At 62.9% G+C, this 57671-nt stretch carries 51 protein-coding genes and 1 pseudogene (2 of these 52 cut by a window edge); 14 read left to right on the forward strand and 38 right to left on the reverse strand.

Annotated elements, in window-relative coordinates:
- From K9U15_RS06850 to nrfD (K9U15_RS06865), 4 genes are all read right to left on the reverse strand, one after another.
- On the reverse strand, window positions 1-1268 hold the 5' portion of the coding sequence (locus K9U15_RS06850; protein ID WP_301155801.1) for a molybdopterin-dependent oxidoreductase. It extends 1237 nt beyond the left edge of the window; only the first 1268 of its 2505 coding nucleotides appear in the window; the start codon lies at window positions 1266-1268; its stop codon lies beyond the left edge, outside the window.
- A 384-nt stretch (window positions 1269-1652) separates the two neighbouring features.
- Window positions 1653-2051, reverse strand: a complete 399-nt coding sequence (locus K9U15_RS06855) for a GntR family transcriptional regulator (protein WP_087191269.1) — start codon at window positions 2049-2051, stop codon at window positions 1653-1655.
- Window positions 2052-2304: 253 nt separating this feature from the next.
- Window positions 2305-3306 (reverse strand): slipin family protein, encoded by a 1002-nt coding sequence (locus tag K9U15_RS06860; RefSeq protein ID WP_301155802.1) that lies wholly within the window; start codon window positions 3304-3306, stop codon window positions 2305-2307.
- Window positions 3307-3317: 11 nt separating this feature from the next.
- A complete protein-coding gene (gene nrfD / locus K9U15_RS06865; RefSeq protein WP_123674686.1) occupies window positions 3318-4256 on the reverse strand; it encodes an NrfD/PsrC family molybdoenzyme membrane anchor subunit in 939 nt (312 codons plus the stop codon).
- 594 nt (window positions 4257-4850) lie between these two features.
- On the opposite strand from nrfD (K9U15_RS06865), the gene K9U15_RS06870 reads away from it, so the two are divergent.
- From K9U15_RS06870 to K9U15_RS06895, 6 genes are all read left to right on the forward strand, one after another.
- On the forward strand, window positions 4851-5648 hold the full coding sequence (locus tag K9U15_RS06870) for a glucose 1-dehydrogenase (RefSeq protein ID WP_301155803.1): 798 nt from the start codon (window positions 4851-4853) through the stop codon (window positions 5646-5648).
- On the forward strand, window positions 5648-6325 hold the full coding sequence (locus K9U15_RS06875; protein WP_123674688.1) for a YitT family protein: 678 nt from the start codon (window positions 5648-5650) through the stop codon (window positions 6323-6325). Before K9U15_RS06870 ends, K9U15_RS06875 begins: the two co-directional genes overlap by 1 nt.
- Window positions 6326-6352: 27 nt before the next feature.
- Entirely contained in the window at window positions 6353-7555 is a 1203-nt protein-coding gene (locus K9U15_RS06880; protein WP_301155804.1) for a lactonase family protein, read from the forward strand.
- 688 nt (window positions 7556-8243) lie between these two features.
- On the forward strand, window positions 8244-9851 hold the full coding sequence (locus K9U15_RS06885) for a DEAD/DEAH box helicase (protein ID WP_301155805.1): 1608 nt from the start codon (window positions 8244-8246) through the stop codon (window positions 9849-9851).
- A gap of 202 nt (window positions 9852-10053) precedes the next feature.
- A complete protein-coding gene (locus tag K9U15_RS06890) occupies window positions 10054-10422 on the forward strand; it encodes a helix-turn-helix transcriptional regulator (RefSeq protein WP_301155806.1) in 369 nt (122 codons plus the stop codon).
- A gap of 5 nt (window positions 10423-10427) precedes the next feature.
- A complete protein-coding gene (locus tag K9U15_RS06895) occupies window positions 10428-11699 on the forward strand; it encodes a type II toxin-antitoxin system HipA family toxin (protein WP_301155807.1) in 1272 nt (423 codons plus the stop codon).
- A gap of 72 nt (window positions 11700-11771) precedes the next feature.
- On the opposite strand, the gene K9U15_RS06900 is transcribed toward K9U15_RS06895, so the two are convergent.
- The 10 genes from K9U15_RS06900 to K9U15_RS06945 all read right to left on the reverse strand — a co-directional run bounded on the left by K9U15_RS06900 (window position 11772) and on the right by K9U15_RS06945 (window position 23636).
- Complete coding sequence (locus tag K9U15_RS06900) at window positions 11772-12695, reverse strand: slipin family protein (RefSeq protein WP_087191242.1); 924 nt, start codon at window positions 12693-12695, stop codon at window positions 11772-11774.
- A gap of 25 nt (window positions 12696-12720) precedes the next feature.
- Window positions 12721-13149: a GntR family transcriptional regulator gene (locus K9U15_RS06905; protein WP_087191241.1), complete on the reverse strand. Its 429-nt coding sequence runs from the start codon at window positions 13147-13149 to the stop codon at window positions 12721-12723.
- 158 nt (window positions 13150-13307) lie between these two features.
- The gene (locus K9U15_RS06910) at window positions 13308-13934 is read right to left on the reverse strand and encodes a molecular chaperone (protein ID WP_301155808.1); all 627 of its coding nucleotides are present in this window, start codon (window positions 13932-13934) and stop codon (window positions 13308-13310) included.
- 57 nt (window positions 13935-13991) lie between these two features.
- Window positions 13992-14969 (reverse strand): NrfD/PsrC family molybdoenzyme membrane anchor subunit, encoded by a 978-nt coding sequence (gene nrfD, locus K9U15_RS06915; RefSeq protein WP_123673914.1) that lies wholly within the window; start codon window positions 14967-14969, stop codon window positions 13992-13994.
- A 75-nt stretch (window positions 14970-15044) separates the two neighbouring features.
- Window positions 15045-15569: a 4Fe-4S dicluster domain-containing protein gene (locus K9U15_RS06920; protein ID WP_301155809.1), complete on the reverse strand. Its 525-nt coding sequence runs from the start codon at window positions 15567-15569 to the stop codon at window positions 15045-15047.
- The gene (locus K9U15_RS06925; protein WP_278806074.1) at window positions 15569-17971 is read right to left on the reverse strand and encodes a molybdopterin-dependent oxidoreductase; all 2403 of its coding nucleotides are present in this window, start codon (window positions 17969-17971) and stop codon (window positions 15569-15571) included. Before K9U15_RS06925 ends, K9U15_RS06920 begins: the two co-directional genes overlap by 1 nt.
- 736 nt (window positions 17972-18707) lie before the next feature.
- Complete coding sequence (locus K9U15_RS06930; protein ID WP_301155810.1) at window positions 18708-19967, reverse strand: helix-turn-helix domain-containing protein; 1260 nt, start codon at window positions 19965-19967, stop codon at window positions 18708-18710.
- Window positions 19968-20126: 159 nt separating this feature from the next.
- Window positions 20127-21779, reverse strand: a complete 1653-nt coding sequence (locus K9U15_RS06935) for an AarF/UbiB family protein (RefSeq protein WP_087191288.1) — start codon at window positions 21777-21779, stop codon at window positions 20127-20129.
- Between the two features lie 43 nt (window positions 21780-21822).
- Window positions 21823-22263: a phasin family protein gene (locus tag K9U15_RS06940; protein WP_096227885.1), complete on the reverse strand. Its 441-nt coding sequence runs from the start codon at window positions 22261-22263 to the stop codon at window positions 21823-21825.
- 305 nt (window positions 22264-22568) lie between these two features.
- On the reverse strand, window positions 22569-23636 hold the full coding sequence (locus K9U15_RS06945; RefSeq protein WP_227115617.1) for a DMT family transporter: 1068 nt from the start codon (window positions 23634-23636) through the stop codon (window positions 22569-22571).
- Window positions 23637-23838: 202 nt separating this feature from the next.
- Between K9U15_RS06945 and K9U15_RS06950 the strand changes: the two genes are divergently transcribed.
- Both K9U15_RS06950 and K9U15_RS06955 read left to right on the forward strand, forming a co-directional pair.
- Complete coding sequence (locus K9U15_RS06950) at window positions 23839-24741, forward strand: LysR family transcriptional regulator (RefSeq protein ID WP_096227884.1); 903 nt, start codon at window positions 23839-23841, stop codon at window positions 24739-24741.
- 118 nt (window positions 24742-24859) lie between these two features.
- The gene (locus K9U15_RS06955) at window positions 24860-25093 is read left to right on the forward strand and encodes a helix-turn-helix domain-containing protein (protein ID WP_096227883.1); all 234 of its coding nucleotides are present in this window, start codon (window positions 24860-24862) and stop codon (window positions 25091-25093) included.
- Window positions 25094-25818: 725 nt separating this feature from the next.
- On the opposite strand, the gene K9U15_RS06960 is transcribed toward K9U15_RS06955, so the two are convergent.
- From K9U15_RS06960 to loaP, 10 genes are all read right to left on the reverse strand, one after another.
- Complete coding sequence (locus K9U15_RS06960) at window positions 25819-26862, reverse strand: N-acetylneuraminate synthase family protein (RefSeq protein ID WP_096227882.1); 1044 nt, start codon at window positions 26860-26862, stop codon at window positions 25819-25821.
- A 29-nt stretch (window positions 26863-26891) separates the two neighbouring features.
- Window positions 26892-28523 carry a cytidyltransferase gene (locus K9U15_RS06965; protein ID WP_367316877.1) on the reverse strand — a complete coding sequence of 544 codons (1632 nt, stop codon included), beginning with the start codon at window positions 28521-28523 and terminating at the stop codon, window positions 26892-26894.
- Window positions 28524-30284 (reverse strand): hypothetical protein, encoded by a 1761-nt coding sequence (locus tag K9U15_RS06970; RefSeq protein ID WP_123649842.1) that lies wholly within the window; start codon window positions 30282-30284, stop codon window positions 28524-28526.
- Window positions 30285-30305: 21 nt separating this feature from the next.
- The gene (locus K9U15_RS06975; RefSeq protein ID WP_096227880.1) at window positions 30306-31709 is read right to left on the reverse strand and encodes a lipopolysaccharide biosynthesis protein; all 1404 of its coding nucleotides are present in this window, start codon (window positions 31707-31709) and stop codon (window positions 30306-30308) included.
- Entirely contained in the window at window positions 31706-33043 is a 1338-nt protein-coding gene (locus K9U15_RS06980; RefSeq protein WP_123649841.1) for a hypothetical protein, read from the reverse strand. The genes K9U15_RS06975 and K9U15_RS06980 overlap by 4 nt, the downstream gene beginning before the upstream one ends.
- 1 nt (window position 33044) lies before the next feature.
- Window positions 33045-34187 (reverse strand): hypothetical protein, encoded by a 1143-nt coding sequence (locus K9U15_RS06985; protein WP_123649840.1) that lies wholly within the window; start codon window positions 34185-34187, stop codon window positions 33045-33047.
- A gap of 8 nt (window positions 34188-34195) precedes the next feature.
- Window positions 34196-35077: a glycosyltransferase gene (locus K9U15_RS06990; protein ID WP_096227877.1), complete on the reverse strand. Its 882-nt coding sequence runs from the start codon at window positions 35075-35077 to the stop codon at window positions 34196-34198.
- On the reverse strand, window positions 35074-35706 hold the full coding sequence (locus K9U15_RS06995) for a sugar transferase (RefSeq protein WP_123673908.1): 633 nt from the start codon (window positions 35704-35706) through the stop codon (window positions 35074-35076). Before K9U15_RS06995 ends, K9U15_RS06990 begins: the two co-directional genes overlap by 4 nt.
- Complete coding sequence (locus tag K9U15_RS07000) at window positions 35699-36478, reverse strand: sugar transferase (protein ID WP_301155830.1); 780 nt, start codon at window positions 36476-36478, stop codon at window positions 35699-35701. Before K9U15_RS07000 ends, K9U15_RS06995 begins: the two co-directional genes overlap by 8 nt.
- A 79-nt stretch (window positions 36479-36557) precedes the next feature.
- Entirely contained in the window at window positions 36558-37082 is a 525-nt protein-coding gene (loaP, locus tag K9U15_RS07005) for an antiterminator LoaP (RefSeq protein ID WP_123673906.1), read from the reverse strand.
- A 776-nt stretch (window positions 37083-37858) separates the two neighbouring features.
- Here loaP and K9U15_RS07010 point away from each other — a divergent pair.
- From K9U15_RS07010 to K9U15_RS07035, 6 genes are all read left to right on the forward strand, one after another.
- A complete protein-coding gene (locus K9U15_RS07010; protein ID WP_123673904.1) occupies window positions 37859-38419 on the forward strand; it encodes a hypothetical protein in 561 nt (186 codons plus the stop codon).
- A gap of 160 nt (window positions 38420-38579) precedes the next feature.
- Complete coding sequence (locus tag K9U15_RS07015) at window positions 38580-39422, forward strand: class B sortase (RefSeq protein ID WP_227115055.1); 843 nt, start codon at window positions 38580-38582, stop codon at window positions 39420-39422.
- Window positions 39403-40608, forward strand: a complete 1206-nt coding sequence (locus tag K9U15_RS07020; protein ID WP_096227873.1) for an LCP family protein — start codon at window positions 39403-39405, stop codon at window positions 40606-40608. The genes K9U15_RS07015 and K9U15_RS07020 overlap by 20 nt, the downstream gene beginning before the upstream one ends.
- Window positions 40609-40656: 48 nt before the next feature.
- Window positions 40657-41319, forward strand: coding sequence for a YveK family protein (locus tag K9U15_RS07025; RefSeq protein WP_041239312.1), 663 nt, complete (start codon window positions 40657-40659; stop codon window positions 41317-41319).
- A 1-nt stretch (window position 41320) separates the two neighbouring features.
- Window positions 41321-42253: a CpsD/CapB family tyrosine-protein kinase gene (locus tag K9U15_RS07030; RefSeq protein WP_301155812.1), complete on the forward strand. Its 933-nt coding sequence runs from the start codon at window positions 41321-41323 to the stop codon at window positions 42251-42253.
- Between the two features lie 30 nt (window positions 42254-42283).
- Window positions 42284-42916 carry a CpsB/CapC family capsule biosynthesis tyrosine phosphatase gene (locus tag K9U15_RS07035; RefSeq protein ID WP_096227870.1) on the forward strand — a complete coding sequence of 211 codons (633 nt, stop codon included), beginning with the start codon at window positions 42284-42286 and terminating at the stop codon, window positions 42914-42916.
- Window positions 42917-43121: 205 nt separating this feature from the next.
- Here K9U15_RS07035 and efp read toward each other — a convergent pair whose 3' ends face one another.
- The 14 genes and pseudogenes from efp to K9U15_RS07105 form a co-directional block, all read right to left on the reverse strand.
- On the reverse strand, window positions 43122-43682 hold the full coding sequence (gene efp, locus K9U15_RS07040) for an elongation factor P (protein ID WP_087191212.1): 561 nt from the start codon (window positions 43680-43682) through the stop codon (window positions 43122-43124).
- 79 nt (window positions 43683-43761) lie between these two features.
- A complete protein-coding gene (locus tag K9U15_RS07045; RefSeq protein WP_172623307.1) occupies window positions 43762-44961 on the reverse strand; it encodes a Xaa-Pro peptidase family protein in 1200 nt (399 codons plus the stop codon).
- A 222-nt stretch (window positions 44962-45183) separates the two neighbouring features.
- Window positions 45184-45600, reverse strand: a pseudogene (aroQ, locus tag K9U15_RS07050) (type II 3-dehydroquinate dehydratase); the annotation flags it as partial.
- On the reverse strand, window positions 45597-46715 hold the full coding sequence (aroB, locus tag K9U15_RS07055; protein WP_301155813.1) for a 3-dehydroquinate synthase: 1119 nt from the start codon (window positions 46713-46715) through the stop codon (window positions 45597-45599). The gene aroB and the pseudogene aroQ, both read right to left, overlap by 4 nt.
- The gene (locus tag K9U15_RS07060) at window positions 46700-47278 is read right to left on the reverse strand and encodes a shikimate kinase (RefSeq protein WP_154270057.1); all 579 of its coding nucleotides are present in this window, start codon (window positions 47276-47278) and stop codon (window positions 46700-46702) included. The genes aroB and K9U15_RS07060 overlap by 16 nt, the downstream gene beginning before the upstream one ends.
- 5 nt (window positions 47279-47283) lie before the next feature.
- A complete protein-coding gene (gene aroC / locus K9U15_RS07065; protein ID WP_087191210.1) occupies window positions 47284-48456 on the reverse strand; it encodes a chorismate synthase in 1173 nt (390 codons plus the stop codon).
- A 262-nt stretch (window positions 48457-48718) separates the two neighbouring features.
- Window positions 48719-49666 carry a shikimate dehydrogenase gene (locus K9U15_RS07070; protein WP_096227868.1) on the reverse strand — a complete coding sequence of 316 codons (948 nt, stop codon included), beginning with the start codon at window positions 49664-49666 and terminating at the stop codon, window positions 48719-48721.
- Window positions 49663-50478, reverse strand: a complete 816-nt coding sequence (locus K9U15_RS07075) for a YqeG family HAD IIIA-type phosphatase (RefSeq protein WP_301155814.1) — start codon at window positions 50476-50478, stop codon at window positions 49663-49665. The genes K9U15_RS07070 and K9U15_RS07075 overlap by 4 nt, the downstream gene beginning before the upstream one ends.
- A gap of 49 nt (window positions 50479-50527) precedes the next feature.
- Window positions 50528-51679, reverse strand: a complete 1152-nt coding sequence (gene mltG / locus K9U15_RS07080; protein ID WP_096227867.1) for an endolytic transglycosylase MltG — start codon at window positions 51677-51679, stop codon at window positions 50528-50530.
- Between the two features lie 26 nt (window positions 51680-51705).
- Window positions 51706-52116: a Holliday junction resolvase RuvX gene (gene ruvX / locus K9U15_RS07085; RefSeq protein WP_087189870.1), complete on the reverse strand. Its 411-nt coding sequence runs from the start codon at window positions 52114-52116 to the stop codon at window positions 51706-51708.
- A gap of 104 nt (window positions 52117-52220) precedes the next feature.
- The gene (alaS, locus tag K9U15_RS07090; RefSeq protein ID WP_096227866.1) at window positions 52221-54869 is read right to left on the reverse strand and encodes an alanine--tRNA ligase; all 2649 of its coding nucleotides are present in this window, start codon (window positions 54867-54869) and stop codon (window positions 52221-52223) included.
- 127 nt (window positions 54870-54996) lie between these two features.
- The gene (locus tag K9U15_RS07095; protein ID WP_194073887.1) at window positions 54997-56292 is read right to left on the reverse strand and encodes an AI-2E family transporter; all 1296 of its coding nucleotides are present in this window, start codon (window positions 56290-56292) and stop codon (window positions 54997-54999) included.
- 15 nt (window positions 56293-56307) lie between these two features.
- A complete protein-coding gene (locus K9U15_RS07100) occupies window positions 56308-57072 on the reverse strand; it encodes a DUF948 domain-containing protein (protein ID WP_227115058.1) in 765 nt (254 codons plus the stop codon).
- Window positions 57073-57181: 109 nt separating this feature from the next.
- Window positions 57182-57671, reverse strand: partial view of a replication-associated recombination protein A gene (locus tag K9U15_RS07105; protein ID WP_096228652.1) — the end only. Its footprint extends 860 nt past the window's final position; 490 of the gene's 1350 nt are visible here — the last part of the coding sequence; its start codon lies off the right edge, out of view — the gene reads right to left on this strand; the stop codon is at window positions 57182-57184.

Consider the following 57671-nt stretch of genomic DNA (forward strand, 5'->3'; position numbering starts at 1 on the left):
GTCTCGGGGTCGACCTCGCAGATCTTCGTCGCCTCTTCCGGAGCGAACGGCGCCACGCGCTCGACCAGCATATCAAACGCAGTCTTGCATGCGATGCCGTTTACCTCGAACGCGCCGGACATGAGCGGATTGGCGCACTCGTACAGGGAGACCGGACCGTTCGCATTGGCATCCCACACCTGACAGGGATCCTCGTTGTCTTCCAAGAGCCCGGCACAGGGTTCGCGACACGTCACCGGATCCGACTGCCACGACCCGCCGCGGGCGCTCTCGTCGTTAGAAGCAGGACGCGGGGCGCCGGTGATATCGCTTTCCCGTAGATACCGGCCGTTGTCCTGACGGATGAGAACAGGGGCAACGGTGTTCTTAAGCAGGAAGCCCGAGTCGTGCAGACCCTCCTCGATGATAACTTGCACGAGCGACATCATGAGAGCCGGATCGGTTCCAGGGCGCGGACGAACCCACATATCGGCCTTAGACGCGATGAACGTGTAGTTCGGATCGACAACAACCAGCTTCGTCCCCTTCTGCTTGCCGGTGAGCAGGTTCGTCACGCGATTGGGGAACGTAACGCCCGTGTTCAATCCCCAGATGACGTTCGCAACCGTCGCCGTGGCCGTAGGAGGCATGCCTTGGGGTACGTGGTACATGTAGTCGCCCCACACCTTCTGATGCCCGAACGCCACCGCATCATCGGGCGTCGGAATAATAGTCGTCCACTCCATGACGTTGAACAGGCGGGTGAGCAGGTTCCCGTTCTGCGTTCCATGGAGAAGGCCTTGCCCACCCTGGCCGGCGAGCACGCCTGCAACACTGTGCGGGCCGTACTCGGCCATAGTCTTCTTGATCTGGCCGGCTATCTGGGAGATCGCCTCTTCCCAGGTGATACGCTCCCACTGCCCACCGCCACGGGGAGTTCCCTCAACGCGGCGCATCGGATAGCGGAGCCGATGCTCGCCGTAGGTTCGCTGGATCCACGTACGACCCTTCGCACAGGGGCGCTCGGCCCAGGGGTTCTTGGCCCACGTCCGCTGCTCTACCGCGTAGCCGTCACGGACAACAACCTCGCCGATGCACTGATGGCACGATGAGTACATGCAACCGGTATGGGCGAGCTTCTCCCCCTCTTCGCCCGTCGGTGCGCCCTCGGCCGCAAGTGCAGCGAGCGGCACGGTTCCCGTAACCGCTGTTGTGCCTGCCGCCACGGCAGTTGTCTTCAGAAAGGTTCTGCGCGTGAGCCCGACATGCGGGTCGTTCGTTCCCGACATCTCTCCTCCTCCAAAGATCTTGTCAGGATATCCCCGAAAACGGTTCGTGAAACCGCGCGGCACTCCGGCCCCTTAAAACCCAAATCCTACAGGATATCCCCCGATACGTACCTGATAAGAATTGGCCAAATCCTTTATTGTCACATTATCACAATGTCTTGCGACATTCAATAGAATAGACTATGCTAGATCGTAGATAGAATGGGCGCTGGCGACGTGCCAGCCTTCTCGCAGAAGCGCATTGCATGGACTTTTCGCTCTGCGAATAACGCATTTGCGATTGGCGCCAAGCTAATAATTTGGGGGCTTTTCCCGATCGGGAACGGTCAAGGGTTTTCGCGCTATTGCCACCGATCGGTAACGACACGTCGGGCGGGCGGGCGCCTAGTGCGCGAGTTTCTTGTTTGCCAGTCGGGCGGCCACCATGGCGATGATGTCGTCGTCGGCGAGGCCGGCGTTGGCACAGGCACGGATCATGTCGTCCACCAGCAGCTCCACCGGGCTGTTCGCAGCCAGGTCGGCACCCACGGAATGGCGCTCGGCCACGAATGTTCCCCTGCCCTTGCGGGTGGAGATGTAGCCCTCGCGCTCGAGGTCCATGTAGGCGCGGTTCACCGTGTTGTAGCTGATGTCCAGGTCCACGGCCAGCGCGCGCACCGTGGGCAGGCGGTCGCCCGGAACGTAGGCGCCCGAGCCTATGAGATAGGCGATGCGGTTCTTCACCTGTATCCATACGGGCAGGCCACTGCTGTAATCTATTTCGAACGACTCAAGCGGGCTCATGGGGCTTTCTCTCACGGTGTCGGTTAGCTTTCATCATAACAGAACCACGTTGCCGCAGGTTGCAGGCCTTGCAACGTTCGCGCAATCCCCGCAACGGGAGTGCCGCGGGCGAACGATCCGACGAGAGACGCCCCTCGGGCAAACGGTTCGCCCCCCATGCCGACCACCGCTTTTCCCCGAACCAGTGCCTCTTCGAGCCCTCCGTTCCGCACCGGGACGGGACGGCTTTCGGTTGCCTCCCCGATAGCCGGGCTCATTGCCGGCCGCCCCTCACCGCGTCCGACGGCGCCCTGCCGAGCCCGTCGGCGCCGGCCTTATCCGCGGCGTCGGCGAAGCCGTCCGAGAACGAGCTCGGCACCGTGACCACGGCGCTCTTCGACTTCTTCACGGTGTCGTACTGCATGAGCATCGTGCGCAGCTTCAGGGCCGCATCGGGATCGCCGTAGATGCGCGCGGCCTCGGTCAGCATCTCGGCCAGGTCGCTCTCCACGCTGGCCACGGACATGCGCGCGTTCTTCTCGCGGTCGGCCTGGGCCTCCAGGCTCATGGCCTCCTGCAGCTCGTCGGGGATCACGATGTCGCGCACCTTCACCGAGATGATGTCGACGCCCCAGTTGGCCGCCTCCTTCTCAATGTCCTCCTTTATCTCGATATCCAGCTGGTCGCGGCGCAGCGCCACCTCGGCCACGGTCGAACGGCCCACAGCCTCGCGCATGGCCGTCTGGGCGAGAAACGACACGGCGGCGTAGTAGTCCTCCACTTCGGTGCACGCCTTCTCGGCATCCCACACCACCCAGAACAGCACCGCGTCCACCGTCACCGGCACGAGGTCGGCCGTGAGCGTCTTCTCGGCGTAGAACGGCGTGGCGATGGTGCGCTGGTCCACGCGGATGGTGCCGTGCTCGATGAGGGGAATGGTGAAGTACAGGCCCGGCCCCACGACGCGTGCCAGCTTGCCGAAGCGCAGCACCACCACCTTCTCCCAGGAGAGCGCAATGTGCGTGGAGGACAGCACGAGCAACGCCGTGAGCAGCGCAGCGACGATGGCAGCGAGGCCGATGCCGCCGGTCGCGACGAGGGCGACGCCCAGCACGACAGCGCCCGTCATCACGAACACGGCGATACTGAAGATGACCGCGCCGTTGCGCGATGACTTGCGCGGCACGTACGAGGTGGCGGCCCTGATCTCGGCCTCCTTGTCGGTGAGCTCGTAGGGGGCGTCCCGCATGGTGCGGTCGGCTTTGCTTCGTCTCATGGCTTTGCCTCTCATCCTATCGTCAAACCGAACAGCAGGCCGGGCAGCTGCGTCGCATCGTAGGCCCCGGCGCCCACGAGGCAGAACCTAAGCGCGAACCCACCCGCCAGAAGCGCCGCCGCGATCCACAGAAGCTGCGTGCGGCTGTTGCCGTGCGTGAGGCAGCGCTCGAGCGCGAACGGAGCCGCCAGGCCGCACAGGACCGCACCGCCCCAGAACGCCCAGCGCAGATCGCCCGCGACGAGCGCCTGCGCCGCGAGCGCCGTGCCCTCTCCTGCAAACGCCCAGGCTAGATAGCCAGCCATCACCAGGGCCTCCAGCACCAGCAGTACTCCGTCGACGAGCGCCAGGCGAGCGAGCGGGCGCGTGATGGGCCGACGCGTCTCGACGAACGCGGCGCCCAGGAAGGCGCAGGCGATGCCGCACGACAGCGAGGACAGCGAGAACAGCATCGGCAGAAGCGGCGTCTGCCAGAACAGCACCGACGCCAACCCTTGCAGCAGCACGCCCGTGTACGCCACGGCCACGAGCCCCGCCGCCACGCCGGCCACGGCCGCTCCCCACACAACAGCGGGCCGGACGCGCACCCCGTCCAGCAGCTCAACCAGCGAGAACACGCCGGCGCAGGCAAGCGCGAGAACCAGCGCGTAGGCGCCCACGGCGATGGCCGACGGCTCCGGGGACGTGAGCAGGTTCAGCAGGCGCTCCGGGCGGCCGAGATCCGCGAGCAGGCAGAGCATGCCCGCCGCCAGGGCCACGAAGCACACGGGCCAGCCGCGTGCGAAGAACTCGTCGGGCAACGCGAGCGCCCGCTCGACGCGCGCAGCCCGGGCGGGAGGGAACGCGAACCGACGCCGCACGTTGGCGCATTCGAGCGCACCCAGCACGACGAGCGCCCCCGCCCCGGCTCCGCCGAGGAACAGATAACCTGTCGTGAGCAGGTTGAACATACGGATCTCGACCCCCTGTGCAGCCTGCAGGCGCGGCAGGCCGGCCCCTCAGACCGCCGGTCGCCCTCCGCCGCGGATGCGCCCTTGCGACGAGCACGCCGACTGCCGCGAATGGCGCTCGCATCACGCCCGACAGCATCTTATTTGTCGCAATGTAACAAATCATAGGTATTATAGCACCATCGTAACGGAACGGCGACCCCGCGCCCGTATCCCGTCAATCACCCAGAAGCGCCGCCGACCATCGCCGGGCAGCCCCGCCGCTGCCATAGCCTCGGTTCTCGTCCACACTCTTGATCAGGCGAAACGTATCATTTCCCCTGTTCAAGAATCTGCGATCATGTGGACGAGAATCGAGGCTATGGCCAAAAAGCGCCTCCCTACCCGACAAGCGCGCCCAGCAGCGCAGAGGCGGCACGGCAGAAGGAGACGTCACCCCGTCGCCCACCCGCCGCACTCGGCCGGTTTCCCTCGGCCGGTGCCGGGCGCGTGGCAATGCCGTGACAAGAGCGCCACGCTCCCCCTCTGCAAGGCAAGCGCGGCGCCGAACACCTCCATACTTCTGCGAATCGGCCCCTTCAAAGGAGGTACACCATGTATCCCGACCTCAACGGCAAGACCGCCGTAGTCACCGGCGCATCCGTCGGCCTCGGCCACGGCATCGCGCGGCGATTCTTGCAGGAGGGCATGAGCGTCGTCGTCAACTTCCACAGCGACAAGCACCGCGGCGAGGCCCAGAAACTCGCCGACGAGTTCAACGCATCGGGCGAAACCGCGCGCGTCGTGCTCGTGCAGGCGGACATCTCGCAGGAGGACGGTGCGCTCAAGCTCCGCGAAGCCGCACTCGAGCACTTCGACGGCATCGACGTATGGGTGAACAACGCCGGCATCGAGTCGCGCCACCCCACCCACGAGCTGCCCCTCGACGTGTGGGAGAAGACGCTCGCCGTCAACCTGACCGGCGTGTTCCTGGGCTCGAAGGCGGCGCTCGAGCACTTCGTCGAGCAGGACCGGAAAGGCTGCATCATCAACCTGTCATCTGTCCACGAGCGCATTCCCTGGCCCACGTTCGCGCACTACGCGGCCAGCAAGGGCGGCGTGAAGCTGTTCAGCGAGACCATCGCGCTCGAGTACGCGCACCTCGGAATCCGCGTGAACTGCATCGCGCCGGGCGCCATCGAGACGCCCATCAACGCCGAGAAGTTCGAAGACCCCGAGGCACGCGCCCAGACGGAGCGCATGATCCCGATGCACCGCATCGGCACGGTGGAGCAGGTGGCCGCCGCCGCAGCCTGGCTCGCATCGGACGAGTCGAGCTACGTCACCGGCACGAGCCTGTTCGTGGACGGCGGCATGGCGCTGTACCCGTCGTTCGAGCGGGGCGACGGCTGATGACACGGTGGATGGACCTGCGCCACACGTACAACCTGAAGGGCAAGCTGCTGTTCTCGTGCATCGGCGTGGTATGCATCGCGCTGGGCACCACCGTGTGCCGCGTGGGCAACGTGGGCGTGGATCCGTTCACGGCCATGAACCTGGGGCTGAGCGCGCTCGTCGGCATGGACTTCGGCACGTTCCAGCTGCTGGTGAACCTCGTGATACTCGTGGCGGTGTTCGCGCTCGACAAGTGGCAGATAGGCTTGGGCACCATCATCAACATGGTGTTCGTGGGGTATTTGATCGAGCTCTTCACCTGGCTGTACGGCCTGCTGCCGTGGCAGCCGTCGGGCCTCGCGAGCGCGGGCGCGCACCTGGTGATCGGAACGCTGCTGTTCACGCTGGGCGTGTCGCTCTACCTGAAGACCCGCATGGGCGTGGCACCCATCGACGCCGTGGCGCCCGTGATCGTGGCGCGCACGCGGTTCTCCTACACGCCCGTGCGCATGGCCCAGGACATCCTCGTAACCGTGGTGGCCCTCTTCGCCGGCGGGCCCATCGGGGTGTTCACCGTAGTGGCCGCCTTCATGACCGGGCCCCTGATCACGGCATGGAACCGGGTGGCCACGCTTCGGCTCTACCGGCGCTTCCACGTGCTGAACCGGGAAGAGCTGGCGCAGGAGCGCGGTTAGCGGCACCGCATGAAAGGAGTCTGCGCCATGGAGCGAGCGAGGGCGAAGCGGCGCCTGTTCGTGGGAACCTACACCGAGGGCACCGCGAGCGAGGGCATCTACGTGCTGGCATTCGACGAGGACGGGCGCCGCCTGCACATCGTGAACGCCGGAACGCATGCACCGAACCCCTCGTACCTCGTGCGCGCGCAGCCGACCGGCGAGCAGGCGGGCGCGGAGGCCGGCGCGCAGACGAAGCTCGGCGGAAGCGAGACAAGCACCCTGTACGCAGCCCACGAGCTGGCCGACCGCAGCTGCCTGGCCGCCTACGAGGCAGCCGAGGATGGGACGCTCTGCTGCCGGGGCACGTGCTCGTCGTCCGCGGACGCAGGGACCTGCTTCGCCGCCGTGCATCCCGGCGGGCGCTGCCTCTACGGCGCGAACTACGCAAGCGGCTCGGTGAGGCTGTGCCTGCTCGACGCCAACGGAAACCCCTGCGGCGGCCTGCCGTCGGTGCGTCATGCGGGAAGCGGACCGAATCGCGCGCGGCAGAGCTCGCCGCACGTGCACTCGGCATGCTTCGTGCCCGGCACGAACCTGCTGGCAGTGGTTGACCTGGGGATCGACACCGTGGCGCTCTACCGGGCCGAGGCCACCGGAACGCTCGAGACCCCGCCAGTGGAAACCGTGCGCGTGCCGCCCGGCTCGGGCCCGCGCATGCTGGCGTTCCATCCCCACCTGCCCCTGGCGGCCCTGGTGGACGAGCTGGCGAACGACGTGCTGCTGTACCGGTACGACCGGGCAGGCACGGGCTGGAGGCTGGCAGGGCACCTGGCGCTCCCGACCGCGGCCGAAGGGCAGGATGCGCCGTCCACCCATGTCGCGTCATCGGCGGACGGGCCGTCGGAGGGTGAAGCGCATGCCCAGGCCATCGCCGGGCATCCCGTACTGGCGGCGCATCCCGCGTTCTCGCCGGACGGGCGGTGCCTGTACGTGTCCGTGCGCGGCAGCGACCGCCTGGCGCTGTTCGGCATCGACCAGGACGGCGCCGCAACCCCGCTCGCCGACTGCCCGTGCGGCGGGCGCGGCCCGCGCCATTTCTCGCTCTCCCCCGAGGGGCGGCACCTGGCCGTGGCGAACCAGGACAGCAACGAGGTGGTCATATTCGCCCTCGACCCGGCCACGGGCGCACCTCGCGAGGAGGCGCGCATCGCCATCCCCCAGCCCTCGTGCGTCATCTGGGACGGGTAGGCCGGCCTCTTCCCCAGCCCAGCGCGCCGCCCTGGACACGAGATCGCCAGGCGGGCGCCTGCTGCTCCGCCGTGCTATGGCCCGGACATGCCGCAAGTCGCGTTTTGGTCCACAACGCTGATCAGGCAAAATATGCCATCGTGCCCGTTCGGGGACGTGCGACCATGTGGACGAGAATCGAGGCTGTGGCCCAAAAGCGACCTCCCCTACCCGACGAGCGCGCCCAACAACGCGGCGGCGGCGCGGTAGAAGGGGGCGCGCGTCTCCGCGGCCACGGCCTCGGCGAGGCAGGGCATCCACCGCGGGCGTGCCCTTCGATCATCAGGTCGAGCATGAGGTTGCCCGTGCGGCCTCATGACGGGCGCGCTGCATATGACAGGGTGTCATATGCGCAGCAGCGACACGATCCGGGGCGCCCGCATCCTTGCCGCGCCCTCCGCCGATTGTGGATTTCCGCTCACAACCGGGCGGTTTCGCGAGATTCCCGTCGCTGCGCGCCCCGCAAACCCCCATACTGGTAAGTCGCTTTGCACGAAATTCTTTCTTGTTTCTCTTTTGCGCACGCTGATGACGCTCACAGATGCAGAAAGCGGCTCGAGTCAAGCGCAAGGCACGCCGCTGGAGCGGGTGCGACCACGGAGCGGTTCCGCAGAGGCGGACGCCCGTCGAAGAGAAACGGAATACCCTTATGACGAAATTCGCCGACCTCGGCCTGTCCAAGAACGCCCTCGCGGCGGTTGAGAAGCTGGGTTACGAGAACCCCACCCCCGTCCAAGAGCAGGCCATCCCGCTCGTCCTGGAAGGCCGCGACGTCATCGCGGCCGCCAGCACCGGCACCGGCAAGACGGCCGCGTTCCTGCTGCCCGTGCTGAGCACGCTCCCCCGCGTGAAGGGCCGCAACCGCGCGCCGCGCATGCTCGTGGTGAGCCCCACCCGCGAGCTCGCCCAGCAGATCGCCCGCACGTGCATGCAGATCTCGCGCAAGACCGGCCACTTCACCACCACGGTGTTCGGCGGGACGCCCTACGGCCCCCAGATCAAGGAGCTGCGCGGCGGTACCGACGTGCTCATCGCCACGCCCGGGCGCCTGAAGGACCTCATGAAGCGTGGCGTGGTGAACCTGTCCTGCGTGGAGGTGCTCGTGCTCGACGAGGCCGACCGCATGCTCGACATGGGCTTCCTGCCCGACGTCACCACCATCGTGGACGCCACGCCCGAGTGCCGCCAGACGCTGCTGTTCTCGGCCACCATCGACCAGTCCATCCAGAAGAACCTGGGCTCGCTGCTGAACGATCCGGCCATGGTGGAGATCGCCCGCAACGGCGAGACGGCCAAGACGGTCGAGCAGTTCATGATGCCCATCAAGAACTTCAACAAGCCCGAGCTCTTGGAGGCCGTGCTGCGCGAGAAGGGCTCCGAGCGCGTCATCGTGTTCGCTCGCACGAAGAACCGCACCGAGGACTGCGCCGAGGCGCTGTGCGATGCCGGCTTCCGCGCCGAGTCCATCCACTCCGACAAGTCGCAGGGTGCCCGCCGTCGCGCGCTGGACAACTTCCGCCGCGGCAAGACGTCCATCCTCGTGGCCACCGACGTGCTGGCGCGCGGCATCGACGTGCCCGACGTGGATCACGTCATCAACTTCGACCTGCCCGACATGCCCGAGGACTACGTGCACCGCATCGGCCGCACGGGCCGCGCCGGCGAGAAGGGCTACGCCATCTCGTTCGTCACCCGCGAGACCAGCCGCACGCTGAAGGATATCGAGCGCCTGATCGGCAAGGACATCCCGTTCATGGAGCTGGAGACCTACGAGCTGGACCCGTCGCTGCTGAAGCAGAAGAAGGGCGGCGCGCGCCAGGGCGGCTCCAAGAGCGGCGGCTCGAAGCCCTACGGCAAGCGACCTGCGGGCAAGTCGTACGGCAAGCCCGCCGGCAAGGGCGGCTACCATAAGTCCGACGACCGCGAGGGCGGCAAGCCGGCCCGCAAGAGCTACGCTGCCGAAGGCAGCACGCGCACGGGCGGCGAGGAAAAGGGCGGCAAGCGCTTCGAGCGCACCGAGGCCCCGCGCTCCGGCAAGGGCGGCTACGACCGCGCGAACGCCGGCAAGCCGGGCAAGCGCTCCGACCGCTCCGGCAAGCCCGCCTCCGCCCGAGGCGAGAAGTCCTTCGACAAGCCGTACCGCGAGGGTTCCAAGCCTGCGAAGAAGCAGCGCTCCAAGAAGGGCAACGGCACCGGCGGCTACGACTACAGCCGCTTCGCCAAGAGCGACAAGCGCGAGGCCGCCGAGCGGTTCTAAGGAAACAGCAAAACGTACATGCTAACGAGGACGAGCCGCCTATGCGGGTCGTCCTCGTTTTGTAAGCATTATGCTGTCCCGCAAAATGCAAAGTGCGCAACATTTTGCGCATATCGTAATGAGCAAAATGTTGCGCTTTTCCCTATGTGCAGTATAATGCGCATAGGCAACGAATGCATCCCGACCGCGCAAGGAGGATCCCATGCCCTCAGACGTCATCGGGCTTCCCCGCCACCTCGGCCAAGCCGTGCGGAAAAGACGCTTGCAGCTTGGTCTCTCCCAAGCCAGCCTCGCCGAGGTGGCGCAGGTCTCGCGACGGCTTATTACGAGCTTGGAAATGGGCGATGCCGATGGCATCGCCTTCGACAAGGCGCTCCGTATTCTCGAAGCGCTCGGCATGACGATATCGATCGCGTGGCCGTCGGAGCCGGAAGAGGGCCGGCGGTCCGTAGCCCAAACCGCACACGCGCCGCTGGCGGAAGATGACCGGAAGCCGTCCTACCAAGACGCCTACGACGACATAACTCGAGCGGCCTTGCGCCAAGCGGCATATGCGCAAGAAGGGCGGTGACCGGCATGGCCGAAGCATCCCTGCTCGTCTTCATCTGCGGCCAGCCTGCCGGAGAGCTCGCACAAGGCAGCAGCGGCCAGATCAGCTTCCGCTACGATCCCGATTACGATGGCATCCCGCTGTCGTTCTCCATGCCCGTGTCCAACCGCACGTTCCCCCATCGCGTCGTGCAGCCGTTCCTTTTCGGGCTGCTGCCGGACGACAGGAGCATACGCAGGAGCATAGGCCTCGAGTTCGACGTGAGGAGCGACAACCCATTCTCCCTATTGGAGAATATAGGCCTCGACTGCCCGGGCGCCGTGCAGTTCTGCAAACCCTGCGAGACCGCAATCCTCGCCATACGGCAGGAGAAGCTCGAACCCATTGATGACGGAACCATCGCGCAGCGACTCGCCGCCCTGCGCGAACACCGCGAAGACTCGTGGCTCAGCATGCACGAGCATTGGTCCCTCGGCGGCAACCAGGGAAAATTCGCACTCGCTCGCCATGACGGCCGATGGTTCGCCTGCCATGGCTCGGCGCCAACGACCCACATCTTCAAAAACGGCGTGCATGGCTTCCGCCTGCAGGCCCTGAACGAGTTCATCTGCATGCGCCTTTCCAGCCGTTGCGGCCTTCCTGCCGCGAACACAAGTTACGAGGTGTTCGAGGGCGAGCCAGCCATCGTCATCGAACGATACGACCGAGTGAAGGCGTCGGACGGTCGCATCGTGCGCCTCCATCAGGAGGATTTTTGCCAGATACTCGGCATACTTCCCGAGAACAAGTACCCTGAATACGGAGGTCCGGGAGCATCGGACATCATCCGCGTCATAAGCTCGACCACGCAAGCAGAGAGAAACGCCCGCTTATTCACCTCAATGCTGTTCTTCAACTATCTCATCGGAGCGCCGGACGCCCATGCGAAGAACTTCTCGCTGCTACTCGGCACTGGACGCAATGCCCTCCTGGCTCCTCTTTACGACGTCGCCTCCGGCCTCGCCTACGCGGAGCTGCGGCGCAAAGCGCGTTTGGCGATGAGCATCGGAGGCGAGAACAGGGTTGGCCGCATCTCGCGAAACTCCCTCAAGCGCTATACCCAGGCCAATGACCTCTCGCGCTTCTGCCTCGGCGAAGCTGCCTGCGTGGAGCTCATGGCGGAACTCGCCCAAACCGTGCTGGACAACCTTGATGGCGCTTTCGAAGACGCAGCGGCTGCTCCAGGAGCCGACGAGCTGCGCGAGCACCTGGAACGCCCGCTGGTGGAACTCTGCAAGGTGACGCTCGACAGGCTCTGACTTGAAAACGAGAACTGGCGTCCCTGCCAGTAGATCGAACACGCTTCGCCAGGCAGCATCGCGACACCTACCTTACTCCCCTCCGCCCGGCTGTACCACGTTGAACCCGTCCGCCAGCGCGCTGGGCGCGAGCAGCACGCCCTTCGAGTCCTTCGCCCCTTCGTAGGCCAGGTTCATGGCGCGCAGCTTCATGGCGCGGGGGTTGCGGTCGTACACCTCGGCGGCCTCCACGAACATCTCGGAGATGTCCTTCTCCACCTCGGCCAGGATGATGCGGGCGTTGCGCTCGCGCTCGGCCTGGGCTTCCTTCGACAGCGCATCCTGCAGCTCCTTGGGGATCATGATGTCGCGGATCTCCACCGACATGACGGTCACGCCCCACTGCTCGCACTTCTTGCCCAATATCTCCTCGAGGTCGCGGTCGATCTGCTTGCGTCGCATGGATATGTCGGCAAGGTTGAGCTGGCCGATGACGTCGCGCATGGCCGTCTGGGCCGAGCGCAGCACGGCCTTCGGATAGTTCTCCACCTCGAGGCACGCCTTCTCGGCGTCCCACACCATCCAGAACAGGATGGCGTCAACGTCGACGGGAACGAGATCGGCCGTGAGCGCGGCCTCGGCGGAGAACGAGGCCGTCATAATGCGCTGGTCCACGTGGATGGCCGCGTACTCCGCGAACGGGATGCAGCAGTAGATGCCCGGGCCCGCGATGCGGTTGAAGCGGCCGAAGCGCAGCACGGCCACGCGCTCCCACTGCGGCGCGATGCGAACCGAAGTGGCCACGACGAAGCCGACCGCCGCCGACGCAGCGATGGTCAGCGGCGACACGAACGCGAACGTGAGCAGGAACGGCACGAGGAAGCCCACGGCGAACATGACGAGGAAGAACAGGTACACGCCGCCACGAGAGGCCTCGTTGGCCTCGAGCTCCGTCTCGGCAACCTTCCGCTCGCCCTGCGCGTCGTGCTCGATCCGGTTACGCCTGAACAGTCCCATCGTCGCTCCTCCGCCTCTCCGTCGCTCACTCCGTCTCGTCCGCCGCTGCGAGCCTCCCCGCCACCAAATCGGCGATGTCCTGACGCGGCACGCCGAGCTCGCGGCACTGGCGGATGAACTCGTCGGCCAAAAAATCAACCTCGGACTTGGCCGCCTCGGCTTCGGCGGGACCCCGCTCTGCCACGAACGTGCCCTTGCCGCGCTTGGACACGATATAGCCGTCGCGCTCGATGTCCTGGTACACCTTGCTCACCGTGTTGTAGTTGACGCCTAGGTCAACGGCCAGCTCGCGCACCGTTGGCAGCTTGTCGCCCGCCTTGAACCGGCCGGACGCTATCAGGTAGATCAAGCGGTTGCGCAACTGGAGCCACAGCGGGATGCCGCTGTCGCTGTCTATGGTGATCTGCACGGTTTGATTGGCGGCGCTCACGCTCGGATAGTCCCCCACCTTCATTCGCCAAGTAGTATCGTCATATGATAGCATTCCTCGCCCCGCTTGCCGCACGGGGCCGCAAAGCGCGAGACCCCGCACGGCCGACCCGGGAGGGAGGGAAGGCCGGCCGCGCGGAGCCCGCGGGTAGGGGCGTCGGCCGCCGTGAGCGGCCGACGCCCCTACCCGACGCCCAGCTCCTCGCGCTCGAACGCAAGGAACTGGCGCACGGTCTCGGCGAGGCCCCGGTAAAGACCCCGCTTCGCCCGCTTCTCCAGATCGGCGCAGAGCTGCGGAAACCAGGCCAGCACGTGGTCGCGCAGAAACACCCGCTGCGTCTCGCGTGCAGCCTCGGCTCCAACTTCGTCGCCGGCAGCCAGCGCATCGGCTTCCTTGCGGCAGAGGCGCGCCATGAACGCCAGCTCTATGCCCGCGTGGTCCTCGGGAACGTTCAAATCTCCCGAACGCTCGAACCCTTGAGCCCGGTACGCCGCGAGCACCTCGTCGCGCGAGCGCTGCATGAGCAGGTGCTCGGCGCTCGTGTACACCGACTCGTAAGGGAACACCGGATCGGCCGACATGTTCAGCAGCAGCGCCGCGAACTCCGCTGCCGCCTCCGTGCGCGCCGCCGCGAGGTCCGCGCCCGCGAGCCCGGCCGCGTAGCGCCCGAGCTCGCCCTCGAGCGACGGCGGCTCCTCGGCGAGCCGCGCAAGGAAATCCTCCGACACCTCCTCGAGGAACAGATGGGACAGAAACGAGTACGTGAGCTCCCGAGCCTCGGCCTCGGCGTTGCGTTCGCGCATGTCCATGATCGCCCTCCCCCTCGCGGGCGCCCACCGAAGCGGGCGCCCCCATCGAACCGTCGTTTACGAAACCAGCATCAGCGCGCCCTGCACCGCCTGCAGCGCCGCTGGGCTGACGAGCGCGGCATGCAGGCCGGCAGCCAGCACCACGAAACGCAGCGTGAACCCGCCGACGAGCGCGCACGCGGCGCCTCCCACCGGCACGGCCGGGCCGATCTTGTCCTTCTGCCTCGACGCCACGAGCTGGGTTATGGCCGCGATGAGCGGGCACCCCAGCCCCACGGCCACCACGAGCAGCCAGAACTGCACGCCCAGCGCGCCCTCGGTGAGCAGCCCGATCGCCCGGGCCTCGTCGGCGCCGGCGCCCTGCATGCTGATCACGAAGGCGGCGAGCACCGCAGCCTCCAGCACCACCAAGCCGACAACCGCCTTCTCCAGCGTCGCACGCACGCGCTCGATGCCCTCGTCACGGTCAATCACGGCCGCGAAGATGGACACCGCCGCCACGCCCGTGTCGAGCGCCGACACGGTGAACAGTGCCGGCAGCAGCCACGTTCCCCACAGGGGAATGGCGGGCGCCGCGCCCAGAAGCACGCCGGTGTACACCGCTACCGCGAGCGCAAGCGGGATGCCGATCACCGCGAGCGCCTTGTTGATGCCCGCGCGCGCCTGTCCGAGGGGCTTGCACGCCGAAGACAGCCAGTCGGCGATCTTGTCGGTGGTGAACAGCGCGCTCAGCACGAACACGATGAACGTGACCAGCAGCAGCCACGCGCCGACGGTCATCCACGACGAGCCGTTCACGAAGCTCTTGAACAGTATCATGGCCTGGAAGGGCTTCTCCACCTCGGACACGAGCGCCAGCAACCCGATGGCCAGCGCCGCCACGGCCGTCCACACGCCTCCCGTCACGGTCCTCTTGAATCGCCCCGGCTTCGCCAGGCGCAAGACGGACGCCGTCAGAAACGCGCCCGCGCCCAAACCGCCGAGGAACAGGTATATCGCCGGCAGCCAGCTCCAGGTCGTCTGCAACTCAACCATGGTCGTTCCTCCTTTCCGTCATGTCGGCCGAGAGCGCCATGGGACACGCAGCCCCGCGCTCTCGGCATCGCTTTTTCACGACACGACGACCGAGGGCTTCGCGTCGGCCGCCATCTGCCTGGCCTTCTTGTCGCCCACCTTCGCGGCCAGCTCGTCCATGGTACCGAACTGCAGCGCCTGCGTCGGGCACGTGGCCACGCAGTGGGGCGTGTCGCCGGGCTCCACACCGTTGCCGATGCAGCAGTCGCACTTGTCCATGCCCTCGTCGGTGTACTGCGGCACGCCGAACGGGCAGGCGAAGAAGCAGTAGTGGCACCCGATGCACTTCTCTTTGTCCACCACCACGATGCCGTCCTCTCCGCGCTTCGTGATGGCGCCCGCCGGACACACCTTCGCGCAGGCCGGCTCGCCGCAGTGCATGCACGACATCGACACGAACGTGCGCGTGACGTTCGGGAAGGTGCCGCTCGTCACCTCGTGCACCTTGCGGCGCGCAATGGTTCCCGCCTCGATGCCGTTCCACTGCTTGCAAGCGATCTCGCACGCCCAGCACTTGATGCAGCGCTCGGTGTCCATGTAGAAGCCGTATTGCTTGGCCATTATTCATCCCCTCCCTCGAGCTTGCTGATCTTCACCAGCGTCTGCTTCGCCATGGCGGAGTGGAACGGATCGAAGTTCTCGATGGTCGAATCGTACAGGACCGTCGAATCGCTCCCGCCGTCGAAGCACTCGTATCCAGGTAGCCCGAGCTCCTCACAGCTCTGCCACCAACCTCGCCGCGTCATGAGCACCTCAGGCGCAATGCCCTCGAAGTACTTCGCGACGAGTTTCACCCAACCGTGGGGCGACTCGACCTTGATCCAGTCGCCGTCCTCGATGCCGTACTGCTTCGCCGTTGCTGGGTTGATCTTGACCCATGGGTACGGCTGCAACTCGCGCAGGTAGGGCACGCCCACGTAGTAACTGTGATTGCACAGGCGGTACGCATGGACGTCCGAGATGATGAGGGGGTACTCCTCAACCAGATCGGGAGTTTGCGCGATGCCCTCGGGCGGGCCGACGTATTCAGGTAGGTAGCCAAGTGTGCCGGTCTCCGTGTTGTTGGGCTTGCCGCCTATCCACTCGTTGTAGCACTGGACCTTGCCGTTAGGCAGCTGGGCGAAGAGCGTCTCGTAATCTTGGTACTTTGGCTCCGTCGGCTTAGCGCCATCGGTGCGCTCCACGAAGATGCCCTTGTTGGCAGCGCGCAGCTCTTCAAGTGTAATGCCGGATCCCTCGAGCTGCTCGTTTAGGCATGCGTCCATGTCTCCGTTCCAGAAGTCTTCGCCATACCCCATGGCAACCGCAAGGTCGAGGTAGAAGTCCCAGTCGGATTTCGTCTCACCCATGGGCTCGGCGATCTTCTGGTTAATGCCGATAAACGTACCGTCGGCCGTATTCTTCGTAGCGAACTGTTGCGAGCACTCGTAGTGCGTGCAGGCCGGGAACACAACATCGGCGTAGTCGCATGAGGAGTTCCAGTGCGTGTCCACGACAAAGTAGAACTCGAGCTTCTTCAGCGCCTCGACGATTTTCTTCGGCTGGCGCGTGGCGCCGAACGGATTGCTTGCCTGGCCGAGGACGGCGCGCAGCGGATAGGGGTCTTCCGTGAGTATGCTCATGAGGCCCTTGTAGTAGGCCGTGTTGGGACCGGATTCCCAGGTCTTGGGGTTCAGGTACCAGCGGGGCAACTCGGGAGCCACAAGCTTCGCCATACCGGCGAAGTAGCCTTTCTCGACATCTTCCGGACTCGCCTCGAGGCGGTCGGTGAGAATGTCGAACTTCTTCGTCTTGATCAGCGGGTCGGGAAGCCTCATGGAAGCGCCTCCGCCTCCGGGGATGGCAAGGTTGCCGGTGATGGCCTCGATGAGGCAGATGGAGATACAGGCCCAGTTACCGTCGTTTTGCTGGTCGCCGATTCCGTTGCCGTACTGGATGGCCATGGGCTTCGTCGTACCCATCGTGCGAGCGAGGTCGTAGATCTGCTCGACGGACAGGCCGGTGATGGGCGCCGCCCACTCGGGCGTGTACTGCACCACATGCTCGGCCAACTTGTCGAACCCGTTGCACCAGTTGTCGGTGAACTCATGGTCGTACAGATCCTCACCGATGATGACGTTCAAACACGCGAGCGCAAGCGCACAGTCGGTACCGGGGCGGATGGGCAGCCAGACGTCGGCCTTGGAGCCGAGGCCTTCCAGCATGGGACGGATATCGATGACCTTGAGGCCATTCTCGATGGCCTTCACACGCTTGTTCGGGTCGCCTTGGTTGATGGCGGAGTTCTCGGTGTTAGCCCCCCAGACAACCAGAAGCTTCGTCTTGTTGATCTGGCCAGGATCGCACTGGGCCGCGCCGAGGACGATGCGCTTGCTCGCTGCGCGCTGCAGCGCGCAGATGGCGCTGTGCATGTAGTTCGGGCTGCCGTGCACGTTCAAGAACCGGCGTCCCAACGTCCAAAGAACCTGATAGGCCTGGGGCGAGAGCACGCCATACGATTCGGGGCCGTACTGCTCTTTGAGCTCTTTGAGCTTCGTCGCCGTGATTTCAATGGCTTCATCCCACGTACAGCGCTCGAACTTGCCCTCGCCCTTCTCGCCCGTGCGCTTCATGGGATACAGGATGCGCGCGGGATCGTAGAGCACCTGCATGGCGGAATTGCCCTTCGCACACAACGTGCGGCTGCCGCGCCCGTAGTTGTTACCCGCATCAGGGTTTCCCTCGACGTTAGTCCAGCGCCCATCTTTGATGTAGCAAAGTGTCGAGCAGGCCGTTTTGGCCGGACCGCACATCTGGCACCAAGCGTGTCGCACCTCTACCTCGCCCGACGCGACGCCGGCCTCGCCGGCGGGGCTCGGCTTGAGCGCTTCTTGGCTCGCGCAGCCGGTGAGCGCCGCCATCGCGCCCAAGGCGGCCGTGCCCTGCAAGAACGCGCGCCTCGTCAGCTTTCCCTCCTGTTTCATGCCCTTCCTCCTGTCCTCCGTCTTATCAATTCGCCCGCACTCCCTCCGCGCGGGCCGCTCGCCTCGAAGTGCAATTACTCGCATCCGATGAGGCTCTGGCGCATGCGCGACTGGAAATCCGCACGCGGATATAACCGGCCGCGGCAGGCGCGCTCGACTCTTCTCAGTACTGATTCGATGATCGGATGCGATCGATGGACTAGTAGCTCGCTCTCATAAGACCAACTCCCCCGAGCCCTCCCCGGCTCTCCTAGTTGTCTGATTGAACTATTGTCATAGTACCATAGTTTAATGGTTTTATTAAGGAGTCAAATTGTTCTATTTTGAGGATAAAATGAGGGTGTGCCAACCGTCCCACTTGCCATAATGACGGCGACAGCAGCGTTTGCCTGCCGGATGGTGCCCCGACGAAAGCGAGGTGTCTTGATGGACGTATTTGACTTGCCGCAACGGCGACTATTGCTCAGGTTGCGATCTGGCTTCTTTTGGTCGCGATCAAAGCGCTAACCGGATAAGGCGAATGGGGAAAGAGGGCAGAGAAAAACCCGGGAACGCGACGAAACGCCCCCGGGTTAAGTAAATGACCGGCACCACCCGGTGAAGCGAGCGCTGCTGTCATCTCGTATAGCAGCGTGCGGCGCAACGCCGCAATGGCAGCGGAGCCTTTGTTACGATTCTTCCGCAATCGCTCCTTGCACTCGCAAGCGAGATCGGCGCAGAACGTCCCCCCGCTCCCCTACTGCGGCTCCACGTCGATAGGCGCGTTCTTCGCGGCCGCGCGCTCGCTCTTGCGGATGCGCCACCAGCGCGAAAGGCTGTGCACGAGCCATTCCACCAGCGGGATGGTGAGGAACGCCACCCAGGCGGGATGCGGCTGGTTCAGCAGGAACGCCATATAGCAAAACCATGCCACCACGGCGATAGGATACACGCCCGACACCAACGGCGCTATACGCCGGCGCCCGATGGCGTGGCCCACCATATAGTACACGGGGACGGTCAGGAACAGGAACAGCCCCACGCCCCATGCGCCGTTCAAGATGCCCAACAGCAGGTACACTACGATTATCACCAGCGGATAGGGGAACTTCACCCACTCCTTTTCGAACGCGCGCAGGTAATGCTTGCGAACGGGAATGGTACGGCCCACCTCTGGGCCGTACTTGGCCTTCGCATCGTCAAGCGTGTCGAAGCGCTCCCCGTTCACCGTGTAGCCGCAGGGCTCGTTCCAGCGCTCCTCGTGGATGTGCCCGTACCCGTAGCGCTCGTTCGCGTCGCGCCAGCTGTCGAAGCGTTCGCCGTTGATGACCACGCCGTCGTCGTCGATGACCACCTGGCTGCCGTCGTCGTCCTCGAGCGTGCAGCGACTGCTTGACCTCTTCGCGTCGGCACCGGGCTCGGCGGCGTCCCCTTCGCACGCGCCCTGCACGCTCGCAACGGATCCTTCCTTCACGTGGATGCCGTTCCAGCCCACATGCACCTCGTCGCCCTTCTTGGAATCCTTCACGTGCACGCCATCACGCCATGACACGTGCACGTAGTCGTCGCCATCGAGCACATGGATGCCTCCCAGCCCGATACGCACCTTGGACTCCTTGCCGTCGGCGGATCCAAGCTCCGGAGCCGCCGTACCGTCCGCCTCCCCGTCGGTTCCCGGCTTATCCGAGGCGCCCTCTCCTGCTGCTGGAGCCGCGCCTGCATCCGTTCCCGATGCCGGCTTCGGCGCGTCGGCAGCCGCCGCGCGCTCGGCAGCGCGGTCGACGGCCTCGAACGCCACGTCGTCGCGCATCTCGTCGTCCACATACAACAGCTCGTCGAGCGACACGCCGTAGAGCTGCGCGAGCGCGATGAGGTTGTCGGTGTCGGGCGACGACTCCGAGCGCTCCCACTTCGACACAGCCTGGCGCGACACGCCCAGCTTCTCCGCGAGCGCTTCCTGCGACAGTCCCGATTGCTTGCGACGCGCCGACAGGCGCTGGGCGATCTCGACGTTCATGGTTCCGAACCCTTTCTCGTTTCATTCATCATAGCGTACTCAAAAGGGTACGGTTGCGGGAATCGCCGCGCGACCGCTTCCAGTTGGATTTTTCCGCAATTATTGGTTGCGGGCTATCTGATCTGGTAAAACGTTGGCTAAAGACAGGAAAGGCGCCCGTTACTTTTTCCGTGCGATGTCCACGACCACCCAGAGGGACAGGATCGCGGCGCCCAGGTAACCGAAGAACGCGAGCACCGGCACGCCCAAAAGGCGCGGCTCCATGCTCGAGAGCGACAGCATGCTCGAGCCGATGAACAGCCCCGCGATGATGATGCCGATGGTCAGCCGGTTCACGATCTTTCCCAGATGCGAGAGCGGCGCCTCGCTGCCCAGCACCTCGGTGTTCACCTTCAGCTGGCCGCGCGTGAGCATCTTCAATGCCTCGCCGGAGTACTGGGCGGCGTCCATCGAGCCGCGTGCCGACGAGCGCAGCGCCAGCGCCAGGTCCTCCATGGCCCCTGCCAGCTCCTCGGCCGGATCCTTCGTGCGCTGGATGTGCGCGTTGATGATGGACACCACGTTCTCGTTCGGGATGAACGGCAGGATGGTGCCCTCCAGCGTCACCAGCCCGCGCGACACGCTCGTGATGGACGACGGCAGCGTGACCTTGCACGAGCGCGTGAGCATGAGGATGTCGTTCAGGAACATGCCGATGTCGATGTCGGCCACGTCGCACGAGCCGTAGTCCTCCAGCAGGAGGTCAAGGTCGGCCAGGAAGCGCGTGTGGTCGATGGCCGCGTTGTCCTTCGCGATGGCGAAGGACATGAGCGCCGTTTTGAGCTCGGTAGCGCTCTGCATGCCCACGGCCTGGATGATGTTGCCGAACCCGGCGCGGTCGTGCGGCGACAGGCGTCCCATGATCCCCAGATCGATGTAGACGACCTTCCCGTTGCGGATAAGGAGGTTCCCCGGATGCGGGTCGGCGTGGAAGAAGCCGTGATCGAGGATCTGGGTGGCGTAGTTATCGAGGATCTTCTCGCCGATCTCCTCCAGATCGTAACCGGCGGCCCGCAACCGGTCGGTCGCCAGGATGGGTATGCCGTCGATGTACTCCATGACCAGCACGTACTCGCCGCAAAGTTCCGGGTACACGTGCGGGCTGTCGATGAACGCCACGTCCTTGTTCAGCCGCGCGAACTCCTGGAGGTTCGCCGCCTCGCGCTGGAAGTCCGTCTCCTCGAGGAACGTGGCCCACAGCTCCTCCACCACGTCGCGCAGGTCGAGCATCTGGTCGTCCTTCATGAAGCGCGACGCCTGGCGCGCCACCATGCGCATGATGTCGATGTCGAGCGCCATGGTGGCCTTCACGCCGGGCCGCTGGATCTTCACCGCCACGACATCGCCGTTCGCGAGGCGCGCCTTGTGCACCTGCGCAAGCGACGCGCTGCCGAGCGGCGTGGGATCGATGGCGTCGAAGATGTCGCCCTGACGTTCGCCGTAGATGTCGTCGAGGGCCTCGAGCATCTGGTCGAACGGCAGCGGATCGCACTCCATCTGGAGTTTTGCCAGCTCGTCGCAGTAGGCCTTCGGGAGGATCTCCGAGCGCGTGGACAGCGTCTGGCCGATCTTCACGAAGCTGGGGCCCAGGTCTTCCAGCATGGCGCGGAACTCTTCCGGCGAGAAGCCGCGCAGGAAATGGTGCTTCTGGAGGATGGAGTAGATCTCCTTCAGCCGGCGCGTGCGCGTCTTGCGGCTGAGATTGAACCGCCCTTCCGGATCGATCTCCGCGCCGGAGCTGAAGAAGTACTTGAGCAGCGTGTTGTCGGCCATGGCCATGGGCGGGCGCCTCTCTCGAACGCGCGCAGGGCCGCGGCTACGCGCCGGGCGTCTGGGGAGACGCAGGCGAGCCGCCCTCGATGGGGATCTCCACCGCGGCCGACTTCGCGGCCGACGTCTCCACAGGAGAGGCGTCGCCCACCTCGGCCTTGGCTGCAGGGGCGCCCTCGGCCGGCGTTGCGACCGGCGCCTGCGCGCTCTGCTTCGCGGCGATCTCGGCCGCCTTGGCCGCGAACGCCGCGCGCTCCTCGGGCGTCATGGCGGCCATGCGGGCCTCGAGGGCGTCGTAGCGCAGCGTGCTGGCCACGTCCTCGGCCTTGTGCTTGAGCTCGGTGTTGATCTGCTTGCCCTGGTCCACCGTGAGCTCGCCCTTCGAGATGAGCTGGTCCACCAGGTCCTTCGATTTCTCGGCGGTGATGGCCATCGCTCCGATGCCCGCCAGGAAGATGTCCTTGAATCCGTCGCCTATGGTAGCCATGAGAAGCCTCCTTCGTCGCGGTTCAGCCCGCTGCGCCGCAGCGCTGTCGGGCTCTTTGAACCATGATGCACCAAATCCGCGAAAAGGGCAATGAGCGGCGGAGGTTTGTAGGGAAAAGAGAACGCCGGGGAAAGATGCAGCTGAAACGGCCTGCGTGCAGGACGGCTCGGTCCTTCGCGACCGGAGCGCCTTCTACGGTCGCACGCCGGGCGCCCGCAGGGCTTTTTCCGGCCGGACGCCCCGCACCGCTCTTTCCGGCAGCGAGGCCCGCATCTTTTGGCGCGGGCCTCGCTGCCGGAAGACCGTCATTCCTGCTCGTATGCCGGATGCGGAGGAACGAACGCCGCAGGCAGAGCCACCGCCCCGCGCACCGACGTGGCAGCCGCATAGGCGGGCTCGCCCAGCGACGCCGGCTCGCCGCCGAAGGCAGGCGCAGGCGCTGTCGCGGGAAGCGCATCCGCCGCAGCCCCTTCTGCTGCACCGGCTTTCTCGTCCAGACGCCCGTCCACCCAGGTCTCCGCCACCACGCACACGACGATGACGGCCGCGCCCACAAGCCCCGCCGTGGAAAGCGTCTCGTCGAGCACGCCCCACGAGAACAGCGCCGTGAAGATGGGCTCGCCCGTGAGCAGCATGGACACGGTGGCGGACGGCAGCCGCTTCAACGCCATGTTCTGGAGCGCGAACGTCAGGCACGTGCTGGCCAGCGCCAGGAACGCCACGGTTCCCCACGCGAGGGGCTGCACCGCCGCAACGTCGAGCGGCCGGTCGAACAGCAGCGCGCCGGCCAGCGAGAACACGAACGTCGCGAATATCTGGGTTGCCGACACGGTGACCACGTCCATGCGCGCAAGCCCCCGCTCGCCGAACACGAGCGCGCCGGCCAGCGACACAGCCGTGAGCAACCCGCAGAGCTCGCCCCAACCGAACGCGAACGACCCGCCGCTCGAGCACAGCAGGTACAGCCCGCCCACGACCGCCGCCTGGAACGGCAAGTGGACCAGCCGGTAGCGCCGGCGCAGCACCACGGCTGCCAAGATGGGCGTGAACACCACGGGAAGCGCCATGAGGAACCCCACGTTCGTGGCTGTGGTCAGGTCGAGCGCCACGTTGCAGGAGATGTACGACACCGCCATGCACAGCGCCGCCGGCAGCCAGTCGCCCAAGCGCGCGCCGCGCAGCCCCCGCACGATGCGCGGCCCGAACAGCACGGCGAACACCGCCGACGCCAGCCCGAAGCGGATGGCAAGCGCCCAAAGGGGCGAGATGCTCTCGTAGGCGAGCTTCGTGAAGGCGCTGCCGGAGCCGAAGATGACGGTTTGCAGCACGACGCTCGCAATGCATATCCCGCGTATGTCCATGATGCGCGCCACGTCCCGCCTCCTCTCTTGTTTCCGCCCTGTCGTTGGACAGCGCAGAGCAACGCCCTGTCGCCTGGCAGGGCCCTCGGTCTCTGTTCCGGATTGCACCTATGGTATGCTTAGTCCAATTGAAAGTAAAACGAGACTTTCTTTATACAATTGAAAGTATTTCTTGTTACTACCGATCACAGCTTTACGAAGGGGATCGAAAACCATGGCCAACCAGAAATACGAGGCGTTCCTGAAAGTTTTGGAGACCGGCAGCTTCAAGGAGGCCGCGCGAGAGCTGGGCTATACGCAGGCCGGCATGAGCTACCTGGTGAACTCGCTGGAGAAGGAGCTGGACACCACCTTGCTCGTGCGCGACTACGGGGGCGCACGGCCCACTGCCGAGGGGGCGGACCTGGCACCGCTCGTCCAGGACGTCTGCAATGCCGAGCGCCGGCTGCATGCCCGCGCGGCCGACCTGCACCATCTCGAGGGCGGCAACGTGCGCGTGGTCACGTTCACCAGCACGGCCATCCAATGGCTCCCCGGCATTGCCAAGAAGTTCGGGCTCCTGCACCCCTCCGTCGAGCTCGACCTGGCCTGCATCGACGATCAGGCCGAACTCGAGGAGGCTGTATGGAGGGGCGACTACGACGTTGGCTTCGCCGTGCTGCCCGTCAGGCTGAACCTGCGCACCGTGCCTCTCGCTCGCGACCCGCTGCTCGTAGCCGTTGCGCCCGACCACCCGCTGGCGAAAGCACCCTTCTTCCCCACCTCGGCCCTGTCCAGCGAGCCCTATATCAGGCTGGAGAGCGGAGCTTCGTCGGAGATGGACGGGGTGTTCCGCGCAAACGGCGTGGAACCGCGCGTAAGGTTCTCCATCGTGAGCGACTATGCCGCCATGTCGCTGGCAAGTGCCGGCCTGGGCTTCAGCGTCCTGTCCTCACTCATCCTCGAGAACGCCCCCTTCCCCCTGGCCGCCCTGCCGCCCGAGGTTCCCGTCGACCGCGAGATAGCCCTCTGCCTGCGCCCAGGCGAAGAGGCCAGCGCCGCAGCGAGGGCGTTCGTGGAGGTTGCGCAGGCTTGGGTTGGGGAAGAGCGCGCCAAGGGCGCGCCTCCGAGCCGCTAGGGGCGCTCCCCTCCCGCACGTTCTCCCGATTCGCCCGACCCCGCAGAATGCCGCCCATAGCGAGTCAACTTATAGCGGGCCTTAGGGAATCATGGGAGGAAAAGGCGAAAGGGGCGGCATGAGCGACTACGACATCCGGAGCAAGATAGGCCTGCGCATCAAGGAGCTGCGCGCCGAGCGCGGGGTGAGCCAGGAGGAGTTCGCCAACCTCATAGGCATGTCGCGCTCCTACTTCGGCGAGGTGGAGACCGGCAAGCGCAACGTGGCAGCGGTCAACCTGGAGAAGATAGCCAAAGGCCTCGGCGTGTCGCTGGCGGAGTTTTTCGACTCGGAGTTCTTTGGGGAGAGGTAGGTTTCAGCCGAGCCCAACAATCCAACCATCGAGCAGCCAGCCAAACATCGAGAAAACCACCCCGCAATGAAATTATCACTTTTTCGCTGACATAATGACATGGGGGGGGGTAGCAACCGCTCGCCGACCTCCTAGCTGATAAGCCGCTCAGAGGGTTCTCGTATGTGCACGACACCCACTCATCACTGAAGGCAGTATCGAGCGAAAAGGGCCTTGGCGCGTTCGACACCTTTGGCGTGCTGTACGGAGCGACGGAGAAAACCGAGCAGCTAATTCACCAACTCAAATCGGCAATACCGCGTCAAGTCCAAAGAGGCACATGCAAGCACCATCGAGCAGCTTGGAAACGACTTCCTTTCCAAGCAGAAGTCGAAACATCGAGAAGATTCAGAGCACTGTGCAAACTTTAAAAAGGCGCTCAAACAGATAGGATTCGGAGACAACAGCTACCGTTTCCCCGTGGAGCGGAACCCCGACTACGCCAAGCACCACGACAACGAGATCGGGCTGTTCGCCACCGCTCTCATGGATTGATACGGCCAAACACCTTGCAACTTCCCTCTGCCATTACAGACATAACATGCGGACGTACCCGATCCGTCCCAGTAACATACTGCCGAAAACCCGAGTAAGGGCAACTGAACGAAGCTAGTGGCAAAATCCCTCCGCAGCACAGCCCCTCACTCAACATAGAATCAATACCATCTCATTCAAGTCGAATCAACCTACACCATATTCCATGTAAGAACAGTGTCCTCTGCAAGATCCATCTTCACCGTCCGCCCAATTATCACGTCAACAAAGGCGGGCGCAATACCTGTACCCGGGCGTTTGGGCATCAGGTCGTCCACACCTATAACCTCGCCTGTATACATATCGCGTGTCAGCACCAGCGAGCGCCTAGCCTCACGACGGGACTCCTCCTCGCAGGGCAACACTACCTTGTCTGCGCTCCCCAGCACACTATCGATAAGTCGGAAGTTTTCAACCGCATGCTTAAAATCGGCGATATCACCCGAATGATAGTGGTCGTTGCCAGAAAGACCTTTATCCAACGTGAAGTGCTTCTCGATCACTTGCGCTCCCAATAGATATGCCGCAGAAAGCACCTGCATGGCGGAGTCGGGTGCCACGTGGTCCGAATACCCCACCTTATGCCTCGGAAAGTCTTGGGCAAGTGTTTCGATTACACGTAAGTTCGCATTAGCTGGGTCCGTAGGATAACTCAGCACACAATGCAAGATCGTAATGTCTGTGCAACCCGAACGCTCCAAAGTCCGCACAGCCTCGTCCACTTCCGACAACCAGCTCGCCCCCACGCTTAGCACCACGGGCTTTCCTTTTGAACCAACATGCTCGAGAAAGGGAAGGTTCGACGCATCCGACGACGATATTTTATAGAAGTCGACATAACGTTCTAGATAGTCAGCACTGGCATAGTCGAACGGCGTAGCGGTAAAGTCCATCCCTTTGAAGTGTGCATATTCGCAAAGTTCTGCAAACTCGGCTTCGTTGAACGAATCATACTTCTGAAATAACTCGTACTGGGTCTTAGTAGGCTCTTTGGTGATGTCCCAATAAGCCGGCGAGTCCTTCGATACGATGGTTTCCGCCTTGTAGGACTGAAACTTTGCGCAGTCGCAACCCGCCTCCGCCGCTCCGTCGATGTAGCGCTTGGCAGCATCTACGGGAGATATCCCCTCAACCTTCGCAGTGTCATAGAAATTGACACCCATCTCGGCGATCAGATACGGGGTTGTGGCTCTCATTTCGCTCCTTCCGTCATTTGGATGCGGTTTTAAAGACTATTTATAAGGCCCATGACGCGCCTGCGGCCATTACGCAGATCGTGGGAAAGCAGCATGTCCTGGAAACGCTGGCGCGCTTCGCGCGATAACGTTAAGTACATATCAAGATTCGATTTCAGAATTTCATCGGGAGGATTTAAACCCAGATAGGTAAAACCGTTCTCGTTGCAAACAAAGCCATGCTTCTCCTCTCGTTTGTTCTGAGCCATCGCAATGGACGGGATTCCCATGAGCGCAAGTTCATAGCCGGTTCGACCACGAGAGGTAACAGCCACATCGCACGCGCTCATGAGCTCTGGCATGTTGGCCATGTCGTAGAGGACCTCAATGTTCGGCAGCGAGTTATATTCCAACAACCCATCGACATTGTGCTTCGCGCGTCCAAGCACTACGGTGAAATCCACATCCTCGTACTTGTCGTCCCCTGCGACAATGGCGAGCAGCCTGTCTGAATAGTTCTGCGGGTCGGCACCCCCAAATGACACAAACACACGCTCTACCCTCTGCTTGATCTCGATAGGATGGTAGAATAGAAAGGTTTTCGACGAGATGTAATACCTCTCACCCGCTTTAACATGAGGTAATTCATCATCATGATAGAGAGCGTTGAATACAAGGTCGGCCTTAAGAGCCCCTTCTCCATCATCCTCAAAATTTACAATCTTCGCCTCGGGAACTACGGAGCGCAATCCGATCATATAGTCAATGGAAGTGGAAAGTATATCGTTTACGAAAAGAGTGTAGTCCTTGTTGCGGCAGCGTTCGAACAGATCAGCGATACCGTCCACACCGATGAGCTCGTGGGCGGTACGACCAAACACAATCGGATCGGTCTGGTTCACATCGTAATAGATATCGGGCTTTGAATAGAACTCATCTGCCATCTCAAGAGCACGATAGATATGCCCGATGCCACGCATGTTATTGCCGTTCACATAGATGGCAACGCTTTCACGCCTCAAGTGCGCAGTCGCGCATCGCAGGTCGTCGAACGTGTCCACATCTATCCCCTCACCAGACGGCACCTCGAACACACCTACCTTTTCGCCAATACGCGTCTGCGGCGTCACAACAGAGGCACGCGAGATCACAAATGCCCCGGTTTCCGCATAGTCAGCAGGTAGCCACTGGCGATTCAGCCGCTCGGCATAGTTCGGGCTTATGCCCCCTTCAGCATTCTCTCCCCACGAAAGGCGCGGATCGTTCACAACAGAAATGAGAGTATCGAAGTCTCCGTCAATCGCACGCCGAATAGCAGAGTCCAGCGTCGCAGTCGTAAGCGTCGGTGATGTTGGCTGCATGGTGACCACCCAGTCCCATGCGCCCTCGAATGCCGCATCTGCCACCACCGCATCGAGCGCCACGTCGTCGGTGCACAGTGCAGCCTCCCTCCAATGCACCCGTGCACCCATCTGCTGAGCAATGATGCGCACTTCAGGGGAGTCCGTCGTCACAACCACATTGGTAACGAACTCGGAATCAAGTGCATTTCTAATAGCATAGTACACAAGCGGGCGCCCTCCCACCAAGCGTATGTTCTTATTGGGAATGCCCTTCGATCCCGCACGTGCAGGAATGACAGCAAGGATGCTCATTGTCGACATTTCAGAACCGTGTCCCATCTACTTGAATTCGAGATATCGCTTGCTTTCCATACAGTCGACGACGCGTTTAGCCTCCCAAAGAGAATTCATGCGCGAAGGGCTCATATTCCATATACCTTCGTAATCCCTTGCGCTAGGAAACAGCTCATAGAACCACTTGCAAGGACTCGTCATATCTTCAAGGAACGCTTTGCGTATGGCGGGGTGCCTAGAGTACCAGTCGTCTGTCATAATGCCGCTGCCGCGCATCGCGAAGGCAACTTTCTGTGCGAACAGGGACAGATTCGATTGATTCATCTTGGTAGACCCAAACGTTTCCTCGCCGATTTCTGTGTATTCCGGCATTTTCGCGGCAATAAGCTCCTTGAGAACGCGCCTCTCTTCAACGAGCGGAGCATCCCACCTCAAAGCATCGCGAATCAGAAAAGGCGTATATATTGTGTAACTCTTTTCAGTACCGAGTCCGCTCTCATAAGCTCCGTTGCGACCCGTTGGGCCAAGCGCTCGCGTCCTATAATCCAGCGTGATATCGGCCGGCCTATAACCTCGCAAAGCGCAATCTTCTACGAATGAGCGTACCTTTCGCGCTGTCCTCCCATAAGCCCCCTTTCCAACGATGGCATCCCACTGCTCGCGGTTCTTGCCGCCCTCGATATCAACCCCACTCGCGCCCAACTGACGCATCTGCTTTCGAAAGGAATTTTCCGTATAGGCATAGGCCCTTACCTCGCCAATGGCCAAATGAAGAAGATATGCGCACAAGTCATCGACGCTCATCTTGTCCGAATGGTTAAACGCTGAAACTCCCACGAGCATAGGCCCTATAGCCTGCCCCCCTCCGACAAGCACGTCGAATCTCGGGCGCCCTTCGCTTTCGTATTTATAAGCGTTCGTGTAATGTCCCCCAGTGCCAAGAGGTTGGTTTTCGAGCATTAAATCCATCTTCGAACGAATAGAGTGGGGTTGCCACTCAACGTTGCAATAGTTGGTTCTTGAAGTATTTGCGAGCTCATGTGCCCTTTTCAAACTCGATGCAAGCAGAACTCCGTGGGGCCTCGCCTTACCAACGTTGAAGCATTCCAGCTCGAGCCCAGCATCCGACAAATAATGAAGAGCAGTTCTTGAATCAAGTCCGCCGGAAAGCCCCAACCCAAAAACAGCATCAGGATGCCTCTCACCTAAGCAACAAGCCATATGTCTCATGGCTGCATCGAACTGTTCAACCGCCTCATCCACGTCCACAATATCGCCGCTTCTCCGGATATCACCATAGGAATGCACGTCGAGAGCCCATGAGCGCGCATCGAATCTCCCGATGCAGTTCGCCCCGAGCCACTTGAGGTTCTTGACAGGAGTTGAATGATCGCAAGGAAATCCCCCACCCATGACAATCGATTCAGCCAGAGAGTCCTTGTCAACACCCTCAAAACCGGGCTGTATTCGCTTCAACACACCCCATAGCGAATCAGAAAGAACAAGACGATCATTAGTATGGTAGTAAAACAGAAGCTCCCTGCCGCTGATGTCGGCAGCGAACACGCAGCTCTTTTCATCATAAGTGACCGCATAGAGCGCCGAGCAGCCTTCGTTCAGCCGATCTGGCTCCTCCTCCCATTGGCTACTAAAAAAGTCAGATTCGCTGCACTCAAACAACTCGCCAACGAAGAATGACTTCCCATTGGAAGATCTCTTCAAACTCGACGGAACAGAACGCTCAACAACATCGGATTCAAGTAAAACTTCGCCGTCGAACCGCCTTCTATAATCAATGAAAAACAAGAGAATCACCCCTTATCGTCATCAAATAATCGATCGATTCTTCTTGAACCTCACAACAAGCAGGACGCATAGGACTAAGCTCAAAGCCCAGCGCGCTGCGAGTACATCGACAAGAAAGGTGAGTGCAGCGGTTGCACACACGCAAGCTATCACATAGGGAGCAAACCATTTAAGCGTCATAGTGTATTCGTCTACCATAATCCGCGCGGATATATGATGCATGACAAAGAGCAGAACGAAGGCCGCGCAGGTCGCGACAGCCGAGCCAACCATCCCCCAAATTGGTATCAAAAAGATGTTAAGCGCAATGTTGAAAGCCGCCGCAACAAGTGTCGCAAGAGCTATGCCGACAGTATTGCGATGGTAAAGCTCGCAGTTCAGCGGCCATGTATACAAAAACTGGAAGAAATAGCCAGCTATAACCACCGGCAAGATAACAAGACCCGAGTAATAATCCTGCGTTCCGAGCAACTTCAGAATTTCCGGCGATACGCACATCAATATCACAGTGATTATCAGCACATTCAACGTATACCTACGCTCATGAGTTTTCAGTGCGTCCTCATCGCCTTGCGCCTTCAGCTCATAGTATTCAGGCTGCCAAGCTGCCCCAAGAGATTGGGTAATCACGCTGATAGGCAAGGCAATATTGTATACAAATGAATATATTCCCGCCGCATCCGAACCAACCATCGAATTGAGCATAAGACGGTCACTCTGATTGATCACAAGATAGGCTATGCCGTTGAAGATCATCGGAATGGAAAAGCTGAGGCAGAATTTCCATTGCTTGGGTGCAACGAACCTCTTTCCTTTGAAGAAAAAGAACACGCACACACCCACACCAACGGCAACGGTTGGAACAGAATAGCCCCAAACACGATCAAAGTAAGAATTGTCACATACAGAAAACAAAATGAGCAAAACAGACAAACCGATCTGCGCGAAAGCCAGGATACAAGATATGAGCAGATCGCCAGGAGCATTCTTAATCGCCGAGCAATAGCATTTACGAAGATTCGAACATGTTAAAAAAAACGCAGTGATTACAGCGAGCAACCAAACACCCTGATCAAGGTTCAGTAAAAACGCTACTGGCTCGATGAATATTATCGACAGAACAAGAACCACCAAAAAGACAACCAGGTCAAGGAACAGGATCGACGAGCAGTAGGCCTTTAAACTCTCTTTTCCGTACGTCAGCTTCGCATTTTGAATCGTTCCTTCTATCCGAAGGCCAATTATTTGCGAGACGAGCGCCACCCAGGTGATATATACACTTGCGAGACCATAGTCGGAAGTGCTCATCATCCGTACAAATATTGCGGAGGCAAGAAAATTGGAAGCGCCTAACACAAAGTTTCCAACTGTGTAAATGAATGCTCGCCCGGAAAGACTATTATTCATCTTCTGAAGCAAGCTCATCGAGCCACCTGCCCCGAAGTGGCCGTCCTTTTGCGGTTTCTCGTGATTCCAATCGCAAAGGAGCGTAAGGGAATTTCACTGCTAAGCCCGATCATCACAAACGCAAGGAGTCGAAAATCTCTGAAGAAACCAGAAAGGAAAAGGCTCCCGATAAAGAAGGCGACAAGGATCGCCTTACCTTTTTCTCCCCATTTAATCTTGCTGAGAAGATGGGCGACAATGAAGTAGTAAAAAATTGCGAAGAGCAACCCTTCTTTCAGCACAAGGTTTAAAACCTCTTCGTGCGGTTGAACCAGTCGATATCGTCCGCTTATAAGGTAGTTTGCGGTACTTGAATAATCTGTTGACGAAATACCAAGCTCGTCAAATACATCACTATCGTACCCGTAAAACAAAAAATCAGGGGTTCTTGTCATCAATTCAAAACAATATACGTTTGAATTCATGCGGATTGCGTTAGATGAGTCGTTTAAAGACTCTTTGTACGACGACGTACCGTCCTCCACGATCACATTAACCCAGAAATAGCTAAACCCAATGATGACAATCGTGGAAACAGCGAACACACAATAGAAGAACTTTGCGGTCAGTTTTTCGTCGATCTTTTGGTCGCGAAGCCATGACGCTTTACGGAGTTTTAACATCGCTAGTAGCGAAAGGGCAACAACAATCAAGCACATTAGAATGTACTGCCTACCAAAATACAGGAATGGGTAGATGCTGCCAAGAATTAGCCCTGTTTTCCAACCCTTCTTGTAAGCTAAGCAAACCAGAAGGAACATAGCAACTGCGGTGTCGTTATTGTCCGGTACGCCAAAAAAGACAGGAGAGTAAAACAGCCCCTGAAACGCACCTTCGATGCTCGAAAAGAAAGCAGGCGACACAAGATACATCACAAAAGTACCCGCGACCACCACCATGCTTGCCCAATAGAACACCTTGGTGGCAGACTCCATTTCATTAACCTTCAGAACTGCAACAAGGATATATACGTCCATAAGCAGCAAACAGAACTTAACGAGCTGTTCCTTAGAATACGGGCTAAATGCAAGTATGACCAAAATGGAAAAGCAGAGTCCGAGAACAGCGCCGTTAAGCTTCACATTGCCCACACGAGAAGTCTCTTCAGATCCATTTAAGTGCAATAGAGCCAGCATGACCATAAGCGCCGTGTAAGTCACATAAAGATATACAGTCGATATTTGAGTGAAGAAGCGGATAAACATGAACAGCAGTGTTAGGCACCAAGCCCACTCGCCCGGGACCCACTCGACAATGCGTTTCTTCCTAGTGCTCTTCGAACGCGGCATACCTAAACGCATAGTATTTCCCATATCACACCTCAAACGGCAACTGCCCAAGGCGCGGATTGCTTCGAAGAGATCGCTGCCTATCCTTCGACCTAGCGCGATACGCCTCCTCGCAGACAGCGAGGAGACCGCCCATCTCATCCCTTGACCTAACTTTCGAGAAGCCCCAATAACGCTCCAGCAACTCGCGCTGTTTACCGGTCAGCGAGTCAGTCAACACGGAAAATTCAGCAGCAACCTCGGCCTTCTCCGCTGCCTGACTTCTCGCATAGGCATTGTTGAACTCAGAATCATCGAGCGCGCTATCGGAACCGTAACGCTTCTCTTGATCGAAAATATAATGTGGCCTTTCGAGATAACCGCAGTAGCCTACTTGCGTTCCCACGCTGTTGGACATAGCGAGATCGGCAAGAAAAATGAGGCTTCGCTGTCGCGCCAGAAAAAGCGCATCTTCGCGATAGCCCGCAGTGACCACATGATAGCCAAGGCCCTCGTAATCTCCAGCAACGCCATTCAATAAATCTCGGTAGTAGAGGCAGATCAGAACACTATCAATTTCCTGCTCCCTCTTCACCCGTTCGATTTCTGAAACGAGACATGCAAGCTCGTAGGTGACCTTCACTCGATCCACCGAATGGCTAGGGAAGACAAGGAGTGTCTTCCCTAGCTCATCACGCGCTTTTTCCATTTCAATTTCGTCGAGGTAATCCGGAGCGTAAGCAATATACGGACCCACCATCGCCACCGGCACATCAGATACAGCTCGGATATGTTCCAAGCGGGCAGGACTGAAGGTGATGAGACATGGAAGCCCACTTCCCTCGAGTTCTTGCCCGTTTACGTAACTGCCGAAATGGACACCATGTTCCACGCATGCTTTGATGCAACTCTGCGCTCCAGAGAACGTGCGCAGAGCTTCCCCTATGCCATAGAAGCTATTAGCTCGATAAACTTCACGGGAGCACTCGAAACGAAAACCCATTGTAGCGCGCCAATCAAGGAGATCGGATGCAGTCCGGGCGGCAAATCCTTCCCGTGCATTCACCCGCCGTGCCGCCCACGCATAATAACATTCTGCAAGACACTTGCGCAGCGCCTCATCCCAGATAAGAGCCCTTGTTGCCTCATTCACCGCAAAACGCAACCCGCTTTTCACGTTCCTGATCACATTCACAGCTACTCAACCACCCGTAAATCTGCAGGGGCCGAAGCTCGAAGAAATCTCTTGTAGACCCAAGTGCGCAGAATATTTGGCATGAGACAAACTAGAATATGAGGGGTCGTACATGCCAAGAACTCGAGCAAGCCGTAGTCTCTACGTTTGAGGCAAGCCGACTTGAAGCGAAGCATATCGCGCATGTAAGAAAATCCACCTCTACGCGCATAGAAATCTCGACTTACGCGCACATAGACAAGCGGCTCTTGGATATTATGGAAAACACATCCTGTATTTTTTAGCCGCATATACAGGTCATAGTCCTCGAAGTATGGCATACACTGGTAACCGCCCGCCTTCTTCAAAATGCTTTTTCGATACATAAGCGAGGGGTGCCTGAAGGGGCAACGTTTTTGGCCAAATTGGACTATTTCTTCATTGGCCTCTGGCAGATCAACCAGTGAAACGATGTTGCCTATGTTATCTTCGAATTCCAGCACCGTGCTTCCAACACAACCAAGCTCCGGGTGACATTCAAACAGGGTGAGCTGTTTTTCCGCACGATCAGGAATCGACCAATCATCAACGTCCATTCGCATGATGAACTCATTGCGACATACAGGAATGCCGACACTTAAGGCATGCCAAAGACCCTTGTTCTCGGGATAGCAAAAGAATGTAAAAAGACCGGGATAATCATTGTCGTATTCACTTAGAACACCATCCAACTCTTCTGTCAAAGGGCCATCCTTGACGACGAGAATCTCATCTGGTTTGACCGTTTGAGCTAAAATGCAATCGAGACAGTTTTTAAGAAATGCGGCATTTTCTTTGTAGTAAACACTGATCAGACAAGAGTAGGGCGGAAACACTCCACCCCGACTCCGATTTTCTGCCGTCATCGCCCGCTCCTTCTCTTGCCGAACATAGCCCCGAACGTGCCGAGGAAGCAGCGGGCGTCCATCTTGAAGCCGGCGTTGCGCACGTACTCAAGCTCGATGCGCTGGCGCTCACCCGACTCGAAGGTGGCGTCGTTTCGCGTGGTGGCCTGCCAGAGGCCCGTGATGCCCATGGGGACGCTCAGGTACTCCTCCGCGTCATCGCCGAACCAGGCGAGCTCGTCTTGCGTGATCGGCCTGGGCCCGATCACCGACAGGTCGCCTTTGAGGACGTTGAGGAACTGGGGCACCTCGTCAAGCGAGGTGCCCCGGAGAACCCTCCCCACCCTTGTCACGCGGGGATCGCCCTCCACCTTGCGCTCCTTCTCCCACTGCTCCAGCTGCTCGGGCGTCAGGTGCCTCGTCACGTCATCGGCGTCGGCGACCATGGTGCGCACCTTAATCACGCGGATCAGCCTCCCGCCTTGGCCCACGCGCTCCTGCGAGTAGAGCGGAGCGCCCGGCGACTCCGCGGAGATCATCGCGCACAGCACCGCCATAGGCGCTGCGAGGAGGACGATCGCAGCCGCGCTGAACGCTATGTCGAAGGTCCTTTTGCATGCCCTGTAGAAGAGGCTCCCGTTCCTAGCCACGGGGCGTCACCGCCCGCAGCAGGGTCGGAGGGGCGCCTCTAGTAAGCGCCCCCCCCGTGAGCATGATTCCGACCGTGCGGGCGATCACCTTGAGATCAGTCAATACGCCCTGCTCCTCTATGTACTTGAGGTCCAGCTCCACCATGTCGTCGAAGGTCGTGTCGCTGCGGCCGCTCACCTGCCAGTAGCCGGTGAGGCCGGGCTTGACGGAGAGGCGGCGCATGGCGCGCTCGTCGTACTGGGCGACCTCGGAGGGCAAAGGCGGGCGCGGGCCGACGCAGGAGAGCTGCCCGAGCAGGCAGTTCAGGAACTGCGGGAGCTCGTCTATGGAGTGCTTGCGGATGAACCGGCCGATGCGCGTCACGCGGGGGTCGTCCTTGATCTTGAAGAGGGGGCCATCAGCCTCGTTGAGGTCCTGCAAGTCGGCCAGACGGTCGTCGGCGTCGGCGTGCATGCTCCTGAACTTGAACATGTCGAAGGTCTCGACCTCGCCACTCTTGCCCACGCGGCCCACGCGCTTCTGGGAGTAGATGGGGCAGCCAGGACTCTCCAGGCGGATGGCCAGGCACAGCAGGAGCGATGGCACCAGCAGCACGGCTATCACACCCAGCGAGAAGACGATGTCGAACGCCCTCTTTAGGAAGCGGTATGCAAGCCGACCCTCCTCGCGAGAATAAGCAGCACGCGCGACTTCGGGATCGACAAAGGGGTTTTCGCCAACTGCGACGGCGGCAGTTCCGTCATCAAGAAGTGAGAGGAAGGGACAATACACTGCCGGCGACGACTCGGACAACTCGACATCGAAGCCATCGAAAGGGAGGGAGGCCTCAGCCGACAGGTTGGGAGAATCTTCAAACTGGTTTGTTGTTGTGTTTTCTGACAATCTCTAGTCCGACTTTGAGGTTCAGCTTGCGGCCAAACATCGTTGTTTCCACGTATGCCAGGCGCTTGTGGCGGTTGATCTTCTTGACCAGGGCGGTTTGGTGGACCAGCGGGCCTTTCGTTATGCTGATCTCGTCGCCTTCTATCACGCCCCCCGACATTTCCACCACGCGGTGGTCTTTGGTCGTAAAGGAATCGATGAAGGCTATCTCATCTGCGTTAAGGGGAATGAACGCGTTGTCGTTTCCCAGGAGCTTGGTGAACGCGGGAACCTTGCGGAGCTCGTCCGCGGCCTGGTCAACCTTATCGGTAATAAGGAACAGGTATCCGGGAAGCAGGATCTCGGAGCGGCGCTTCCACTCGCCCTTGATCTTCTTCATGATCTCGTACTGGGGGATGAAGCACTCCTGCAGCACGTCATCATCGACGAGCTGCTCCACCAGATGGAGGACACGGCGCTCCCTGCCGCCGACGACCTGCACGACATACCACATAGCCAGCCTCCTGCCGAAGGGCCTCTACAAAAGTAAGGCTTCGCCATGCGCCGAAAGGCGATGCGAAACGACAACGTTATTCATCCTCCTACTCGCAACGAGACGCGCACCCAGCGACGATCCCTCGCTTGTAAGATATGCCCGGCGGTTCAACCGCCACGACCGGAACGACTCGAAAGAAGCGGAGGGGCGCGCACGATCAACTTGCGCTCGCGCAGCCCTTTATGATTTCCGCGGATTCGCTTCGTCGTTTTGGAAAGCACGTCCCTACGAGAACGCAGACATTCCAAAACCGGCCTTTTACCAGCCGCCATGGAAATACAACTTCAAATGCATAGCAAAAGATTATGTATTCCCTGATAAAACTGGCGGTTGTCATTATAAATGATAGGTTGAGGTTTACAGTTTAGCAACGCCAAATGTGAAGATTCTTTTTCCAGGAGTCGTTTTTCTCGATCAAGCCCCCCCCCCGCTTTTCCTCAACCAACAATTTCAGAACGGTTGTACGAACCGGTCTTATATGGTTGTCGTATGGAGAATCTGCAAGCCGCCTCTCCCCCCTTCCCCGCCATTGACGCCGGCAAGCTGCCCGCAACCGTTGGCGAGCCTCTTTGTTGCACAACACGAAGAACGCCCCGTTAAAGAGGAATTACTACGTTTACGAGGCAAAAGATCAATTTCTCATTGACAAACGCGTCGAACGGCCGCTATCATTCAGAAGGGTAAGGCTGTAAAACTGTGTTCGCGTGAAGAGCACCCAAGGAAAGAAGGATTTAATGAAGAAGAGGATTGCAGCGATTGCTTGTGCTGCAGCTCTCATGCTTGCGCTTCCGACGCTTGCATGGGCAGCCCCGAGCCCGAGCGGCAATAATGAAACGGGTAACGTTGGCGGCATCACCGTTACCGTCAAGGCCGAGAATGGCACCGTCAGCGCGCCTGTCGCCTCTGACAAGCCGGCCAAGACGGTTCCCGAGGGCGTTACCCCGCTGATGTCGTTTGTGGTCGACGGCACGGGCACGAACGTGACGTTCTCCTTTAACGTTGGCAGCCAGTACGCCAACCACGCTTTCACGGTCTACGTTGAGCATGGCAACGGCGAAGCCGGCGAGAACATCACGGGCGTTGTTGCCTCCGACGGCACGCTGACGTTCACGGCCCCCAGCCTCTCCATCTTCTCCGTGGTGATCGGCGACGTCGTTTCCTCCTCGACGGCCAACACGGGTTCCACCTCCCCGCAGACCGGCATTGACCTCGGCACCGTTGCCGGCGCCACCGTCGTGACGGCCATCGCCGCCGGCGCTGTCTTCGTGGCCCTGCGCAAGAAGGTCACCGAGTAGCAAGCACACCGCAAGTCTTATATAGAACTTGTATCGAAGAGACCTGTTTTACAACAGGTCTCTTCTTTTATGGGCAAACGGTTTGCTACCATAGCCTCAACACTTGAGGTACGAAACACCTTTACGAAAGCGAGCGGTCCTTCCTATGCCGAAAGCGCCTTTGGAACAACGAAGCGACGACCTCCAGCCCAAGCACGCGAAGGCCGCCAGCCCCCTCGAGGCGAGGAAGAAGAAGCGCTCCATTATCATCCTCGCGGTGCTCCTCGCCTTTCTCCTGTGCGGCGTCGCCGCCGGGTGCGGCTATCTGATCTGGCAGCAAGCCGAGCTCGACCGCGTGGCCGAGGAGATGAAGAACACGCCGGAACCGGTGGTGGAGCAACCCGCACAGGATACCGCCGACAACCGGGTGGAAAACCCCATCGACTTCACGTCGCTGAAGCAGGAGAACCCCGATATCTACGCGTGGATCCACGTTCCCGGCACCGATGTGAACCTTCCTGTGCTGCAGAGCGCCACGAACGACTTCCTCTACCTCGACCATAACAAAGACGGCGACTACGCCATCGAGGGAGCCATCTACACCGAGATGGCCAACAACACCGATTTCAGCGACCCCGTGACGGTGCTCTACGGCCACAACCTGCAGAACGGCACCATGTTCTCCACCCTGCACTACTTCGAGAACGAGGACTTCTTCAACGAGCATGACACGCTGTATATCTACACGCCGGGGCATGCGCTCACCTACCGCGTTGTCTCGGCCTACCTGTACGACGACCGCCATATCCTGAACTCCTACAACCTCTCCGATCCGACGGTGCGCCAGGAATACTTCAACTTCGTCATGCATCCGGATTCTCTGCTGGTTAACACCCGAAGCGACACGGAACTGTCAATTGATGATAAAATAGTGCAGTTGAGCACCTGCATGAGCGACACCAATCACACAACCAGCCGCTACATCGTTACTGGAGTTTTAATAGATGATCAACCGACCTACTAACCGACCGACGCCGCCCTCGCGTGCGCCTCGAAGCGGATCCCCCTCCACCCAGGCTCCCCAGCAGACGGCGGGTCAGCCAACGGAAGGGCGAGCCGACTCGTCCGAGTTCTTTGCCCAGCAGACGGCCTCCCAGAACCAGGAAGTGCTGATCCGCAAGCGCAAGCGGAGCCACTCGAAACGCAAGAAGCGCATTCGCGTCGCGCTTGTCGTACTGGTCGTGGTGGCCCTGGTGGGCGGCGGCACGGCCTGGGGCATTATGAGCACCATCAAAGCCGGCGAAGGCGCCATCCACGAGGCCTCCCAAGCCGAGGACATCCAAACCGCCGAGAACGCCGTAGCCTACGACGAGGGCAAGACCGTCAAATACAACGGCCACACCTATGCCCTGAACGAGAACATGGTCTCCATCTGCATCATCGGCTTCGACCGCACGGCACCCGCCGAGGTGGGCGAGAAGGCCGGCCAAGCAGACGCCGTCATGGTGATGGCGCTCGATACGGAAACCGGCGAGGCCACCGCCATCGGCCTTCCCCGCGACAGCATGGTGGAAGTGGGCGAATTCGTGGGCAGCGCGTTCATCGGCCTTGACAAGATGCAGCTGTGCCTGGCGTACAGCTACGGCGACGGCAGGGAAACCAGCTGCCAGTACACCACCACCGTGGCCTCGCGCGTACTGTACAACATGCCCATCTCCTACTACTTCGCGCTCGACTTGAGCGGCGTCGGCCCGCTGAACGACGCCATAGGCGGCGTGGCGCTCACGCCGCTGCAGAGCATCCCCAACACGGGCATCGTGGAGGGGCAGGACACCGTGCTGTTCGGCAACAACGCGCTGCGCTATGTGCAGTGGCGCGACACGTCGGTCCTCACGTCCTCGCTCGACCGCCAGGCGCGCCAGGTGCAGTACATCAAGGCCTTCGCCGCGCAGGCGCTCGGCATGGCCCAGGGCAACGTGGGCACGCTGCTGGACCTGTTCAACACGGCCGGCGAGTACTCCATCACCAACCTGGGCGTCAGCGAGTTCGGCTACCTGGCCACATCGGTGCTCTCGAGCGGCATCACGAGCCTCAACGTGACCACGCTCCCGGGCGAGATGCAGCAGGGCGAGAAATACGCCGAGTACTACCTCGACAAGAATGCCGTCTACGAGACGGTTTTGGACGTGTACTACCGTCAGGTCGACTAGCATTCGACCTGGAAACGCGGTACCTGGGCTTACAAGGAGAGATAACCCGTGACCTTGCTAGAACTGCTCCACCTGCTTCGGAAGAAGTGGTACCTGGTCGTCGTGTTCCCGCTCGTTTTCGCGGGAGCCACCGCCATTTACTGCTGGGGATTCATGTCGAACGACTACACGTCCGACGTATCGCTCTACGTGCTCAACAAAACCGACGAGCAGAGCTCGAACATCACGAGCAGCGATACCACGGCCAGCCAGCAGCTGGCGAACGACATCGCCGTCATGGCCCAGTCGAACCGCGTGATCGACGCCACCGCCCAGTCGCTGGGCATGAGCACGCTCAAGGGCTACGACATCAAGGTGACCTCGGCCACCACGAACCGCGTGATCACGCTGAGCGTCACGGGCAAGAAGCCCGAGGCCGTGGCGCAGATTGCCAACGAGCTGGCCAAGCAGACGGCCGACACCGCCGTGGAGGTCATGGAGCTCAAGGCCGTCAACATCGTCGACGCCGCCCAGGTTCCCAACGCCCCCTCGGGCCCGAACCGCATCATGTACACCGCCGTCGCCTTCTTGGCAGGCCTGTTCTTCGCCGTGGCCCTTATCGTGCTGCTCGACCTCATCGATACCACCGTGAAGAGCCCCGAGGAAGCCGAGGAGCTTCTGGGGCTGCCCGTCCTGGGCCGCATGCCCGCGCTGAAGGGTAAGGGGAACTAACATGGCCAAGAAGAGCAAGAAGATCCTCGCGCGCTTCGAGCATCCGCAGCTTTCCAACGCGTCGAAGACGCTTCTGGCGAACATCCGCTTCGCCTCGGTGGGCGAGAAGGTGAAGACCATCGTGGTCACCTCCTCAGAGCAGAACGAGGGCAAGACCATCGTGTCCACGAACCTTGCGAACGCCATCGCCACGGCGGGCAAGAAGGTGCTCATCGTGGAGACCGACATGCGCCGCCGCTCCCTGGGCAAGCTGCTCGATATCCACCCGACAAGCGGCCTGTACGCCGCCCTCTCGGGCTCGGCCTCGCTCAACGACGCCATCCTGCCGACGCACATCCCGAACCTGTACTTCCTCGACGCCGAGCCGAACATCCCGAGCCCCGCGGACATCCTGAGCACGAAGCGCTTCGCGTCGCTGGTGGACAAGCTGCGCGACTCGTTCGACTACGTGATCTTCGACACGCCCCCCGTGTCGCTGTTCGTGGATGCCGCCATCTTGAGCAGCCTGGTGGACGGCACGCTGCTGGTCATCCGCCAGAACCAGACGAAGCGCTCCCTCGTGGCGAAGTGCGCCCAGCAGCTCCGTGTGGCCGATGCCCGCATCCTGGGCACCGTCATGACGTTCTGCACCGATGACGAGAGCAGCTACTACTACGCCTACTACACGCAGGACGGCAAGCGCGTGAACAAGGAGGACTTCGAGCCATCCGCCATGCCTTCCGACCTGAACAACCCCGTGTCCTGGGAGAAGGAAGGGCACACGTCCCCACGCCGTGCCTCGTCCTCCCGCCCTGCGGCGCAGCAGCCGCGCACGGGCATGCCGGACGGGCAGGCCGTCGCCCCTGGAGCGGGCAACCCTTACGCGCCCAACGCTTTCAAGGCCATGACGCCGGGCGGCAAGGCGCCGCGCCACAAGAACCGGACGCGCTCGTAGGCGAAGGTTGCCAGGAAGCGGGTTCCGCGGATGTTCGACCTCCATTGCCATATCCTGTTCGACGTCGACGACGGGTCGAGCGACTTCGCCGAGTCGCAGGCCATGCTCAACGCTGCCCGCAAGTCGGGCATCGACAACATCGTCTGCACGCCCCACTGCCGGGGCTCGCGCTTCGACTATCAGCGCATCGTCGACCACTTCGATGTGCTCAGCCGGTTCGCGCATTCGCAGGGCTTTCAGATGACGTTGGGTTTCGAGGTGTACTGGGAGAACCTGATAAGCTTCGGAATCGACAACGCGTCGCACCTCTGCTTCGAGGGCACGAACCTGCTGCTACTGGAATTCGGCGTGGCCAGCCTGCCGCCGAATTGGCAGCGCATCATCTACAACCTGCAAGGCCAGGGCATCCAGCCCATCATCGCGCATCCGGAGCGCTACCGGCCCGTGCAGAACGACATCGGCGTTGCCGAGGAGATGAAGGATCTGGGTTGCCTGCTGCAGCTGTCGGGGAACTTCGCCGCAGGCGGGTTCCGCAGCAACAGCAAGCGGGCGGCGCTCAAGCTGTTGGAGAACAACCTGGTGGATTACATCGCCTCGGACGCCCACTGCGTGGAGGACTACGCCGACTACCGCAAAGCCATCAAGATCGCCCAGAAGTACTAGCATGAAGGCGCCGCCCGAGAGGCGGCGCCTTCTTTCTCAGGCTCGGGGCAAAAACAACAAGAGGCCCCCTGGCACCCAAGGTCGGCCCATCATGCGGTCTACCGTGCTTCTCGCACGTGGGAACAGCATGAAAGGGTCGAGATCCGGTGCCAGGAGGCCTCGCAGCGTCGAGCATTTCTGTCGGCCCGCAGGCCGACAGAGCACCTTAGACGCGCTTGATGAAGCGGCCGTCGCGGGTATCGATCTGCAGGATGTCGCCGATCTCGACGAACGTGGGAACCTGCAGCTCCACGCCGGTCTCCAGCGTGGCGGGCTTCGTCGTGTTCGTAGCCGTGTCGCCCTTGAAGCCGGGCTCGGTGTGCGTGACCTCGAGCTCCACGAACATCTGGGGCTCGATGCTGATCAGCTCGTCGCCGGCGTAGAGCAGCGTGGCCTCGTCGTTCTCCTTGAGCCACTGGGCGGCGTCGCCCACCATCTCGGCCGAGACGGCCGTCTGCTCGTAGGTGTCGTTGTCCATGAAGTTGAAGTCGGCGCCATCGTTGTACAGGTACTGGAGCTTCTTCGACTCGAGGCGCACGGACTCCACCTTCACGCCCGCATTGAACGTGTTGTCGATGACACGGCCGGTCTTGATGTCCTTGAGCTTCGTGCGGACGAACGCGCCGCCCTTGCCGGGCTTCACATGCTGGAACTCCACGATGGTGCACAGCTTGCCGTTGTACTCGATGCACATGCCGTTCTTAAAGTCGGCGGTAGAGATTGCCATTCCCTTGGTTCCTTTCGATAGCTCGCGCCGACCGCGGTACTGCACTCGTCTGGGGCGGCGGCACGCAGGTATTTTGCCGCTATATTATAACCATGTCATGCGTCGATTGGGTGAAAACTGCGAAACCATCACGGGTTATGACGCCGAAGTCCTCCAGGCGCATGCCGAACTCGCCGCTTAGGTAGACGCCCGGCTCCACCGTGACCACGTTGCCGGGAACGAGCGGGTGCGGGTTGCGCGGCGAGAGGTTCGGCTCCTCGTGAATATCGATGCCCACGCCGTGGCCCAAGCTGTGGCCCATCTTGCCCGCGAAGCCGTGGTCCGCCAGCACGCGCTCGGCTAGCTCGTGCATGTCCTTGCCGGTGACGCCGGGGCGAAGCGCTGCCTCCACCTGCTCGTTCGCCTGCCGGATGGCCTCGTAGGCGGCGCGCAGGCGCTCGTCGGGCTCGCCCAGGAACACGGTACGCGTCATGTCCGAGCAGTAGCCGTAGGCACGGGCCCCGAAATCGAGCACGACGCACTGGCCCGCCTCGAGCAGCGTGGCGCCCGGTACGGCGTGGGGGCTCGCGCCGTTCGGGCCCGCGGCCACGATGGAGGGGAACGCGAGGCCCCCGGCACCATGGCGGCGCATGAAGTCCTCCAGCTCCATCTGGACCTCCCGCTCGGTCATGCCGGGGCGCATGAACGCGACAATGTGCGCAAACGCGGCGTCGGTGACGGCTTGGGCGGCGCTCAGGCGCGCGACCTCGGTCGGCTCCTTGACGGCGCGCAGGTCGAGAACGAAGCGGCTCGTCTCGCGCAGGATCGGGACGGAGCCGGGAGCCTCGGCGAGCGTGGCCTCGAGGGCGCGGAACTCGCCGAGCGAGAGGGAGTCCTCGATGCCGAGGACGGCTGGTAGCGCAGGGTTGGCAGGGGTGCTCCCGAGAGTGCTCGCAGGGATCCCGCCGCGGACGCCTTCGGGCGCGGCATCCGCGCCAGAGGATCTTTCGGCATTGCTCGGCCCCTGAAGGGCATCGGCGGCGAACTTCGCATGGGTCTTCCGCGCGTCGTCGACGGCGATGGGGCCGTCCGAGGCAGCGACGCGTGCGGAATCGACGTAGCGCGAGTCGGTGTGGAGCACGGCGGCGCTCGGCGTGACGAGCAGGGCATGGGCGCTCTCGTCGTCGAATACGCCGTCGAAGGCGGTGAGCCAGGCGATGTTCGAGGTGTCGCGTACGAGGAACGCATCGATGCCGTCGTCCGCGCAAGCGGCGCGGAGGCGATCCAAACGCGGGCCCACGTCGCCTTGCGCCGGCGGCTGGGGAGGCAGACCGGCAGGGCTCTCGATCGGTGCTTGGTGGTGGTCGGCCGCGCTGGTCTGGGCGGTCCCTGCAGGCAGCGTCAGCGGGACGGCTTCGCCCTCCTCGTCCTCCTGCAGCAAGCCTCGCCCGCCGACGATTACCTGGCCGGCCGGGTAGCGCTGCTCGTAGCCTTCGCCCAGGCGCTCGGAGACGCCCTCAAGCAGCAGATCGAGGGCGTCGCAGTAGCCCTGGAAACCGCGGCCTTTCACCTGCGCCACGCAGGCGGGCGCGATGACCGAAACGCGCCGGAAAGGCTCGCGCGCATCGACGTCCGAGATGTGCACCTCTGCGCAGGGCACGTCGATGCCGCCCACGGCATCGCGCAGCGCATAGGAATAGTGCGTGTGCGCGCCGGGGTTGTACACGATGCCGTCGTAGGCGCCGCGTGCGGCGTGCACGGCCTCCACCAGCTCGCCCTCGCTGTTCGACTGGAAGCAGGCGACGGCCGCGCCGCGGCGCTCGCCGTGCTCCGTCACCAGACGCTCGAGGTCGGCAAGCGTCTCCGAGCCGTACACGCCCGGCTCGCGCACGCCCAGCATGTCGAGGTTCGGGCCGTTCAGCACCAGTATCCGCTTCACGAGAGCGCCTCCTTCGAGCGCGCCCAGGCCTCCAAGTGCTCCAAGATGACGGCGTCGTCCACGTCGCGGAGCTCCCAGGAGCCCACGTCGCGCGGAAGGACGAAGCGAACCTGCCCGTGGCGGGCCTTCTTGTCACGCTTCATGGCGGCGAGCATATCCGCCGGTTCGGCCGACCAGGCGAGCGCGGGAAGCCCCAGCGCGTCCAGCAGGTCGTCCTGCGCGGCCACGAACTCGAGCGGCGCGCCCGCGAGCGCCGCCGCGAGGCGCGCGGCGAAGCGCATGCCCTCGGCCACGGCGGCGCCGTGCGAGAACGCGCCGTAGCCCGCCAGCGCCTCCACGGCATGCCCGAGCGTGTGGCCGTAGTTCAGGCACTCGCGCACCCCGCGGCTCTCCGCCTTGTCCTCGGCCACGACGTCGGCCTTGAACACGACGCAACGGGCGATGGCCTCGGCCACGACGGCCTCGTCGCGCTCTGCGAGGGCGCCGGCGGCCTCCGCCAGCCAGAAGAAGAACTCGTCGGAATCGATGACGGCCGACTTCGCCACCTCGGCGCAGCCGCACGCCCATTCTCGCTCGGGCAGCGTGTAAAGCGCTCCCGTATCGGCGCACACGTACGCCGGCTGCTTGAACGTGCCCACGAGGTTCTTGCCGGCCGTGAGGTTCACGCCCGTCTTGCCCCCCACCGACGAGTCAACCATCGAAAGCAACGTGGTAGGCGCCTGCACGAGCGTCACGCCGCGCATGTACGTGGAGGCGACGAACCCGGCCAGATCGCCCACCACGCCGCCGCCCAAGGCCACCACGGCGCAGTCGCGGCCAAGCGCCAGCTGCGCCATGGCCTCCCATATCTCGCTCGCCACCTCAACCGACTTCGTGTCCTCGCCCGCCGGCACCACGATGTCCGACACGCGTAAGCCTGCGGATGCCAGCGATTCCCTCGCCCGATCGCGGTAGAGCGGCGCCACGTTCTCGTCGGTGACGACCAGCACGCGCTCCGCCTGATCGAGCGATGGGACGCCGCGCATGCGCGCACCCAGCGCATCGAGCACGCCGGCACCGATGCGCACGTCGTACGGCTCCTCGCCGGGAATGTTCACGATCACTTTCGTTGCCACAGGATTCCCTCTCTCTCCAGCACGCCGCGCACCTCGCGCGCGATGGCCGCCACGCTCTTTCCGGCCGTGTTCACCACGGCATCGGCCACGTCCTCATACAGCGGAAGGCGCGCCTCGATGGTCGCACGGGCCGTCTCGAGGTCGCGGAACAGGGGGCGCGTGGACACGTCGCTGATGCGCGAAGCCGCCTCGTCGGCTGTGACCTGCAGGTACACCACATATCCCCGCTCGGCCAGGATGGCACGGTTCTCAGGAGCCAGCACAGCCCCGCCCCCGCAGGACACGAGCAGCGGGTCCTTTCCCGCCAACTCGCGCAGCACGTCGGTCTCGATGGCGCGGAAAGCCTCCTCGCCCGCCTCGGCGAAGAGCTCCCGCACGCGCCTGCCCTCGCGGCGCTCCAGGTAGGTGTCCATGTCGACCGAGGCAATGCCGCACGTGCGCGCGAGCTTGCGCGCCACGGACGTTTTGCCCGCGCCCATGAAACCCACGAAGAACACCGGCTTCGCCAGCTCGGACACGATGCGCGCGGGGCGGTTCTGCGGCGGCAGGCTCGTTCCGCTCATGCGCATCACCGGGACAGCGTCCGCAGGCGCTGCCGGTAGGACTTCACGGCTGCCTTGATGTCGGTCATGTTGTCATGCCCGAACTTCTCCAGGTAGGCGTCGGCCAGCACGATGGCCACCTCGGCCTCGGCCACCACGGCGCAGGCCGGCACGGCGCACACGTCGCTGCGCTCGCGCGAGGCCTCCTCGGGCTCGAGCGTGTCCAGGTTCACCGTGGAGAGCGGCGTCATGAGCGTGGGGATGGGCTTCATGGCCGCCGTCACGATGAGCGGCATGCCCGTGGTCATGCCGCCTTCCAGGCCGCCCGCGTTGTTGCGGGTGCGCGTGAAGCCGGCCTTGGGGTCCAGCTCGATGGGATCGTGCACCTGCGAGCCGGGACGGCGCGCCGCCTGGAATCCCAGGCCGAACTCCACGCCCTTGATAGCCGGTATGGAGAACAGCGCGGCGCCGATGCGGCCGGTCAGTCGCTCGCCTGCGGTGGCGTAGCCGCCCACGCCGGGCAGAAGGCCCGTGGCCACGACGCGGAACGTGCCGCCCAGGCTCTCCCCCGCCTCGCGCGCGGCGTCGATGGCGGCCTTCATGGCCTCGGTGGCCTCCTCGTCCGGGCACCGCACGTCGGAGAGCTCGATGTCGAGCGGCTTGTAGTCGGGTGCGGCGAGCATCGGGTCGTCTTCGTCGAGCGACACGTCGCCGATGGAGGCCACGTAGGAGAACACCTCCACCCCGAGCTCGGCCAAAAACTCGCGGGCGATGCCGGCGGCGGCGACGCGCGCCGCCGTCTCGCGGGCGCTCGCTCGTTCGAGGATGTTGCGGCAGTCGTCGGTGTTCGTCTTGAGGGCGCCCACGAGGTCGGCGTGGCCGGGGCGCGGGCACACCTCGCGCATAAGGTCGGACGGCACGTCGCCGAACGCGGCCATGCGGTCGGTCCAGTTCTCCCAGTCGCGGTTCGCCACCGTGAGCGCCACCGGCGAGCCGATGGTGCGGCCGAAGCGCACACCGGAGGTCACGCGCACGCGGTCGCGCTCGATAGCCTGGCGCCCACCCCGGCCGTAGCCCGACTGGCGGCGCGCCAGGTCGCTGTTTATCTGGTCTTCGGAGATCTTGAGGCCTGCCGGCACGCCATCCACGATGGCCGTGAGGGCCGGGCCGTGGCTCTCGCCCGCTGTTAGGTAGCGCATATTGGTCCGCTTTCCCGCTGTCGTCGTTTTGCGCCTATTGTACCGCAGCCGCACGGCAGAGCGAACGATGGTTCGCCCGTCGTACCAGATCGCCATGAAGCGAACGAAACGAGGGCAGGCGACGCAAAGCGCCCTTTGGGGAGACAGGGGGGAGACAGGGGGACGGGGATGATGTCTCATTCAACGAATGAGACATCATCCCCGTCCCCCTGTCTCCCCTCAATGTCGGCTTCGCTTCGCCACCTGAAGAACGGCGGAGCACCTAGGCTGTCGGAATCGAGAACCCCGCCGCTTCGGCCATGACCTCGAACAGGTCGATCGCGTCCAGGTCGACGTCGACGCCGGCGATGTCGCAGACGGTGCGCACACTGGCCACGGCCTGGGCCACGAGCATGCCCGCGCCGTCCGAAACCGTGCAGCCAGCGGCGCGGGCGCCGGCGGCGAAGGCCGTCTCGCCGTGGCCGTACACCACGTCGAACGCGCGCTGCCCGGGCTGGAAGAGAGCCCCGTCGAACGGGGCCGGGTCGCCTGCCTGCATGCCAAGGGGCGTGGCGTTCACCACGAGGTCGGCGGCGCTTATGGCCTGCGTGGACGTTGCGTAGCTGCCGAACTTGAACGCGGTGGCGTCGTAGGCCTCGCGGAAGCTGCGGTGGTGCTCGCTCGCCGCCGGCAGGTCGATCGCGGCCGACGACAGCCGCCCGAACTCGTCGACGTAATCCTGCAGCACGGACTGCGCGCGCTCCCTGTCGCGCCCGACAAGCACGACCTCGCGGGCCCCGGCGACGGCGCAGGCGTGCAGGATGGCGAGCGCCGTGGGGCCCGTGCCGCACACCGCCACCGACGCCCCGGCGAAGTCGAAGCCCATGCGCTCGAGGAAGGCCACGCAGCCCTGGCCGTCCGTGTTGTACGCAAGCAGCGCTTCCCCATGCTTGACCAGCAGGTTCGCCCCACGTGCGAGCTTGGCCGATGCCGCCTTGTGCGTGGCCGCCTCGAAAGCGTGCGGTTTGTACGGCGTGGTGATGTTCACCGACAGGAAGTCCCGCGCGGCCAAGAACGCCCGCGCCTCCTCCTCACCGGCCAAGTCGGCCAACTCGTAGCGCCACGGCAACCCCAGCCTCGCGTACACCGCGTTGTACATGACCGGCGACTTCGAATGCTCGATGGGATGCCCCAGCAAGTACAGGCTCTCGGCAGTTTCCAGCTTGCTCATGAAGCTCCTCCCGTTCTAGCAGGTTCGTCGGTTTCCACCGCAGGTCCACCCAAGTCTGCAAGGGCTTTCCCAGTCCCCCCGCTCACAGGTCCACCAAGGTCAGCGAGGGTTTCCCCAGTACCCGAGATCGTGGGGATGGCGGAGGCGAAGCGTACTTCGGTACGCGAGCCTCCGGCATCGCCGCGAGATCGGGTGCTGGGGGAAGCCGCAGCGTCGGCAGCTTCCGTCGGCCGGCAGGCCGACGGAACCCGAAAGGTGCCGGGGGAAGCCGCAGCGTCGGCCGGTTCCGACGGCTGGCAAGCTGTCGGAACGCCAGCTCCCTCGGGCTTCCGCTCGCCCATGACCAGGCGCTCGAAGTTGCGCAGCAGAAGCGTGTGGGGCAGGTCCTGCTCGACGAGCGGGGCCAGCAGGTAGGCCTTCATGCCCAGGAAGTGGGCGCCCAGCACGTCGGTGACCAGCTGGTCGCCAATGACGACGGTGGCATCGCGCGTGGCCCCTATCTTGCCCAGGGCCATGAGGAACGCGGGCGGCAGCGGCTTCACGGCCTTCGCCACGATGGGCAGCGACAGGCGGTTCGCCAGCTGGTAGACGCCCTCGTGCCAGTTGTTGGACACGAGGCAGAACGCGATGCCCGCGTCGCGCGCCTTCGCGAGCCAGAAACCCGCGTCGCGCGGCACCTCATGCGTGTCGCGCGTGAGGATGGTGTTGTCGATGTCGAGCAGCACGAAGCGGAAGCCGAGCGCCAGCAAGTCGCGCTCGATGTCGACGTGCGATAGGCGCGAGAAATAGCGGTCGGGTTCAAGAAGCGGCATGGTCGGCTGCTTTGCAGATAGGGTCGGTCAGATACTCGGAGCAGACGCCCTACGAGAACGTGCCCATATGGTCTTCATACGTTTCGGTGAAGTAGTAGCTGTCTCCCTCGAAGTAGAAGAAGAAGTACTTGCCGAGCGATTCCTGGTCGGGCGCGCACACGGCCTTGAGGCAGTCGAGGCTCGGTGAGCAGATGGGCGTGGGCGGAAGGCCCTTGTTCGTGTACGTGCTGTACGGCGTCTCGGCGTGCACCTCCTCGGGCGTGGGATCGTGGCCCACCTCGTAGGCGGTCGTTGCATCGCTTTGCAGGAAGCCGTAGCTGGGCTCGCCCGTCGTCTCCAGGCGGTTGTAGAACACGGCGGCCACCTGGGCGCGGATCTGCTCGTCGCCGCTCGACTCCTTCTCCACGATGGAGGCCAGGTTCACGGCGTCGTAGATGGAGAGCCCCTGCGATTGCGGGTACGACCAGTCGAGGCCCGCCGTCTCCTTCTGGAACTGGTCGAGCATCATGCGGACGAGCGAGTCGGCCGTTGCGTCGTCGGCCACGGCGTAGGTCTTGGGGAAAAGGAAGCCCTCGAGGGAGTTCGTGCCCGCATCGGCCAGGAAGCTGTAGCTGGCCGCGTACACGCTGGCATCGGATGCCGCGGCCGTGAAGGCCTCGGCCGTGATGCGGCCCTCGGAGGCCGTGGCGACGGCCGCGGCGATGTCGGAGAGCTTGTAGCCTTCGGGGATGGTCAGCGCGTTGCCCATGTCGGGGCCTGCGGCAAGCTGCCTGACGATGTCGTCGAGCGACGTTCCGCCCGCGAACGTGTAGGTGCCGGGCTTGAGCTGGGACTCCACGCCCATCTCGTTCACGCGCTTCGTGAAGTCGGAAGCACTTCCCACCAGCTTCTTCTCCACGAGCTGCTCCCCGATGGCCTTGGCACCGGAGCCCTGCTCCACCACGACGGTGGCCTCCTGGCCTTCGGCAAGGAGCTCTGCCGGCGTGCCCGAGCAGCTGTTGAACAGGGTGAGCCCGCCCCAAACCAGGCCACCGATAACGACGACGGCAAGCACCGCCGCGAAGATCTTCGGGCCCTTGCTCTGTTTCGGGCGGATATAGCTGGTGTCGTAGGTGCGGAATTCGCGCTCGCCGCGCGCGTGCGCCGAGCGGGCCGCATGGTTCGGGCGCTGCGAATACGTGACTTGCTTCCGTGGGGGCATGGACGTTCCTCTACCTTTCGGCTTGCCTAACGGCGCGCATCAAGCCACGCCTGCAAGAACAGACTTGCGGCTATCATATCTATTTTGCCGCGCATCTCCCGCTCGCCCATGCCCTTTTCACGCAAACTCCGTTTGGCCTCCTGCGAGCTCAACCGCTCGTCGGCGAACTCGTGGGGGATGCCGCACGCCTTCGTGATGGCATCGGCCGCCGTACGGATACGCGCAGCCTGCGGCCCTTCCTGGCCGGCCAGCGTATAGGGCAAGCCGCACAGCAGCAGCTCCGGCTCCCAGTCCTCCAGCAGCCGGCGGAACGGCTTCGCACAGGAGAGCACCTCGGCAGCCGGCAGCACGCACACCGGCGACGCCACCCGCTCCCCCGGGTCGCACACCGCGACGCCCACCCGCGTTTCGCCTATGTCGAGCGCCATGATGCGCATGCTAAGGGCCTTTCCTGGTCGTGTGCAAGCTGGCCCAACGGGCTGTTCGCGCGAGCCAAGGCTGCCCGAGCGCGTGCCGCGTCGGACAGCCCCAGCCCAGAGCCTTACAGCAGCATCTCCCGAGCAGCCTCGAGCGCTGCATCGATCCCCGAGGCGTCTTTGCCGCCCGCTTGCGCCATGGCGGCCTTCCCGCCGCCGCCGCCCTTGATGTTGCCGGAGATCGCCTTGATAACGGCACCGGCGTCGAAACCCGCCTCCACCGCCTCCGGCGTGCCAGCGGCCAAGAGCGTGGGCTTGCCGTCCTTCTCGGTGGCCAGCACCGCGGCGCCCGGCTTGCCCAGACGCGCGCGCAGCACGTCCCATGCGTTGCGCATCTGCCCTGCGTCGGCCTCGGGCAGGCGCCCGAACACCACGTGATAGCCGCCCTTCGCCTCGACGGCGCCTTCCACCAGCGACGAGATGCCGTCGTCTGCGATGGTCTGGCGGTTGCGCTTCATCTTCGTCTGCAGCTCCTTGAGCTGCTTCACGTTGGCGGCGGTGCGCTCGCTCACGTCGAACAGGGGCACGCGCAGCGCCTCGGCGCTCTCCTTGAGCTCCACCTCCACGCGGTTCATATACGCCAGGGCGTCGAAGCTGGTCACTGCCTCGATACGGCGCAGGTTCGCACCCACGCTCGTCTCGGACGTGATCTTCACGAAACCGATCTCGCTCGTTGCCGACACGTGCGTGCCGCCGCAGAGCTCCTGCGAGAACCCTTCGATGTCCAGCACGCGCACGAACTCGCCGTACTTCTCGCCGAAGAGCGCCATGACGCCGGCCTCGCGGGCCGACGCGAGCGAGGTCTCGTAGGCGCGCACGGGATGGTTCTCCATGACCTTCTCGTTCGCCAGGCGCTCCACCTCGGCGATCTGCTCGGCCGTCATGGCCTCGAAGTGCGTGAAGTCGAAGCGCAGGCGACTGTCGGCAACGTAGCTGCCGGCCTGCTTCACGTGATCGCCCAGCACCTGGCGCAGCGCCCAGTGCAGGATATGCGTGGCCGTGTGGTTGCGGCGTATGCGCTCGCGGCGGGGCACGTCGATGGCGGCATGAACGGTGTCGCCCACTTGGATGCGCCCGCCTGCCAGCTCGTCCATCACCTTGACGGTATGCGCGATCAAGCCCTTCTCGGGCTCCTTGGTATCGAGCACCGCCACGACGACGCCGTCTTCGGCCAGAACGCCCGTATCGCCGATCTGGCCGCCCTTCTCGGCGTAGAACGGCGTGGCGTCCAGCACCACGCGGCCCTCCTCGCCCGCTTCCAGCACGTCTACCTGCTGGCCGTCCTTCACGATCGCCAGCACGCGCGCATCCGCCTCGCTCTTCGTGTAGCCGAGGAACTCGGTGGGCCCCACGGCCTCCAAGATCTCGTTCATCACGCCGCCGTACGTGGACCAAGCCGCCTCGGCATCCTTCGTATTGGCAGCGCGGGCGCGCTCGCGCTGCTCGTCCATGCAGCGGCCGAAGCCCTCCATGTCCACCTCGATGCCACGCTCGCCGCACAGCTCGCGCGTGACCTCCACGGGGAAGCCGTAGGTGTCGTGCAGCGTGAAAGCGCGGTCGCCCGGCAGCACCTCGCCCTCTATCCCGGCCAGCGCCTCGTCGAGGAAGGCGCGGCCCTGGCGCAGCGTGGCGCCGAAGCGCTCCTCCTCGGACAGGATGACGCGGCGAGCCAGCTCGCGGTTCTCCACAATCTCGGGGTACACGTCGCCCATGAGGTTCACGATCTCGTCAACGTACTCGTTGAGGAAGGGCTTGTCCAGGCCCAGCAGGTGCCCCTTCATCACGGCGCGGCGCAGCAGGCGGCGCAGCACGTAGCCGCGGCCCTCGTTGGAGGGCAAAATGCCGTCGGCGATCATGAACGTCACCGAGCGGCTGTGGTCGGCCATGATGCGCAGCGACAGGTCGGCCTCGGCGTCGGCCCCGTACACGGCGCCGGTCAGGCGCTCGCCCACGCCCACGAGGCTGCGCAGCACGTCGGTCTCGTAGTTCGACTGCACGCCCTGCATGATGGCCGCGATGCGCTCCAAGCCCATGCCGGTATCGATGTTCTTCTTCGGCAGCGGCACGAACGAGCCGTCCTCCTGGCCGTCGTACTGGGTGAACACGAGGTTCCAGTACTCCAGGAAACGGTCGCAGTCGCAGCCCGGCGCGCAGTCGGGGCTGCCGCAGCCGAACTCCTCGCCCTGGTCGTAGTAGATCTCGGAGCACGGGCCGCACGGGCCGGTGGGTCCGGCGCGCCAGAAGTTGTCCTCCTCGCCCAGGCGCGAGATGTGGTCCTCGGGCACGCCGAGGCCCTTCCAGATCTCGATGGTCTCGTCGTCGTCGAGGTACACGGTGAAGTACAGGCGCTCGGCGGGCAGGCCCAGCACCTCGGTGGAGAACTCGTAGGCCCAGGCGCACATCTCCTTCTTGAAGTACGCGCCGAAGCTGAAGTTGCCGAGCATCTCGAAGAAGCTCAGGTGGCGGCCCGTGGTGCCGATGATATCGATGTCGTTCGTGCGCACGCACTTCTGCGCGGTCGTGGTGCCCACGTAAGGCGCCTCGAGCTGCTTCTGCTGCAGGAAGTAGGGCTTGAACTGCACCATGCCGGCGCTCGTCAGCAGAAGCGACGGGTCGTCGGGAATCAGCGAGGACGAAGGCCAGCGCTTGCAGCCCTTCGCCTCGAAGTAGCTCAGGTACTTCTCACGTATCTCGGCAGTGCTCATATACTCCATGTCGTCTATCTTTCTTTCCCGTTGGTCCTCTGGTCTGCGCATCGGCCAAACCTCCCCGATGCCCCCTATGCTCAAGGCGCCCGCGGCACCGAGGCGCCGGGCCCGCCCAAAACGTGCTGGAGACAGTTTAGCGTTCTTTGTTCTGCCGCGCCTTCTTTTCTGCGTCGGCCTTCCGCTGCTCCCCACGCTCGTACGCGGCCGACGCGTCGGGATGCGGCGCGATGGCGTCGGCTATGGGGTCGACGGCATCGCCGTCAGCCGGCGTGCCCTGGAAGAACACCCCGTCCTTGGCCACGAGCTGGCGGCCTGTGCGCTTCTCGAAGTAGTACACGAACACCGACTTCGCCACGGCCACGGCCGGAATCGAGGCCAGCATACCCACGAGCGAGCCGGTGAAGCCGCTCATGGCGCCGCCGATGGCCGAGCCGGCCATCAAAGCGATGAGGGTGAGGGCCGGGTGCACGTCCACCGAGTTCGCCATGATCTTCGGCGACACGAACGTGTAGACGATCTGCTGGATGGCGATGGTGCCCAGCAGCGCCACGAGCGCGATCCAGGGGCTCACGAACACGCCCACCACGGCCGCGAGCGCACCGCCCAGCCACGGGCCCACGATGGGGATGATGTTCAGCAGGCCGGCGATACCGCCCAGGGCGGCGTAGTTCGGGATGCCGATGACGCCGAACAGCACAACGCAGCCCACCCCGATGATGGCGCACTGGAGAAGCGTGCCCTTGATATAGCCGCCCATGACGCGCGTGAACGTGACGTGCAGCATCTCCAGGTCCTCGCGGTGCTTCGGGCCGACGAGGCGCTCGCTCTCGCGGCCGAGGTCGGGCAGCTCCATGAGCATCCAGAACGCCACGACCAGCGCGAAGCCAAGCGCCACGAACGTGTTCACCACGCCGGTGCCGATGGCCACCACCCCCGAGGCGCTGTCGCGCGCGAACGTGGAAGCCCATGCCACGAGGGCGTTGAACGCGTCGGTGATCCATCCTTGCACCGTGTCGTTCTGCAGCACGTCGGCATACCGGGCATACAGGTCGTTGCCCCAGTTCGCGATGGTTTGGATGTAGCCGGGCACGCTTTGGATGAGATTCGTGAACTGGTCGCCCACGCCGAAGGCCGGCGAGAACATGAGCAGGCCCACCAGCGCCAGCACCACGAACATGAGCACGTAGGCTATCGCCGTCCCGGCCAGGCGGGGAACGCCCAGCTTCTCCAGCTTGTTCACGGGGCCGCGCAGGCAGAACACGATCACCACGGACCAGATGACGATGCCCACCGGCACGCTCAACAGGTTGAAGAGGTACACGAGGACGCCCGTCAGCAGGATGGCCCCCACGATGGTCCACACCGTGAGGAAGCGGCGTCGTGCCTTCAGCGCCTTGGCCTGCTCGCGCTCGTTCTGTTCGGGATCCACCGGGCCGGCTCCTCGCTATGCCTCAGGTTTATCCTGGCCGGACACGGTGCCAGCCGCCTTCGCCCCGGACGAACCGGCCTCGGTGCCGCCCTCGTACGTGAAGTAGCGGGTCGCGGCGTCGGCATCGGAGGCGGCGGCGGACGTCACGGCGTCGGCCATGCTCGCGGCGGCCTCGGAGGTCTTCTCGGCGGCGGCGCGCTTGGCGGCGGCCTTCTCCTCGCGCTCCGCGCGCTGCTCGGCCATGTGCTCGCGCTGGTCGGCCACGGCCGCCCCGGCCACGGCCGCCGTGCCCTTCGCCACGCTCTTCACCGCGTCGCCCACCGTGGCGTCGGCGGCCTTCTCGCGGCCGAGCGCCACGGACTCGTCGCTTGCGCGCTTCGGCTTGAACGCGCTGCGCATGCGGTTCGTCACGTTGTTCACCAGCTCCATGGGGGCGCTCGTGACCGTGTCGACGGCGTCGACGGCCGAGGAGACGGAGTCGGTGATCTCGTTCACGTCCTCGAGGATCTGGTCCACGCGCATGATCTCGAGGTTTGCGGCGTCCACGGTGAGCGACACGCGCTCGACGAGCGGGTCGACCTTCGCCGCCACGGGCTCGAGCGAGGCCGTGATGCGCTCCACGCTGGCGAGGGTGGGCTCGACCTGCTTCTGGACCTCCTCGACGGTCTTGCGCGTCCTGCGCACCGTCATGACCAGCTCGACGACGAGCCAGATGAGCGCTGCGCCGACAAGCACGTAGACGATGGGCAACGCTATGCTGATGACTTCGCTGATATCCATGGGAACGCCTCCTGAGCTAAAGCGAGTTTTCACTATACCATTTCCACCTCGGATTCTATACAGATCGAGTCACGTTTTCACCCGGCTTACACAGGCGGTAGCCGATCGGTTACTTTGAGCGCGACGTGGGGTTTTGCCCGTTGCCGCCCGCCTCGAAACGGTCGCGCGCGGCCGCGTCGGCGCGGTACGCCTCCCAACCGCGGTCGCTCGGGCGGTAGAAGGCGCCGCGCTCGAGACCGTCGGGCAGGTAGCGCTGCTCGACCCAGCCACCGGGATAGCTGTGCGGGTAGCGGTACGTGCCGTAGCTCTCGGAGCCGGGGCGGTGGCGGTCGCGCAGGTGGTCGGGCACGTTGCGGGCCGGGCCGTTGCGCACCTCGGCCAGCGCCGCGTCGATGCCCGCCTCCGCCGCGTTGCTCTTCGGCGCGAGCGCCAGGTAGATGGCGGCCTGCGCCAGGTTGATGCGGCACTCGGGATAGCCGATGACCTCGGCCGACTTGAACGCGGCCTCGGCCACGAGCAACGCCTGCGGGTCGGCGTTGCCGATGTCCTCCGACGCGGCGATGAACATGCGGCGCGCGATGAACTTCGGGTCCTCTCCC

Source organism: Gordonibacter sp. RACS_AR68 (assembly GCF_030418485.1).
GTDB lineage: Bacteria > Actinomycetota > Coriobacteriia > Coriobacteriales > Eggerthellaceae > Gordonibacter > Gordonibacter urolithinfaciens.

Bases quoted from the DNA above. Each gene is read 5' to 3' on its own strand.
- K9U15_RS06855 (WP_087191269.1), bottom strand. From the start codon at position 2,051: ATGAGCCCGCTTGAGTCGTTCGAAATAGATTACAGCAGTGGCCTGCCC.
- K9U15_RS06860 (WP_301155802.1), bottom strand. From the start codon at position 3,306: ATGAGACGAAGCAAAGCCGACCGCACCATGCGGGACGCCCCCTACGAG.
- nrfD (WP_123674686.1), bottom strand. From the start codon at position 4,256: ATGTTCAACCTGCTCACGACAGGTTATCTGTTCCTCGGCGGAGCCGGG.
- K9U15_RS06870 (WP_301155803.1), top strand. From the start codon at position 4,851: ATGTATCCCGACCTCAACGGCAAGACCGCCGTAGTCACCGGCGCATCC.
- K9U15_RS06875 (WP_123674688.1), top strand. From the start codon at position 5,648: ATGACACGGTGGATGGACCTGCGCCACACGTACAACCTGAAGGGCAAG.
- K9U15_RS06880 (WP_301155804.1), top strand. From the start codon at position 6,353: ATGGAGCGAGCGAGGGCGAAGCGGCGCCTGTTCGTGGGAACCTACACC.
- K9U15_RS06885 (WP_301155805.1), top strand. From the start codon at position 8,244: ATGACGAAATTCGCCGACCTCGGCCTGTCCAAGAACGCCCTCGCGGCG.
- K9U15_RS06890 (WP_301155806.1), top strand. From the start codon at position 10,054: ATGCCCTCAGACGTCATCGGGCTTCCCCGCCACCTCGGCCAAGCCGTG.
- K9U15_RS06895 (WP_301155807.1), top strand. From the start codon at position 10,428: ATGGCCGAAGCATCCCTGCTCGTCTTCATCTGCGGCCAGCCTGCCGGA.
- K9U15_RS06900 (WP_087191242.1), bottom strand. From the start codon at position 12,695: ATGGGACTGTTCAGGCGTAACCGGATCGAGCACGACGCGCAGGGCGAG.
- K9U15_RS06905 (WP_087191241.1), bottom strand. From the start codon at position 13,149: ATGAAGGTGGGGGACTATCCGAGCGTGAGCGCCGCCAATCAAACCGTG.
- K9U15_RS06910 (WP_301155808.1), bottom strand. From the start codon at position 13,934: ATGGACATGCGCGAACGCAACGCCGAGGCCGAGGCTCGGGAGCTCACG.
- nrfD (WP_123673914.1), bottom strand. From the start codon at position 14,969: ATGGTTGAGTTGCAGACGACCTGGAGCTGGCTGCCGGCGATATACCTG.
- K9U15_RS06920 (WP_301155809.1), bottom strand. From the start codon at position 15,569: ATGGCCAAGCAATACGGCTTCTACATGGACACCGAGCGCTGCATCAAG.
- K9U15_RS06925 (WP_278806074.1), bottom strand. From the start codon at position 17,971: ATGAAACAGGAGGGAAAGCTGACGAGGCGCGCGTTCTTGCAGGGCACG.
- K9U15_RS06930 (WP_301155810.1), bottom strand. From the start codon at position 19,967: ATGAACGTCGAGATCGCCCAGCGCCTGTCGGCGCGTCGCAAGCAATCG.
- K9U15_RS06935 (WP_087191288.1), bottom strand. From the start codon at position 21,779: ATGGCCGACAACACGCTGCTCAAGTACTTCTTCAGCTCCGGCGCGGAG.
- K9U15_RS06940 (WP_096227885.1), bottom strand. From the start codon at position 22,263: ATGGCTACCATAGGCGACGGATTCAAGGACATCTTCCTGGCGGGCATC.
- K9U15_RS06950 (WP_096227884.1), top strand. From the start codon at position 23,839: ATGGCCAACCAGAAATACGAGGCGTTCCTGAAAGTTTTGGAGACCGGC.
- K9U15_RS06955 (WP_096227883.1), top strand. From the start codon at position 24,860: ATGAGCGACTACGACATCCGGAGCAAGATAGGCCTGCGCATCAAGGAG.
- K9U15_RS06960 (WP_096227882.1), bottom strand. From the start codon at position 26,862: ATGAGAGCCACAACCCCGTATCTGATCGCCGAGATGGGTGTCAATTTC.
- K9U15_RS06965 (WP_367316877.1), bottom strand. From the start codon at position 28,523: ATGGGACACGGTTCTGAAATGTCGACAATGAGCATCCTTGCTGTCATT.
- K9U15_RS06975 (WP_096227880.1), bottom strand. From the start codon at position 31,709: ATGAGCTTGCTTCAGAAGATGAATAATAGTCTTTCCGGGCGAGCATTC.
- K9U15_RS06980 (WP_123649841.1), bottom strand. From the start codon at position 33,043: ATGGGAAATACTATGCGTTTAGGTATGCCGCGTTCGAAGAGCACTAGG.
- K9U15_RS06990 (WP_096227877.1), bottom strand. From the start codon at position 35,077: ATGACGGCAGAAAATCGGAGTCGGGGTGGAGTGTTTCCGCCCTACTCT.
- loaP (WP_123673906.1), bottom strand. From the start codon at position 37,082: ATGTGGTATGTCGTGCAGGTCGTCGGCGGCAGGGAGCGCCGTGTCCTC.
- K9U15_RS07010 (WP_123673904.1), top strand. From the start codon at position 37,859: ATGAAGAAGAGGATTGCAGCGATTGCTTGTGCTGCAGCTCTCATGCTT.
- K9U15_RS07020 (WP_096227873.1), top strand. From the start codon at position 39,403: ATGATCAACCGACCTACTAACCGACCGACGCCGCCCTCGCGTGCGCCT.
- K9U15_RS07030 (WP_301155812.1), top strand. From the start codon at position 41,321: ATGGCCAAGAAGAGCAAGAAGATCCTCGCGCGCTTCGAGCATCCGCAG.
- K9U15_RS07035 (WP_096227870.1), top strand. From the start codon at position 42,284: ATGTTCGACCTCCATTGCCATATCCTGTTCGACGTCGACGACGGGTCG.
- efp (WP_087191212.1), bottom strand. From the start codon at position 43,682: ATGGCAATCTCTACCGCCGACTTTAAGAACGGCATGTGCATCGAGTAC.
- K9U15_RS07060 (WP_154270057.1), bottom strand. From the start codon at position 47,278: ATGAGCGGAACGAGCCTGCCGCCGCAGAACCGCCCCGCGCGCATCGTG.
- aroC (WP_087191210.1), bottom strand. From the start codon at position 48,456: ATGCGCTACCTAACAGCGGGCGAGAGCCACGGCCCGGCCCTCACGGCC.
- K9U15_RS07070 (WP_096227868.1), bottom strand. From the start codon at position 49,666: ATGAGCAAGCTGGAAACTGCCGAGAGCCTGTACTTGCTGGGGCATCCC.
- K9U15_RS07075 (WP_301155814.1), bottom strand. From the start codon at position 50,478: ATGCCGCTTCTTGAACCCGACCGCTATTTCTCGCGCCTATCGCACGTC.
- mltG (WP_096227867.1), bottom strand. From the start codon at position 51,679: ATGCCCCCACGGAAGCAAGTCACGTATTCGCAGCGCCCGAACCATGCG.
- ruvX (WP_087189870.1), bottom strand. From the start codon at position 52,116: ATGCGCATCATGGCGCTCGACATAGGCGAAACGCGGGTGGGCGTCGCG.
- alaS (WP_096227866.1), bottom strand. From the start codon at position 54,869: ATGGAGTATATGAGCACTGCCGAGATACGTGAGAAGTACCTGAGCTAC.
- K9U15_RS07100 (WP_227115058.1), bottom strand. From the start codon at position 57,072: ATGGATATCAGCGAAGTCATCAGCATAGCGTTGCCCATCGTCTACGTG.